The sequence below is a fragment of the Modestobacter muralis genome (assembly GCF_010682105.1).
Lineage (GTDB): Bacteria > Actinomycetota > Actinomycetes > Mycobacteriales > Geodermatophilaceae > Modestobacter > Modestobacter muralis.
Window position 1 is genome coordinate 1 of record NZ_JAAGWH010000040.1, and the last position, 56582, is coordinate 56582.

General features: G+C 75.0%; 50 protein-coding genes and 1 pseudogene (1 of these 51 running past the window's edge). 21 read left to right on the plus strand and 30 right to left on the minus strand.

Translation table 11 applies throughout. The features are described 5' to 3' along the window. The 3 genes and pseudogenes from GCU67_RS14090 to GCU67_RS14100 form a co-directional block, all read right to left on the minus strand. Positions 1-681: pseudogene (locus GCU67_RS14090) on the minus strand (SpoIIE family protein phosphatase); the annotation flags it as partial. 191 nt (positions 682-872) lie between these two features. Continuing rightward, on the minus strand, positions 873-1310 hold the full coding sequence (locus GCU67_RS14095; protein ID WP_163611854.1) for an ATP-binding protein: 438 nt from the start codon (positions 1308-1310) through the stop codon (positions 873-875). A gap of 615 nt (positions 1311-1925) precedes the next feature. Further along, on the minus strand, positions 1926-2936 hold the full coding sequence (locus tag GCU67_RS14100; protein WP_163611855.1) for a zinc-dependent alcohol dehydrogenase: 1011 nt from the start codon (positions 2934-2936) through the stop codon (positions 1926-1928). Between the two features lie 347 nt (positions 2937-3283). Between GCU67_RS14100 and GCU67_RS14105 the strand changes: the two genes are divergently transcribed. Both GCU67_RS14105 and GCU67_RS14110 read left to right on the plus strand, forming a co-directional pair. Then, complete coding sequence (locus GCU67_RS14105; protein WP_163611856.1) at positions 3284-3517, plus strand: hypothetical protein; 234 nt, start codon at positions 3284-3286, stop codon at positions 3515-3517. 248 nt (positions 3518-3765) lie between these two features. After that, positions 3766-4761 carry an Acg family FMN-binding oxidoreductase gene (locus tag GCU67_RS14110; RefSeq protein ID WP_163611857.1) on the plus strand — a complete coding sequence of 332 codons (996 nt, stop codon included), beginning with the start codon at positions 3766-3768 and terminating at the stop codon, positions 4759-4761. A gap of 71 nt (positions 4762-4832) precedes the next feature. On the opposite strand, the gene GCU67_RS14115 is transcribed toward GCU67_RS14110, so the two are convergent. Both GCU67_RS14115 and GCU67_RS14120 read right to left on the minus strand, forming a co-directional pair. After that, entirely contained in the window at positions 4833-5762 is a 930-nt protein-coding gene (locus GCU67_RS14115) for a universal stress protein (protein ID WP_163611858.1), read from the minus strand. 289 nt (positions 5763-6051) lie between these two features. Further along, positions 6052-6468, minus strand: a complete 417-nt coding sequence (locus tag GCU67_RS14120; protein WP_211661398.1) for a pyridoxamine 5'-phosphate oxidase family protein — start codon at positions 6466-6468, stop codon at positions 6052-6054. Between the two features lie 229 nt (positions 6469-6697). On the opposite strand from GCU67_RS14120, the gene GCU67_RS21420 reads away from it, so the two are divergent. Beyond that, entirely contained in the window at positions 6698-7204 is a 507-nt protein-coding gene (locus GCU67_RS21420) for a DUF1003 domain-containing protein (protein WP_211661399.1), read from the plus strand. A gap of 20 nt (positions 7205-7224) precedes the next feature. Here GCU67_RS21420 and GCU67_RS14130 read toward each other — a convergent pair whose 3' ends face one another. Further along, positions 7225-8379, minus strand: coding sequence for an acetate/propionate family kinase (locus GCU67_RS14130; RefSeq protein WP_163611859.1), 1155 nt, complete (start codon positions 8377-8379; stop codon positions 7225-7227). Beyond that, positions 8376-10781 carry a phosphoketolase family protein gene (locus tag GCU67_RS14135; protein WP_163611860.1) on the minus strand — a complete coding sequence of 802 codons (2406 nt, stop codon included), beginning with the start codon at positions 10779-10781 and terminating at the stop codon, positions 8376-8378. Before GCU67_RS14135 ends, GCU67_RS14130 begins: the two co-directional genes overlap by 4 nt. Positions 10782-11036: 255 nt before the next feature. Between GCU67_RS14135 and GCU67_RS14140 the strand changes: the two genes are divergently transcribed. The 4 genes from GCU67_RS14140 (at position 11037) to GCU67_RS14155 (ending at position 15721) form a co-directional block, all read left to right on the plus strand. After that, positions 11037-11228 (plus strand): hypothetical protein, encoded by a 192-nt coding sequence (locus tag GCU67_RS14140; RefSeq protein WP_163611861.1) that lies wholly within the window; start codon positions 11037-11039, stop codon positions 11226-11228. Between the two features lie 36 nt (positions 11229-11264). Further along, positions 11265-13778, plus strand: coding sequence for an HAD-IC family P-type ATPase (locus GCU67_RS14145; RefSeq protein ID WP_163611862.1), 2514 nt, complete (start codon positions 11265-11267; stop codon positions 13776-13778). 120 nt (positions 13779-13898) lie between these two features. Next, on the plus strand, positions 13899-14885 hold the full coding sequence (locus GCU67_RS14150; protein ID WP_163611863.1) for a universal stress protein: 987 nt from the start codon (positions 13899-13901) through the stop codon (positions 14883-14885). Positions 14886-15043: 158 nt separating this feature from the next. Beyond that, positions 15044-15721, plus strand: coding sequence for a response regulator (locus tag GCU67_RS14155; protein WP_163611864.1), 678 nt, complete (start codon positions 15044-15046; stop codon positions 15719-15721). 5 nt (positions 15722-15726) lie between these two features. On the opposite strand, the gene GCU67_RS14160 is transcribed toward GCU67_RS14155, so the two are convergent. Beyond that, on the minus strand, positions 15727-17283 hold the full coding sequence (locus tag GCU67_RS14160) for a GAF domain-containing protein (protein ID WP_163611865.1): 1557 nt from the start codon (positions 17281-17283) through the stop codon (positions 15727-15729). 187 nt (positions 17284-17470) lie between these two features. Here GCU67_RS14160 and GCU67_RS14165 point away from each other — a divergent pair, with 187 nt between their 5' ends. Then, entirely contained in the window at positions 17471-17941 is a 471-nt protein-coding gene (locus tag GCU67_RS14165) for a universal stress protein (protein WP_163611866.1), read from the plus strand. 102 nt (positions 17942-18043) lie between these two features. Here the strand turns inward: GCU67_RS14165 and GCU67_RS14170 are convergent, their stop codons facing one another. Both GCU67_RS14170 and GCU67_RS14175 read right to left on the minus strand, forming a co-directional pair. Then, positions 18044-18718 (minus strand): CBS domain-containing protein, encoded by a 675-nt coding sequence (locus GCU67_RS14170; protein ID WP_163621136.1) that lies wholly within the window; start codon positions 18716-18718, stop codon positions 18044-18046. 179 nt (positions 18719-18897) lie between these two features. Then, positions 18898-19461: a flavodoxin domain-containing protein gene (locus GCU67_RS14175; protein WP_163611868.1), complete on the minus strand. Its 564-nt coding sequence runs from the start codon at positions 19459-19461 to the stop codon at positions 18898-18900. Positions 19462-19698: 237 nt separating this feature from the next. On the opposite strand from GCU67_RS14175, the gene GCU67_RS14180 reads away from it, so the two are divergent. After that, positions 19699-19884, plus strand: a complete 186-nt coding sequence (locus GCU67_RS14180) for a glycosyltransferase (RefSeq protein WP_163611869.1) — start codon at positions 19699-19701, stop codon at positions 19882-19884. Between the two features lie 249 nt (positions 19885-20133). Here GCU67_RS14180 and GCU67_RS14190 read toward each other — a convergent pair whose 3' ends face one another. The 7 genes from GCU67_RS14190 to GCU67_RS14220 form a co-directional block, all read right to left on the minus strand. After that, on the minus strand, positions 20134-20529 hold the full coding sequence (locus GCU67_RS14190; RefSeq protein WP_211661405.1) for a VOC family protein: 396 nt from the start codon (positions 20527-20529) through the stop codon (positions 20134-20136). Positions 20530-20575: 46 nt separating this feature from the next. Next, complete coding sequence (locus GCU67_RS14195; protein WP_163611871.1) at positions 20576-21757, minus strand: alpha/beta fold hydrolase; 1182 nt, start codon at positions 21755-21757, stop codon at positions 20576-20578. Between the two features lie 19 nt (positions 21758-21776). Beyond that, positions 21777-22526 (minus strand): SDR family NAD(P)-dependent oxidoreductase, encoded by a 750-nt coding sequence (locus GCU67_RS14200; RefSeq protein WP_211661400.1) that lies wholly within the window; start codon positions 22524-22526, stop codon positions 21777-21779. After that, entirely contained in the window at positions 22523-23491 is a 969-nt protein-coding gene (locus GCU67_RS14205) for a fumarylacetoacetate hydrolase family protein (RefSeq protein ID WP_163611872.1), read from the minus strand. Before GCU67_RS14205 ends, GCU67_RS14200 begins: the two co-directional genes overlap by 4 nt. Continuing rightward, positions 23491-24444: a VOC family protein gene (locus GCU67_RS14210; RefSeq protein WP_163611873.1), complete on the minus strand. Its 954-nt coding sequence runs from the start codon at positions 24442-24444 to the stop codon at positions 23491-23493. The genes GCU67_RS14205 and GCU67_RS14210 overlap by 1 nt, the downstream gene beginning before the upstream one ends. Positions 24445-24539: 95 nt before the next feature. After that, complete coding sequence (locus GCU67_RS14215; RefSeq protein WP_163611874.1) at positions 24540-25670, minus strand: FAD-dependent oxidoreductase; 1131 nt, start codon at positions 25668-25670, stop codon at positions 24540-24542. Positions 25671-25680: 10 nt separating this feature from the next. After that, complete coding sequence (locus GCU67_RS14220; RefSeq protein WP_338105018.1) at positions 25681-26718, minus strand: cyclase family protein; 1038 nt, start codon at positions 26716-26718, stop codon at positions 25681-25683. Positions 26719-26823: 105 nt separating this feature from the next. Here GCU67_RS14220 and GCU67_RS14225 point away from each other — a divergent pair, with 105 nt between their 5' ends. The 3 genes from GCU67_RS14225 (at position 26824) to GCU67_RS14235 (ending at position 29382) form a co-directional block, all read left to right on the plus strand. Then, the gene (locus GCU67_RS14225; RefSeq protein WP_163611875.1) at positions 26824-27753 is read left to right on the plus strand and encodes a LysR family transcriptional regulator; all 930 of its coding nucleotides are present in this window, start codon (positions 26824-26826) and stop codon (positions 27751-27753) included. Between the two features lie 105 nt (positions 27754-27858). Further along, positions 27859-28077 (plus strand): hypothetical protein, encoded by a 219-nt coding sequence (locus GCU67_RS14230; RefSeq protein ID WP_163611876.1) that lies wholly within the window; start codon positions 27859-27861, stop codon positions 28075-28077. 84 nt (positions 28078-28161) lie between these two features. After that, on the plus strand, positions 28162-29382 hold the full coding sequence (locus GCU67_RS14235; protein WP_338105020.1) for an MFS transporter: 1221 nt from the start codon (positions 28162-28164) through the stop codon (positions 29380-29382). A 136-nt stretch (positions 29383-29518) separates the two neighbouring features. Here the strand turns inward: GCU67_RS14235 and GCU67_RS14240 are convergent, their stop codons facing one another. The 6 genes from GCU67_RS14240 to pcaH are packed head-to-tail and all read right to left on the minus strand — an operon-like array spanning position 29519 to position 34989. After that, positions 29519-30979 (minus strand): benzaldehyde dehydrogenase, encoded by a 1461-nt coding sequence (locus tag GCU67_RS14240; RefSeq protein WP_163611878.1) that lies wholly within the window; start codon positions 30977-30979, stop codon positions 29519-29521. Between the two features lie 43 nt (positions 30980-31022). Next, positions 31023-31424: a 4-carboxymuconolactone decarboxylase gene (pcaC, locus tag GCU67_RS14245; protein ID WP_163611879.1), complete on the minus strand. Its 402-nt coding sequence runs from the start codon at positions 31422-31424 to the stop codon at positions 31023-31025. Continuing rightward, positions 31421-32197, minus strand: coding sequence for a 3-oxoadipate enol-lactonase (gene pcaD, locus GCU67_RS14250; protein ID WP_163611880.1), 777 nt, complete (start codon positions 32195-32197; stop codon positions 31421-31423). Before pcaD ends, pcaC begins: the two co-directional genes overlap by 4 nt. Beyond that, complete coding sequence (locus GCU67_RS14255) at positions 32194-33519, minus strand: lyase family protein (protein WP_163611881.1); 1326 nt, start codon at positions 33517-33519, stop codon at positions 32194-32196. Before GCU67_RS14255 ends, pcaD begins: the two co-directional genes overlap by 4 nt. A gap of 25 nt (positions 33520-33544) precedes the next feature. Next, on the minus strand, positions 33545-34225 hold the full coding sequence (gene pcaG, locus GCU67_RS14260; protein WP_163611882.1) for a protocatechuate 3,4-dioxygenase subunit alpha: 681 nt from the start codon (positions 34223-34225) through the stop codon (positions 33545-33547). Beyond that, positions 34222-34989 (minus strand): protocatechuate 3,4-dioxygenase subunit beta, encoded by a 768-nt coding sequence (gene pcaH / locus GCU67_RS14265; protein WP_163611883.1) that lies wholly within the window; start codon positions 34987-34989, stop codon positions 34222-34224. Before pcaH ends, pcaG begins: the two co-directional genes overlap by 4 nt. Positions 34990-35089: 100 nt before the next feature. Here pcaH and GCU67_RS14270 point away from each other — a divergent pair, with 100 nt between their 5' ends. Beyond that, positions 35090-35833, plus strand: a complete 744-nt coding sequence (locus tag GCU67_RS14270) for an IclR family transcriptional regulator (protein ID WP_338105021.1) — start codon at positions 35090-35092, stop codon at positions 35831-35833. Positions 35834-35895: 62 nt separating this feature from the next. Further along, a complete protein-coding gene (locus GCU67_RS14275; RefSeq protein WP_163611885.1) occupies positions 35896-37065 on the plus strand; it encodes a 4-hydroxybenzoate 3-monooxygenase in 1170 nt (389 codons plus the stop codon). A 42-nt stretch (positions 37066-37107) separates the two neighbouring features. On the opposite strand, the gene GCU67_RS14280 is transcribed toward GCU67_RS14275, so the two are convergent. The 7 genes from GCU67_RS14280 to GCU67_RS14310 all read right to left on the minus strand — a co-directional run bounded on the left by GCU67_RS14280 (position 37108) and on the right by GCU67_RS14310 (position 44699). Next, positions 37108-38745, minus strand: coding sequence for an FAD-dependent monooxygenase (locus tag GCU67_RS14280; RefSeq protein ID WP_163611886.1), 1638 nt, complete (start codon positions 38743-38745; stop codon positions 37108-37110). 155 nt (positions 38746-38900) lie between these two features. Continuing rightward, positions 38901-40148, minus strand: a complete 1248-nt coding sequence (locus GCU67_RS14285) for a DUF3500 domain-containing protein (RefSeq protein WP_163611887.1) — start codon at positions 40146-40148, stop codon at positions 38901-38903. After that, the gene (locus tag GCU67_RS14290) at positions 40138-40989 is read right to left on the minus strand and encodes a fumarylacetoacetate hydrolase family protein (protein WP_163611888.1); all 852 of its coding nucleotides are present in this window, start codon (positions 40987-40989) and stop codon (positions 40138-40140) included. The genes GCU67_RS14285 and GCU67_RS14290 overlap by 11 nt, the downstream gene beginning before the upstream one ends. Beyond that, a complete protein-coding gene (locus tag GCU67_RS14295) occupies positions 40986-41897 on the minus strand; it encodes an alpha/beta hydrolase fold domain-containing protein (protein ID WP_163611889.1) in 912 nt (303 codons plus the stop codon). The genes GCU67_RS14290 and GCU67_RS14295 overlap by 4 nt, the downstream gene beginning before the upstream one ends. A gap of 67 nt (positions 41898-41964) precedes the next feature. Next, the gene (locus GCU67_RS14300; protein ID WP_163611890.1) at positions 41965-42525 is read right to left on the minus strand and encodes a quercetin 2,3-dioxygenase; all 561 of its coding nucleotides are present in this window, start codon (positions 42523-42525) and stop codon (positions 41965-41967) included. A gap of 93 nt (positions 42526-42618) precedes the next feature. Continuing rightward, on the minus strand, positions 42619-43824 hold the full coding sequence (locus tag GCU67_RS14305) for a glycoside hydrolase family 1 protein (RefSeq protein ID WP_163611891.1): 1206 nt from the start codon (positions 43822-43824) through the stop codon (positions 42619-42621). Between the two features lie 68 nt (positions 43825-43892). Continuing rightward, entirely contained in the window at positions 43893-44699 is an 807-nt protein-coding gene (locus GCU67_RS14310; RefSeq protein ID WP_170311059.1) for an IclR family transcriptional regulator, read from the minus strand. Between the two features lie 182 nt (positions 44700-44881). Here GCU67_RS14310 and GCU67_RS14315 point away from each other — a divergent pair, with 182 nt between their 5' ends. From GCU67_RS14315 to GCU67_RS14345, 7 genes are all read left to right on the plus strand, one after another. Further along, complete coding sequence (locus GCU67_RS14315) at positions 44882-46474, plus strand: ABC transporter substrate-binding protein (RefSeq protein WP_163611892.1); 1593 nt, start codon at positions 44882-44884, stop codon at positions 46472-46474. An 81-nt stretch (positions 46475-46555) separates the two neighbouring features. Then, entirely contained in the window at positions 46556-47497 is a 942-nt protein-coding gene (locus GCU67_RS14320; protein WP_163611893.1) for an ABC transporter permease, read from the plus strand. Beyond that, the gene (locus tag GCU67_RS14325; protein WP_163611894.1) at positions 47494-49512 is read left to right on the plus strand and encodes a dipeptide/oligopeptide/nickel ABC transporter permease/ATP-binding protein; all 2019 of its coding nucleotides are present in this window, start codon (positions 47494-47496) and stop codon (positions 49510-49512) included. Before GCU67_RS14320 ends, GCU67_RS14325 begins: the two co-directional genes overlap by 4 nt. Further along, a complete protein-coding gene (locus tag GCU67_RS14330) occupies positions 49509-50528 on the plus strand; it encodes an oligopeptide/dipeptide ABC transporter ATP-binding protein (protein WP_163611895.1) in 1020 nt (339 codons plus the stop codon). Before GCU67_RS14325 ends, GCU67_RS14330 begins: the two co-directional genes overlap by 4 nt. 101 nt (positions 50529-50629) lie before the next feature. Then, positions 50630-53284 carry a family 78 glycoside hydrolase catalytic domain gene (locus GCU67_RS14335; protein WP_163611896.1) on the plus strand — a complete coding sequence of 885 codons (2655 nt, stop codon included), beginning with the start codon at positions 50630-50632 and terminating at the stop codon, positions 53282-53284. After that, the gene (locus GCU67_RS14340; protein WP_163611897.1) at positions 53281-54219 is read left to right on the plus strand and encodes an alpha/beta hydrolase; all 939 of its coding nucleotides are present in this window, start codon (positions 53281-53283) and stop codon (positions 54217-54219) included. The genes GCU67_RS14335 and GCU67_RS14340 overlap by 4 nt, the downstream gene beginning before the upstream one ends. After that, positions 54216-56582 carry the 5' portion of a glycoside hydrolase family 78 protein gene (locus GCU67_RS14345; RefSeq protein WP_163611898.1) on the plus strand. 273 nt of this gene lie beyond the right edge of the window, so only the first 2367 of its 2640 coding nucleotides appear in the window; it begins with the start codon at positions 54216-54218; the stop codon falls past the right edge of the window. Before GCU67_RS14340 ends, GCU67_RS14345 begins: the two co-directional genes overlap by 4 nt.

Below are 56582 nucleotides of genomic sequence, written 5' to 3' on the forward strand. Positions count from 1 at the left end.
GAGCTCCGGCAGCTTGGCCTCAGCGACGACCTCGCCGTTGTAGTCGGCGTCGTAGCGATAGACCATCACCCGGTCGAAGCCGGTCAGCGTGCGCACCGCGGTGGCGGTGATGTCGTAGAGCTCCTGCAGGTCCGAGGCCCGGTTGAGGTCGCCGATCGCGCCGCGGACCGCCTGGTAGGTGTTCGGGAAGCTGAACGGCCGTGGGCCGGACGCCGGTTCGAGCTCGACGACCAGGGTGCCCGTCGACGGGGAGCCCGGGCCCGGGTCACGAGCGGAGGGCGACCCGCGACGTCTGCGTCCGGTCACGGGGGAGGCCAGCACGTCGCGGTGCAGGATCGCGTCCACGGGGACCGGCGTCCCGTCGCGGTCGAGCACCACCTCCACGGGGTTGCGTTCCCGCAGCTCCCCGAAGGCGCTGGCCGAACGGAGGACGGCCTCGGCCGGGCCGGCGCCCAGCACCTCCGCCAGCGGGCGGCCGAGCGCGTCGTCCCAGGCCACGCCCACCACGTCGGCGAGGTTGCGGGACACCTGGCGGACCACCATGTCCGGTTCGCTGACGGCCAGCAGCACGCCGCGCGGCTGGATGCTGCCCGGGACGTGGATGGGCTCCCGCTCGCAGTTGGTGAGGTCGACCGGAGTGCCGGGTGCCAGCCACCCACCGGGCGTGAGCTGGTCGGTCACCCGCAGGTCCGGAGCAGGTACCCGGGCACGTGGTCCTCGTCGGTCATCCGGTCCTCGTCCTCGTCGCGGCTGGCTCCGACGGTCCCGGTCCCCCCACCGTTCCGAACGGCGCGAGCCTAGGGCACCGGCGTGCCGTTCGGGCCGCTCTCCGACGTCGCCCCCCGAGCCGTCGGCTATCGACGGCGCCCGGGCTACGAGGCCAGCCTCGGCCGCTCGGGCGCGGGCGGGGCGCTGGGCTTGCGCATGGTGACGGTGGTGCCCTCGGCGTCGGTGTCCACGGTGGTGTCGGTCAGCAGGCGCATCATCGCCAGGCCGCGTCCGCGGAACGGGGCCGCCGTCGGCGGGAGCCACCGACCGCGGTCCTGCACGGTGACCGTGACCGTCCTCCCCTCGACCTCGGCGGTGACGTCGAAGAAGGGGGCGCGGGGGTCCTGGGCGTGCTCGACGGCGTTGCTGGCGGCCTCGGACACCGACAGGACCAGGTCGTACGTCTCGTCCGCGGACAGCGTGCTGGTGCTGAGGTGGGCTCCCAGCTCCCGGCGCAGGGCCGGGAGCGAGCTCTCGATGGCGGGCAGACGCCACGCGCGTCGTCGGTCGGCGAGGTGGGACACGTGCTGGTGGTCGGGCAAGGACGCTCCTGGGTCAGGGGGTGGGGTGGACCCGGCGTCGTGGACAGCCGGAGGTCGCACCCGGGTCGTGGGGGAGCCGCGCTCGGCCCGGCGGACGGCGAGCACGAGCTCCAGGCGCTGGTGCCGACGGCGGGTCGACGCGGCCAGGTGCGCGTCGTGCGTCGCCCGGAGGGGAGCCACCGTCGGGGGGAGGAACGGGAACGGAGGCGGCTGGGGCTGCGCCCGTTCGACCCGGGCGATGGACGCGGACGGAGGGGGTGGAGGGGAGGCGGGAGGGGGACGCCGCGTGCGTGGGCCGAGGAGACTGCCCCCCGGCTGCGCCGGCGACGAGGTCAGGGGGACCGTCCGGTCAGCGCCCTGCGTGACGGCGGCTGGGGTGGTGGGTGAGGTGGCGGACACGACCGGCTCCCCGAGAGGGTGGGGTCGCCGATCCCGCGGCCACCAGGTGAGCGGCGTGGCGGCTCAGGACTCGAACGTAGCCCCATGGACTGGACGAGGGCACGGCGCGGGGCGGTCGCGGTGCGCACGGCGGGTGCGGTCGCCCGACCGCGAGGACGACCGCTCCGTCGCCCGGTCCCGTGCCTGCCCGCGGTCCCGGCCCGGACGCCCGGGTGGTCAGAACTGGAAGACGACGCGGGCGGGGACGTGGCCGGACAGGACGTCGGCCATCGCCTCGTTGACGTCGTCGAGCTTGCGGTCGACCGTGATGACCGTGGTGCGGCCGGCCGCGTGCAGGGCGAAGACGTCGGCCAGGTCGTTCCGGGTGCCGACGATCGAGCCGATGACGGTCTTGCCCGTCAGCACCATGTCGAAGATCGGCACCGACATCACGCCGTCGGCCGGCAGGGCGACGCAGACGAGCCGTCCACCGCGACGCAGCGACCGGTACGCCTGGTCGAAGGACTCCGGCGAGGCGGCCAGCGCGACCGCGACGTCGGCGCCACCGAGTGCCTGGATCGCGGCCACCGGGTCGGCGGTGGCAGCGTTCACCACCTCGTCGGCGCCCAGCTCGCGGGCCATGGCCAGCTTGTCGTCCTGCACGTCGACGGCGACGACGAACCCGCCGGCGATGCGGGCGTACTGCAGCGCCAGGTGACCGAGGCCGCCGATGCCGAACACGGCGACCGTCTCGGCCGGGGCGACGCGCGCGACCTTGATCGCCTTGTAGGTGGTGACGCCCGCGCAGCTCAGCGGTGCGGCGTCCATGCTGGACACGGCGTCCGGGACGGGGGTGGCAAAGGCAGCCGCGACGGTGGCGTACTCGGCGAACGCCCCGTCGACCGAGTAGCCGGAGTTGACCTGCTCCTCGCACAGGGTCTCCCAGCCGCTGATGCAGTACCGGCACGCGCCGCACGCAGAGCCGAGCCAGGCGATCGAGACCCGCTCGCCGATCGAGCGGGTGGTCACGCCCTCGCCGAGCCGCTCCACCGTCCCGACGCCCTCGTGGCCGGGCACGAACGGCGGCGTGGGCCGTACCGGCCAGTCGCCGTGGGCGGCGTGGATGTCGGTGTGGCAGAGCCCGCTGGTCTCCATGCGGACCAGCACCTGGCCGGGGCCGGGCTCGGGGACCGGCAGGTCGGTGATCTGGAGCGGGGCACCGAACTCGGTGACGACGGCGGCCTTCATGGCGCACTCCTGGTCGACTCGGGCGCACCGGGCGGTGCGCGGCGGCGTGTCGGCACCGAGGCTCCTCGGCGGGTGCGGCCAGGAGCAGGGGCCAACGTCCCCCCTGGCGGGGGCACCTGGCCCCGGGCGGCCGAGGAGCCGGACCGTGCCCGGCCCTCCGGCCGGCGGGTCGGGGCCCTTGGTCCCCGGTGGCCGTGCCGTAGCGCCCTCGCGCGTGCGCCGCGACCGGGGGGACCGTCAGGGGGCAGGCACTCGCGCGCCAGGGGAGGACCGTCGTGACCGCAGCAGAGCACCGAGGACCGCACTCTGAGGGGACCGGAAGGGGCGGCCGCCCGGACCCGCTGCCGATGTCCCGCGCGGAGAAGCTCAGCGCGGAGTGGGAGGCGCGGCACGACGTCGCCGCCCGGGGGCACCACGGCAGCGCCGACGGGGTCCAGCACCACCTCGCCGAGTCCCGGCTCCAGGATGCCCTGCGCACCGGGGCCACCAGGGCGACCGTCGTGCCCACGGCCCAGCCCCTCCCGCCCGTCCCGTCGCCACCGGCGCGCCGTCGGTGGCGGCTGTTCGGCCGCCGCGGCTGACCGGCGGCCACCCGCACGAGCCGGGACCGCCCGGCGGTGCCCCCGCCCGGGTCTCGGGCGTCGACCTGTCACCTGCCCGGCGCAAGGTGCGGGGCCGGCCGGGCGGCAGGGCACTGCGGGCTGTGCACGCGGGACCTCGGGCCCTGGGGGCCAGGAGGGGGCTGCCGCAGTCTGGGGAGGTGCCCACTCGCACCGCCCGGACGAGGGCGGACAGCAGCGACCGGGCGCCGGACCGACGAGGAGGAGCCGTGGTCGACGTGCAGGACTGGCAGGAGGTGGTGACCGCCGCGACGCGGGCACCGTCGATCCACAACACCCAGCCGTGGCGCTTCACCGCGTCCGCCGACCGGCTGGAGGTGCACTACGACCCGGACCGCTCCCTGCCGGTGCTGGACCCGAGCCACCGGCAGCAGGTCATCAGCTGCGGCGCCGCCGTGGAGTTCGCCGCCGTGGCGCTGCGCGCCGCGGGCCGGCAGGTCGCGGTCGACGTCGGCCCCGACCCCGGCGACCCCGACCACCTCGCGACCCTCCGCGTGCTGGGGGACCGGCCGGCCGACGCGGACGACGCCTCCCTGGCCGCGGCCATCGGGGACCGCCACACCACCCGTGACCCCTTCCTGCCGCAGGAGGTCCCCGCCGGGCTGTTCGACCGGGTCCAGCGCGAGGCAGGTGAGCACGGCGTCTGGGTCTCCGAGCTGAGCGGTGCCGACGCCGAGCTCGTCACCGTCGTCCTGCTCCAGCGGGCCGAGGAGGCCGAACGGGGCGACCCGGCCTACCGGGCCGAGCTGGAGGCCTGGCTCCGCACGGACCCGCAGGCCGTCGACGGCATCCCGGTGGGCGCGGTGCCGGCCGACCACCCCGCCACCCGCTCGACGAACTGGCCGGGGCGGGACTTCCTCGTCGGCCGGCGGACCCCGCGGCCCCGGGCGCCGGTCGCCGACGACGACCCGCCGCCGTCCGTGGAGCGGCCGACCGTGCTGCTCCTGGGGACGATGGGCGACGACCGGACGGCGTGGGTGCAGGCCGGCCGGGCCCTGGGGCGCGTGCTGCTCCGGCTCACCGCAGCTGGGCTCTCCGCGGCCCCGATGACCCAGGCACTCGACTGGCCGGCGACGCGCACCCGGTTGCAGGTGGAGCTGTCCCTGGTGGGTCACCCGCAGATGCTGTTGCGGCTCGGCTGGCCGTCGGTGGCCGGATCGGCGACCGGGCGACGTCCGGTCGCCGAGGTGCTCACCACCCGCTGACGCCGGCGCAGCACAGGAGGGGCGGACCGCGATCGTGCGGTCCGCCCCTCCTGTGCTGGTGCCCGGTGCTCTCAGACCACGATCGGGGCGGCGACGGCAGCCACGGCCCGGCGGCTGGACGCCCCGACCGTCGTGGGGACGGGCACGGCGAGCACCGGCACCTCGACCCGGTGGAGGGCCGAGTGGACGGTGGCCCCGGGGCCCCCGGCGTCGACGTCGCGCCGGCCCACGACCACCAGCGTGGCCGTCGCGGCTGCTTGGACGAGCACCTTGCCGGCCCGGCCCCGCTCGACCGTGAGGTCGATGGCCAGGTCGGGGTGGCGACTGCGCAGCGCAGCGACGAGCGGTGCGACCGCTGCGGTCTCCGCGCCGGCGCTGGTCTCCGCGTCCAGCCGCCAGCGCAGCGCGAGGACGGCGTCCTCGGTCAGCTGACGCCAGGCGTGGACGACGTGCAGGGGCTCGCCGCGTTGGCCGGCCTCGGTCGCGGCGGCGTCGAGGACGGCCACGCTGCCCGCGCCGCCGTCGATACCGACCACCACACCGCGGCGCCGCCAGTCCAGCGCGTTCGGGGTGCGGTGGACCAGCACCGGGCACGGTGCCCGGGCAGCGACGACCTCGGCGACCGAGCCCATCGCGCTGCCCGGCCCCCAGGTGAGCCCGCTGGCCCCCACGACCAGGAGGTCGTCCTCGCCGACCGCCTGGCACAGCGCCGTCTCGGGCCGCCCGTCGAGCAGCTCGGCGCCGATCTGCCACTCCGGCAGCACGTCGGCCAGGGAGGTCCGCAGCCGCGCCAGGTCGGCGTTGGCGCTCCGGCGCGAGGCGGCGCTGGCGTCGAGGTCCAGCGGCAGTCCGGACAGCTCGCCGGCGGGCCAGTGGAAGGCCCGGACCAGCCGCAGCGGCAGTCTGCGGCGCGCCGCCTCGTGCGCGGCGGCGCGGGCGGCGTCGGCAGCCGGTTCCGAGCCGTCGACCCCGACGACGACGGAGGGGGTGTGCGTGCTCATCGGTGCTCCTCAGGTGGGGCATGGTCGGTACGGGTCCGGTCGACCGGCGTGACCGTGCGGAGGTGGCCTCGCGGGACGGCGACCGGTCGGGTCCACCCGGCACCGGCACGGTGCAGGGACGGGCGCCCGGGTCATGTGCCGACACTGCCGTCGGCGGGCGGGCCGGGGGAGGGCAGAACGTCCCGCTCGGGAGGGCCGAGGGTCGTGCGTGCCCGGCCGGCCCAGCTGCTCGACCACGGGGCAGCAGTGACCGCAGGCAGATCGGCCCCCGCGGGTGCCTGCCCGCGGGTCAGGGGGAGGTGATCCGCCGGCCGCTGACCACGGTCATGTGCAGGGCGATGTAGCCGTGCGTCGTCGTGGGCAGCCACGGGTGCACGCCCAGCGCGTCCAGCGCCGCGACCTGCCCGGGGTCGATCACCAGGCGGGAGGGGCCGATCACGGTGACGCTCCAGCCGGTGCGTTCGACGAGGTCGTACTCGTCGACCTCGAAGGCCAGCACGGCCCCGCGGCTGCCGGCGGCCATCTTGCTGCCGAGCCCGGTCGGGATGACCACGTCGTCCCCGCGCAGCGCGTACGACGCCGGCTGGATCGTGGGCATGGCGCCCTCGGTGAAGGCGATCCGCCCCACGCTGGCCGTGCCCAGCAGCCGCCGGCACTCGGCGCCGTCCAGCACGTCCAGCAGGCGTCTGCTCCCGGTCCAGGTCATCAGGCCGCACGGCCGGCGTCGGGGCACTCCATGCCAGCTGGTCGTCTCCTGTGGTCGGGCGGATCGTGGGACGGTCCCCGACGTCCGTCGGGACAGGGTCCCCCGTCAGCGTAGGAACCACCCGGGACGGACCCCAGGGTCACCGGGCGCTGCCCGGCGGGACCTCCTGCCCTGCCCGGCTCCCGGCCGTCGGCGGGGACCCGCCGCACCGGGTCCTACCGTGCTGGGCATGACCCTCCCGCCGGCGCACCACCGCAGACGCCCGACCCGCACGAGGCGCCACCCCGGGGTGCGCAGCGGCGGGGAGCTCACCCTCGGCGAACGGGCCGCCGACCGGCTGCGCAACGGGATGGGCTCGTGGACTTTCGTGTTCACGGCGCTGGTGTTCCTGGCCGGGTGGATGGTCGGCAACCGGGGCACCGGCTTCGACCCCTACCCCTTCATCCTGCTCAACCTGATCCTCAGCTGCCTGGCCGCCATGCAGGGGGCCATCCTGCTGATCGCGGCCCGGCGCGCGGACCAGATCTCCTCCGAGATGGCCGCGCACGACTACGCCGCGGACACCGACAGCGAGGAGCTGATCGGTGAGGTGCGGGCGCTGGTCCGCTGCATCCACCGGCAGGTCGGGGCAGCGGAGCCCTCCGCGGCCGACTTCGGTCCCGTGACCCAGCGGGTCCAGCAGGCACGCAGCGACTCCGCCGCCCAGGCGGCCGCCGGGCAGGCGCCCACCGGCTGACCTGTCCCGGGCCGGACGGGTCAGCCCACCGGTCGACCGCGGACGCCGGGTGCGCCCGCCCCTCCCGGTGCCGCAGCCGACAGGGCAGGTGCCCGCAGGGCCGGGGCGAGCAGCTCCCGGGCCGCCCGGTCCATCACCCGTTCCTCGTCGGCGGTCACCACCAGGGTGCGCACCGGGGCGCCGTGCCGGCTGACGTCGCCGGGCACCGGCGCGGTCGGGTGGACCAGGACGCCCAGGTGCCGGAGCCGGTCGGTGACCGCGGCGCGGACCGGGGCGGAGTGCTCGCCGATGCCGCCGCTGAAGACCAGGGTGTCCAGTCCGCCCAGCACCGCGGTGTAGCCCGCGACGGTCGTGGCGACCGCGGTGGTGAACACCTCCAGCGCCAGCCGGCAGTCCGGGTCGCCCGCGGCGGCCCGGGCGGTCAGCTCGGCCACGTCGGTCACCCCACCGCTCATGCCGGCCAGCCCCGAGGACCGGTCGACCAGGCCGCGCAGGTCCGCAGCTGTCCAGCCCCGGTCCAGGAGGAACAGCAGCACCTCGGGGTCGAGGTCACCGCTCCGGCTGACCGAGGGCAGCCCGCCGGTGGGGGAGAAGCTCATCGACGTCTGCACCGACCGGCCACCGGACACCGCCGTCACGCTGCAACCGCCGCCGAGGTGCGCCACCACCGCCCGGCCCAGCCCCGGCACGGTGTCGACGACGTGCTGCACCGACAGGCCGTGGAAGCCGTAGCGGCGCACCCCCAGCGCGGTCACGCCGTCGGGCACCGGCAGCCGGTGGGCCGCGGGTGCCAGGGTGGCGTGGAACGCGGTGTCGAAGCACGCCACGTGCGGGACGTCGGGCCACCGGGCCCGGGCCGCCTCGATCGAGTCCAGGTCACCGGGCAGGTGGAGCGGTGCGAAGTCGACCAGCCGCCGCAGGTCCGCGACCAGCTCGTCGTCGATCCGCTCGGGCGCGACGTGCACCGGTCCGCCGTGCACCACGCGGTGCGCCACCGCCGAGACGGTCAGCCCCGCCGAGGCCAGCCGCCGCACGATCTCGGCCACCGCACTGCCGGGGTCCGCGGTCGGCCGGGGCACCCGGTGGGCCCACAGCCGCGCACCCGAGCCGTCGTGCGCGGCCGCCTTCAGCGAGCGGGAGCCGGGGTTGACCGACAGGACCACCGCGCCCCTCATCCCGACCAGCTCCAGTCGCGGACCTCGGGCATGTCCTCGAAGTGCTCGCGGATGTGGTCCTCGTGCCGCAGCAGCATCTCCCGGCAGTGGGCGGCCAGGGCCGCACCGTGCTCGGGGGTGCGCCGGGCGTGCTCGAGCGCGGCGAGCACCAGGTGGTACCGGCTCATCCGGTTCAGCACGACCATGTCGAAGGGCGTCGTCGTCGTCCCCTGCTCCTCGAAGCCGCGGACGTGGAAGCGGCCGGCGCCCGGGCGGCCGTGCAGCAGGGAGTGCACCGCGCGCGGGTAGCCGTGGAAGGCGAACACCACCTCGGCGTCGTCGGTGAACAGCTCGCGGAAGTGCTCGGGGGTGAACCCGTGCGGGTGCACGTCGGGGGGCAGCAGGCCCATCAGGTCCACCACGTTGACCATCCGCACCCGCAGCCACGGCACCTCCCGGCGCAGCAGCTCGGCGGCGGCCAGCACCTCCAATGTTGGGACGTCGCCGGCGGCGGCGAGCACCACGTCAGGCGCCGAGCCGTCGTCGGACTCGGTGCCGGCCCACTCCCACACCGAGGCGCCGGCCGCGCAGTGGACGGCGGCCTCGGCCAGGGTCAGGTACTGCAGGTGCTGCTGCTTGTCCGCGACCAGCAGGTTGACGTGGTCGGTGCTGCGCAGGCAGTGGTCGGCCACCGACAGCAGGCAGTTGGCGTCCGGCGGCAGCCACACCCGCACGATCGCCGGTGACAGCGGGATCACCGCGTCGATCAGGCCCGGGCCCTGGTGGCTGAACCCGTTGTGGTCGTTGCGCCAGCAGGTGGAGGTCAGCAGGATCGTCAGGGAGGAGACCGGCGCTCGCCACGGCACGTCGGCGGCGTGCTGCAGCCACTTCACGTGCTGGACCACCATCGAGGCGCTGACCATCGCGAAGGCCTCGTAGGTGGCGAACATGCCGTGCCGACCGGTGAGCAGGTAGCCCTCCAGCCAGCCCTCGCACAGGTGCTCGCTCAGCACCTCCATCACCCGCCCGTGCGGGGAGAGGTGGTCGTCGGTGGGCAGCACCTCGGCCTGCAGGCAGCGGTCGGTCACCTCGAACACCGACTGCAGCCGGTTGCTCGCGGTCTCGTCGGGACAGAACAGCCGGAAGTCGCCGCCGCCGTCGGGGGTCGTCGTCCGCCGGTAGACCTCGGCGAGCAGCTCGCCGAGGGGGTGGGTCGTCTCCACCGACGTCGTCCCGGGGCTGGGCACGTCGACGGCGTAGCCGGCGAGCACCGGCAGGTCCAGCGGACGGCGGAGGCGGCCGCCGTTGGCGTACGGGGTGGAGCCCATCCGCAGGTCGCCGTCCGGGGCGAGGGCGGCCAGCTCCGGCGCCAGCCGGCCCTCGGCGGTGAACTGCAGCTCGGGGGAGTAGGAGCGCAGCCACCGTTCCAGCAGGGCGAGGTGGGCGTCGTCGGTCTGCACGCCTGACAGCGGCACCTGGTGTGCCCGGGACGTGCCCTCGACCTGCACGCCGTCGACGACGGCCGGGCCGGTCCAGCCCTTGGGGGTGCGCAGCACGATCGCCGGCCACCCCGGGCGCAGGTCCTCCCCACCGGAGCGGGCACGGGCCTGGATCTCCGCGATCCGCTCGTGTGCACCGCGCAGCGCGGCCTCCAGGTCGGTGAACACCAGCCGCGGGTCGTCGCCGGAGACGACCACCGGCGCCCAGCCCTGGCTGGCCAGGTAGCTGCAGACCTCCTCGTCCGACGAGCGGCCCCACACCGTCGGGCTGCTGATCTTGTAGCCGTTGAGGTGCAGCACCGGCAGGACGGCGCCGTCGCGGCGGGCGTCGAGGAACGCCGGGACCTTCCACGAACCGGACAGCGGACCGGTCTCGGCCTCGCCGTCGCCGACCACGCAGGCCACCAGCAGGTCGGGGTGGTCGAAGGCCGCACCCGCGGCGTGCACCAGCGCGTAGCCGAGCTCCCCGCCCTCGTGGACGCTGCCCGGCGTCGCCACGCCGACGTGGCTGGAGATGCCGCCGGGGGTGGAGAACTGCCGGAAGAGCGCCCGGACCCCGGCGGCGTCCGGGCCGATCGCCGGGTACAGCTCGCTGTAAGTGCCCTCCAGCCAGGTGTTGGCCACCAGCGCGGGCCCGCCGTGGCCGGGGCCGGCGACGTAGAGGCACGGGGTGCCGGTCCGCCGGATGAGCCGGTTGAGCTGGACGTAGAGCGCGGAGAGCCCTGGGCTGGTGCCCCAGTGGCCGAGGAGCCGGGGCTTGACGTCGGCGTGGGTCAGCGGCCGGTCGAGCAGGGCGTCGTCGGCGAGGTAGATCTGGCCGACCGTCAGGTAGTTGGCCGCGGCCCACCAGCGCAGGTCCAGCTCGAGTTCCTCGACCGGGTAGGGGTCGACGGTGGGCGGCGCTGCGAGGTCGACCAGGGTCATGGCCCGACTCTGTCCTCCGCCGGGGCCGGAGGACGGGGGCGAAGGTCCTCACCTGACCGGACGGTCGACTCCTCCCCGGCCGGTGCGGCACGTGCCGGCCCGGGACCTCCGGCGCCGGGACAGGGACCGACGTCCCTGCCTCGGCGTCCCGCCCGCCGGGAGGCTGGGTCAGGAGGGAGCCCGGTGCCCCTCCGGCCCGCTCTCGGACGTCCGCGCCGACCCGGTCCGCTCCCGTCCCCCAGATCCGAGGACCCGATGACCAGCTCCGCACCGCACCAGGCCCCCGCGCCCGACCGGCAGGACCTGCACAACCCCAGCATCGAGGAGTCGGCGGCCGCGCTCGGCCACTGCGGCATGACCGACCTGCACACCGGCCGGGTCTGTCAGGAACCGCAGGACCACGCCGGCAGCTGCGCCTTCGTCGCCTCCGCGCCCGGCGCCCGCTGAGATGCCGGGCCGGCCGGCTCCCCTGGACGGACCGTCGTGACGCTCGTCGACGCGGCGCCGACCGGTCCGGCGTCCCGCGACGGGCGCCCGGCCTGGGCGCTGTCGCCGGCCGAGGTCGCCGGTCAGCAGGGCGTCGACCCGGTGCGCGGCCTGGACGCCGGCACGGTGGCCACCCGGCTGGACCACGACGGGCCCAACGAGGTGCCGATGCACCCGCCGGCCCCGCTCTGGCGCTCGGTCGTGGGCCAGCTGCGCGACACGCTCGTCCTGGTGCTGCTCGCGGCCGCAGTCCTGACGGCGGTCACCGGTGACCTCGTCGACACCGCCGTCATCGTGCTGGTGGTCACCGTCAACACCGTCCTGGGTGTGGTCCAGGAGCGCCGGGCGCTGCGCGAGGTCCGGGCCCTGGACGCCCTGGTCGCACCCACCGCCCGGGTGACCCGGGACGGCGCCGACTCCTGGGTGCCCACCCGCGAGCTCGTGCGCGGTGACCTGCTGCAGGTGTCCGCCGGGGACGTGGTCGGCGCCGATGCCCGGCTGCTCACCTCGGTGCGGCTGCAGGTGGACGAGGCACTGCTGACCGGTGAGTCCCAGCCCAGTGCCCGGGACGCGACGGTGACGTCACCCGGACCGGCCCCGATGGCCGACCGCACGGGCATGGTGCACGCCGGCAGCACGGTGCTCGCCGGCTCCGGCACCGCCGTCGTCGTCGCGACCGGGACGCACACCGCGATCGGTCAGGTCGCCCTGCTGGTCACCGGCCACCGGTCCCCGCTGACCCCGCTGCAGCGCCGGCTGGCCGTCCTGGGCCGGCAGATCTCCCTCGCGGTGGCGGTGGCGTGCCTGTTCTTCATCGCCTCGGGGCTGCTCCGCGGCCAGCCGTGGGAGACGACCCTGGTGGCCGCCGTGGCCCTGGCCGTGGCCGCCGTCCCGGAGTCCCTGCCCGCCGTCGTGACGCTGGCGCTCTCGGCCGGGGCGGGCCGGATGGGGCGCCGCGGTGCCGTCGTCCGGTCCCTGCCGGCGGTCGAGACGCTGGGCTCGGTGACCCTGCTGGCCACCGACAAGACCGGGACGCTGACCGCCGGCGCCATGCGCGCCGACCGGGTCTGGACGCCGGCCGACGGTGACCTCCCGCTGGCGTCGGGCCCGTACCCCGCGGCCACCCGCGCCGTGCTCTCCGCTGCGGCGCTGTGCAACGACGCCGACCCCTCCGGCGCCGGCCCGGACGGGGCCGAGGGCACCGCGGACACCGAGACCGCGCTGGTCCGGGCCGCCCGGGACGGCGGCGTGGACGTCGCGGGGCTGCGCCGGGACTTCCCGCGGGTGTCCGCCGAGCCCTTCGACGCCGTCACCCGGCGGATGTCCACGGTGCACCGGCGGCGGGACGGGAGCTCCACCGTGCTCGCCAAGGGCGCGCCCGAGGTCCTGCTCCCGGGCCTGCCCGGGCAGGCCGCGGCGCAGCGGGTCTCCGACGGCTGGGCGGCGGTCGGCGGGCGGGTGCTCGCGGTGACCGCGGACGGGGTGCTCCTGGGCCTGGTCACCTTCGCCGACCCGGTGCGCCCCGAGGCCACCGCCGCGGTCACCGCGCTGCACCGGGCGGGGATCGACGTCGTGCTGGTCAGCGGCGACCACGCCGGCACCGCCGCGGCGGTGGCCCGGCAGGTGGGCATCGTCGACGCCGACCACCCGGCGGGCGACCGGGTCTTCGCCCGCGTCGAGCCCGCCGGCAAGCTGGACCTGGTCGGTCGCTGGCAGGCGTCCGGCCACGTGGTCGCCATGACCGGGGACGGGGTGAACGACGCCCCCGCGCTGCGCGCCGCCGACATCGGCGTGGCGATGGGCCAGCGGGGCACCGAGGTGGCCAAGGAGGCCGCCGACCTCGTGCTGGTCGGGGACAGCCTGGCCACGGTCACCGCCGCCGTCGCCGAGGGTCGGCGGGTCTTCGACAACGTCCGGCGCTTCGTCGGCTACGGCCTGGCCGGGGGCTTGAGCGAGGTGCTGGTCATGCTGGCCGGGCCGTTCCTGGGGCTGGCGCTCCCGTTGCTGCCGGCCCAGGTCCTGTGGATCAACCTGCTCACCCACGGCCCGGTCGGGGTGGCCATGGGCGGTGAGCCCGCGTCGCCGGACGTGCTGCGCCGCCCGCCGCGCGACCCCGCCGCCGGCGTGCTCGACCGGGCGCTCGTCGTCCAGCTGGTCGGCAACGGCCTCGCCCTCGCCGCGGTCTGCCTCGCCGTGGCGGCCTCCTCGTCGGCGGCCGACGGGCCCTGGCAGACCCAGCTGTTCATCACCCTGGCCGTCGGGCAGCTGGCGCTGGCCCTGGCGCTGCGTCCCGCCGGCGCCTGGACCACCCGGGGTGCCGGCGTGCCGTGGCTGCCGGTCGCCGTGGCCGCGAACCTGGTGCTGCTGGCGGCCGCCGTGCTGCTGCCCGTGCTGGCGGACCTGCTGGGCACCGAGCGGATCAGCCTCGCCGAGACCGCGTTCGGGGTGGCTCCCGCGCTCCTCCCCGCCGCCGGCGTCCTGCTGGTCCGGGCGCTGCACGCACGCCGCTGATCCCGCCCGGGACCAATGGCGCGTCCTGCCGGGTCGTCGGACCCGCTCGGGCGGCGAGGCCCGGCGGGAGGCTCGACGTGACGACCGGTCGCGTGGCCGGCGCCTGCTGAGGAGGTCCCCGTGGACGCACAGCTCCAGGACACCGTCGGTCCGACCGACACCGACCCGGCACTGCGGGTCCTGGTGGGGGTCGACGGCTCACCCGCCTCCCTGACCGCCCTGCGGTGGGCGATGCGCTGGGCGCTCGTCCGGGGGGCGGAGGTCAGCGTGCTGGCCGCGTACCCGACGGTCGCCGCCTGGAGCAGCCCCGACTCCGTCGGCCCGGGCGCTCTCGACGTCGTGCGCGACGACACCCGGGCCCGGGCCAGGGCGGCGTTGGACGCCGTCCGGGACGGCGACGCGGCGGTCCGGGACGTCCCGGTGAGTCTGCACGTCGAGCCCGGCCCGGCCGCCGCTCAGCTGGTCCGGCGGTCCGCGGACGCCGACCTGCTCGTCGTCGGGTCCCGGGGCCACGGCGAGGTGCGCAGCGCCCTGCTCGGCTCGGTCGCCCTGCACAGCGTCAGCGCCGCGGAGTGCCCCGTCGTCGTCGTCCCACTGCCCGGCCGCTGGACCGAGCCGGGGGCGGCCGCCCGGGTGGTCGTGGGCGTCGACGGGTCGGCACGGTCGGCCGCCGCGCTCACCGCGGCGATGACCGAGGCCGGCCCGGCCGGGTCGGTGACGGCGGTGCGCGCCCACGACGTCACCGACCCGTGGGGTGACGCCTCCGGCCCGCAGGCCGCAGCGGCCCTGCAGCAGGTGCACGAGGGTGCGCTGCGGGTCATGGGGGACCAGCTCGGTGAGCTGCTCGTCACCTCCGCCGGTGACCACCCGGACGTCCGGCGGCTCTCCCTGACCGGCCCGGCCGGTGCGGTGCTGGTCGAGCAGGCGGCCGACGCGGACCTCCTCGTGGTCGCCAGCCGGGGGCGCGGTGAGTTCCGCGGGCTGGTGTTCGGCTCGGTGGCGCTGCACTGCGTGGTGCACGCGCCGTGCCCGGTGCTGGTCGTGCGTCCCGCGGTCCGGCAGCTGCCGGACCGGTCCCCGCTGGTCCACGCGGCGTCGGCACGGTGACCCGCGCTGACCAACCGGGGCGCTGCCCGTACCGGCACGTGGCCGGCGGCCCGTCCCGGGACCCCCAGCGACCGCGGTCCGGCGACTAGCGTGCGGGGCAGCTGCCGCGTCCGGCGCCCCCGCAGTCAGCGGTGGGCTCGGCGCAGCCGAGGAGCGTCATGAGCAGCAGCGCACCGTCCCCGATCCGGGTCTTCCTCCTCGACGACCACGAGGTGGTCCGGCGGGGGGTCGCCGACGTCCTCACCGGCGACCCGGACATCACCGTCATCGGTGAGGCCAAGAACGCCGCGGAGGCGATGAGCCGCGTCCCGGCTCTGCGCCCGGACGTCGCCGTCCTGGACGTCCGGCTGCCCGACGGGGACGGGGTGACGGTGTGCCGTGACCTGCGTGCGCAGCTGCCGGACCTGGGCGTGGTGATGCTGACCAGCTACAGCGACGACGAGGCGCTCTTCCAGGCGATCATGGCCGGGGCCGCCGGCTACCTGCTCAAGCAGATCCTCGGCCAGGACCTGATCACCGCGGTGCGCACGGTCGCCGCCGGCGGGTCGCTGCTGGACCCGGCCGCCACCGCGGCGGTGCTGGCCCGGATGCGGCGGGCCACCGAGCCGGCCGGGCCGCTGGCCGGCCTCAGCGACCAGGAGCGCACCGTCCTGGACCTGATCGGGGAGGGCCTGACCAACCGGCAGATCGGGGAGCGGATGTTCCTGGCCGAGAAGACGGTCAAGAACTACGTGTCCCACCTGCTGGCCAAGCTGGGCATGGAGCGCCGCACGCAGGCGGCGATCCTCTCCACCGAGCTGAAGGCGCCGGCGTCGGGCCGGTCACCGGGGCACTGAGCCGCTCAGCCCGGGAGCGGGGCCAGCCAGCGCAGGCGCGTCCCGCCGTCCTCCAGGCACACGACCGAGACCGTCCCGCTGCACCGGCGGGCGCGTTCCTCGAGGTTGCGCAGTCCGCTGCGCGGCGCTCCCGGGTCGATGCCCCGGCCGTTGTCCACGACCTCCACCAGGACGTCGGTGGTGACGTCGAGGGTCACGGTCACCGCGCTCGCGTGCGCGTGCCGCACCGCGTTGCTGACCCCCTCCCGGACGACGGCCTCCACGTCGGCGGCGAGCTCCCCGGTGACCAGGGCGTCCACCGCACCCGACATCCGCACGGTGGGTCGCAGCTCGACACCGGCGGTCTCGGTGACGATGTCGAGGAGCCGGCGGCGGAGGCTGTCGCCGTCGCGGGCGCTGTCGGAGGTGTGCAGGTCGAAGATCGTGGTGCGGATGTCGCGCACGGTCTCGTCGAGCTGCTCGACCGCCGAGCGGACCCGCCTGACGGCCTCGGCGTCGTCGATGCGGGGGAGCGCGCTCTGCAGGCTCAGGCCCGCGGCGAAGACCCGTTGGATGACGTGGTCGTGCAGGTCCCGGGCGATCCGGTCACGGTCCTCGGTCACGTCGGTGCGGCGGACCACCTGCTGCCGGGCGGCCAGGTCCAGGGCGAGGCCGGTCTGGTCGGCGAAGGCGCTGACCAGGGCGGCGAGCCCGGCGTCGAAGGGCGGTGCCCCGGCCCGGCGCAGGGCGAGGACGACCGACCCGCCGGTGACCGCGCTGCGCAGCGGCACCGCGATGCACGGACCCCACCGCGCCTCGTCGACGGCGCCGGCGCACGCCGGCCCGGTCATGTCCAGCAGGACGACGTGACCGGCCTCGGCCACCGCCTGCAGCACCAGGCCGGCGCGCTCGTCCAGCTGCACCCCGGGGAGGTCCTGCGGCGCGGCACCGGTGAAGGCCCGCAGTGCGTAGGTGCCGTCGGCGCCGGTCGGGCCGTGCAGCAGGAAGGCAGCGGTGGCGCCGGTGAGCACGGACACGCGGTCGACGACGACGTCGAGCACGTCCTGCGGTGACCGGCCCTGCAGCAGCGCCGTCCGCACGTCGGTGACGGCGGCGAGCCAGACCCGGCTGACCTCCGCGGCCTCGTACAGCCGGGCGTTGGCGACGGCCACCCCGGCCGCGGCGGCCAGTGCGGTCAGCGCGACGTCGTCCTCGGCGCTGAACCGGGCGTCGCGCTTGGCCGTCAGGTACAGGTGCCCGAGGGTCTCCCCGCGGCTGGTCACCGGCACGCTGAGGAAGCTGACGGTCTCCCCGTCCTCCGCCGGCGGCGACCGGTCCCCGGTCGACGGCTCGGGGTCGGGACCGACGTGGACGAAGGCCACCAGCACGCCGGCGCGGTCGAGCACGCCCAGCGTCCCGTACTGCGCGTCGATCAGCGCGACGGCGGCCTCGACGATGTGCCGCAGCGTCTCCTCGAGGTCCAGGCCGGCGGAGACCTCGAGGAAGGCGTCGAAGAGCCGCTGCACCGTCTGCGGGGACGTGGTGGGGACCGGGGGCGCCGGGTCGGGCAGGTCCTGCGGCACAGCGCCTCCGGCCGTCGGGTCGCCCGACTGTCCCATCCCGGGCCGACGGGGGGAAGACGCCCGGGCGGGAGCTGTGTGCCCAGCGGCCCCGGGCACCGGGACCTTCCTCCCTGGCGACCGCGGACCCACCCGGCCCAGGCTCCGGGCGTGGTCCCGACGTGGGGCCGGAGGAGAGCAGGAGCACCTGATGACGGCAGCAGAGACCCACGAGCACCAGCCGCGCATCGTCGTGGGGGTCGACGGGTCACCGGCGTCCCAGGTCGCCCTGCAGTGGGCGGTCAGGCAGGCCGCGCTCACCGGCGCGGTCGTGGAGGCGGTGACCGCCTGGCAGTTCCCGGTCACCTACGGGGGATTCCTGGCCGACGCCGGCACCGACTGGCAGACCAACGCCCACGCCGTCCAGGACATCGCCGTCAAGGAGGCACTGGGGGACGAGGCGACCGCGCTGGTCCGCCGCGTCGTCGAGGGCCACTCCGCCGGGGTCCTGCTCGAGGCTGCGGTCGGGGCCGAGCTGCTGGTCGTGGGCAGCCGGGGGCACGGCGGCTTCACCGGGATGCTGCTGGGGTCGGTCAGCGAGAACGTCGTCGCCCACGCGCCCTGCGCCGTCGTGGTGCTCCGGACACCGGCGCGGGACGAGCCCGTCGACAGCCGGGCCTGAGCAGCGCCCTCGCCGCCGCCCCGCCGCCGCCGACACGCACGACCGGCGAGCCGGGACGGCACCGCCCGCTCCCGTGCTCCCGGCCGGCCTGGTGCGCCCGGGTCAGGGCGCCGTCGGCGCGGCCGCGGTCGGGGTGCCGGGCGCGGTCCTGACGGCGACGACGCCGGCGACGGTCCGGGCGAGTGTCCGGACCGCGGTGGCCTCGACGGCGTCGTCCTCCTCGGCGGTGCCGGGCCTGGGACCACCACCGTCCCGATCGGCCACGTGCCGGGGGGCGACCCGGCCCGAGAGGCTCACGACGCCCTCGCTGACCTCGACGGTCCACCCGTCCGCCCGTCCGGTGTAGGACTCGACGAGGCGGCGGACCTCCCGCGCGATCTCCTCGTCCGGTCGGCCCAGCGCCCGCAGGACGTCGCGGCGGCTGACGATCCCCACCAGGCGGTCGCCGTCGAGGACCGGCACGCTGCGCAGGCCCTCGTCGAGGAAGAGGTGGGCGAGGTCGGCGACGTCGGCCGTGGCCGGCACGGTCCGCACCGGCGTCGTCATGACCCCGCGGACGAGGAGCGGGGGGACCGGCGTGACGGCGTCCGCGCGGCGCAGGTGCAGCCGCGGGTCCTGCGGGAGCCGGCTGCGGAGGACGTCGGCCTCGGCCACGATCCCGACGAGGGCGCGGTCGGCGTCGAGCACGGGCAGGGCGGCGAAGCCACCCGTGGCCATCACCTCCGCGGCCGTCTTCGCCGACGAGTCCGGCGCGACGGTGGTCACCGACCTGGTCATGACGTCCTGGACCCGCACGACTGCCTCCCTGCCGGACACCCCACCCGGTGACGGGGCCTGGTCTCGACCGTAGGCAGCGGCGCCCCTTCGCCCCAGGGTCCAGGGGTGGGACCGGACAGGGACCTCGGACCCGGCCGGGAGCCCGACGACCTGGCCGCGAGGAGCCGCACGCCGCCCGGTCAGCCCGGTGAGGTGACCGGGACCGGGGGTGCACCGAGAGCGAGGACGGCCAGCTCCCCGGCGATCTCCCCGGCCCAGGCGCCCAGGGCGTCCCAGTCGCGGAAGTCGCCGACCGGCGCGCGCAGGGCGGCGACCATCGCCCGTTCCCCGAAGCCCAGCAGCTGCCGGTCCAGGCGCCCGGCGAAGACCCGGTGTGCCCGTGCGCCCACGAGCACCTGGAGGGGCCCGGCGTCGTGCGGGTCGTCGCCGGGGAACGGGGGATCGCCGATCGGGCCGCTGCTGAGCAGCCAGACCGGCCGGGTGCGCAGCGCTGCGGCGTGCTCCGCGGCGTAGTGCCGTGCCGGCTCGAGCCACCGGCCCACGTACACCCCGCTGGCCAGCACCACCGCGTCGTACCGGGTCGGATCGGGCTGTCTCTCGACCGGCACGGACACCGCGACGAGCCCGCAACTGCGGCCTGCCGCCGACTCCTGCAGGCAGCGGGCCAGGTGCTCGGCGATCTCCGCGGTGGCGCCGTGCCTGCTGGCGGCGGTCACCAGGACGTGCGGGCTGGCTGTGCTCATGGCTGGGTCTCCCGGTCGGTGGGCTGCCGCCCGCTGCGTCGTCCGGGCGGTGAGGGACGACCTCAGGCTCGCGGTGTCCGGGGCCCCCGGGCAGAGGACGAGGGCTCGGACCGGCGGGACCTGTGGCGCCCGGCCGCCTGCAGGACGCCCGGAGGGGCGAGGCGGTCCCGGTGGGACACCGCCGGGTGGCGAGCCGGAGAGGTGCCCGGGCTCTTGGAGCCCCGCCTCGGACCGGACGTGACCGCCTTCGGCACTGCGGCCGAGCGCGACCTCCTCGCGCGGGCGGTCGCGCTGGTCCTCCCCATCCAGTGGGAGGAGCCGTTCGGCATGGTCATGACCGAGGCGATGGCGTGCGACACCCCGGTCGTCGCCCTGCGCCGGGGTGCGGTGCCGGGCACGGCGCCGCGCCAGGGCACGTCATGACGCACCTGGCCGTCTGGGACGGACTGGCGCAGGGGCAGGACGGCCCGGAGACCGCGTGGGGCGAACAGGTCACCGACGAGCAGTACGGCCGGACCGCGATCTGACCCGTCCCCCGCTCGCGCAGCGGCCCGCACCACCCACCCGGCACGACCGAGGAACTCCACGTCCGACACCACGATGACCGCGCTGGTCGGCGGCGGTCCACCGGACCGCCGCCCCTCCTCGTGCTGTGCCTGTCGACCGCGCTGCTCAGTTGACGACGTGCAGCTGGTCCATCCACAGGGCCTGCCAGGCGTGGCCGTCGGGGTCGGTGAAGCTGCCGGTGTGGGTCGACGCGTCCTCGGGGGCCGGCACCCCGGGCCGGCTGCCGGCGGCGACCGCCTTCGCCACCAGCTCGTCGACGTCGGCCCGGTCCGGCACGGTCAGGCTGTGCACCACCGTCGGGTGATGCGCCGGGTCGGCCACGTCGCCGGCGACCAGGTCGGCGAACGCGTCGCGGACGAGGAGCCGGACCACGATGTTGTCGTCGAGGACGACCGCGGCCGTGTGCTCGTCGGAGGAGTGCTGGTTGACGCTGAAGCCCAGGGCCTCGTAGAACGCCCGGGAGGCGGGCAGGTCCTGCACGGGCAGGGTCACGAAGAGCATGGGCACGGGGTGCTCCTGTCTGGAGGGGTCGGGCCGGACCGGGTGGTCAGTCCCGGGCGGCGAGCTCGGCGAAGGTGTCGGCGACCCAGTCGGCGACGAACGTGCTCACGTGGGGCAGGTGGTCCAGGCCGATGTGCTCGGTCGCGCCCTCCTCGGGGGTGAAGACCCGCAGCTCGACCTTCGGGGAGTTCACCGCCTGCTCGTGGGAGCGGTGCGCCATCGCGAGCGGGATCTGCCGGTCGTTGGCGCCGTGCGCGATGAGGAACGGCACGGTGATGCGCTCGACGACGCCGTCGAGGTTGACCCCGTCGGCGAAGTCGAGGAACGGGTCGAGGTGGTCCTCGTCGCCGTCGAAGCCCCACACCCACAGCACGTGGCTCCAGTAGTGCGGCACCGGGCGCTCGCCCTCGCGCTCGCGGCGGCGACGCTGCACCGCGCCCCAGTCGTGGTTGGCGCCCCAGGCGACGCAGAGGGCGAACCGCTTCTCGAAGGCCGCGGCGCGCGGGGCGTAGTAGCCGCCCAGCGACCAGCCGGTGATGCCGATCCGGCGTGCGTCGACGTCGGGACGGGTCTCCAGCCAGTCGACGGCCGCCCCGGCCCACACCTCGGTGTCGATGCGGGCGGTGAGCCCCTGCAGCCGCAGCGCCTCGCCGGTGCCGGGCTGGTCGAGCATCAGGCAGGAGATGCCGCGGGCGGCCAGCTCCTCCCAGTGCCCCGACGAGTACATGTGCTCCTTCGTCGAGTCCAGCCCGTTGACCAGCACGATGACCGGTGCCGGCCCGTCGTCGGTGGCCGGCGCCTGGCTGAAGTAGGCCGGCAGGGTGGTGCCCTCGTAGGGGACGGCGACCCGGCTGACCCGGGGGCTGTGCAGGTCGAAGGCCTTCTGCGCCAGCTCCAGCAGCCGCCGGTAGCTGGGCACCCGGGCCGGGTCGGCGTGGGAGAGCATCCGCTCGGCCTGGGCGAGGTAGTTGGTGGCGCGGGCGTACAGCTGCCCGGCCGTGCGGGTGTGCCCGGCCTTCTCCGCCTCCTCGGCCTGGCCGACCAGCTGCTCGGTCAGTGCGGTCCAGGCGCGGAGGAAGTCCGGGGTCCCGGCGTCCTCGCCGGCGTTGGCGGCGTCCTTGATCGGCCGGCAGGCGCGGTCGACCTCGTCGATGAGCCCGCCGGAGTTCAGCGTCGCGACGACGCCGAGGTTCCAGGTGTAGGGGCCGGTGGGGAAGTACTCGAACACGGTCGTTCCTCTCGTGAGCTCAGGACGCGCGGACGGCGTCGCTGATGGACTTGACGCCCCCGTGGGCGGTCATGCCGCCGTCGACGGGGATCTCGGCGCCGGAGATGAACGAGGCGTCGTCGCTGAGCAGGAAGACGACCAGCGGGGCGACCTCGTCGACGGTGCCGGTGCGCCCGAGCGGGGTCTCGGCGATGTTCGCGTCGCGGAAGGCGGGTGCGGCCGTGGCGGTCATCGGGGTCTCGATGTGGCCGGGGTGCACGGTGTTGACCCGGATGCCGCGGGCGCCCAGTTCCAGGCAGGCCACCTTGGCCAGTCCGCGCAACGCCCACTTCGAGGCCGTGTAGGCGGCCGGGAAGTGGCCGGTCAGGGCGGCCACGGACCCGACCACGACGATCGACCCGCCGGTGGACATCAACGGCGTGAGTGCCTGGATCCCCAGCAGCGTGCCGGTGACGTTGACGTCGGTCACCCGGGCCAGGTCCGCGGCGTCGAGGTCGAGCAGCCGGGCCCGCCAGGTGATGCCGGCGTTGGCGACCAGCCCGTCGACCCGGCCGTGCCGCGCGGCCAGGTCGGCGGCGAGCCCCGTCCAGCCCGCGGCGTCGGTGACGTCGAGCCGGCGGTACTCGACCCCGGGGAGCGCCTCCGCCGGCGCGGCGGTGAGGTCGAGGCCGATCACCGTCGCACCCTCGGCCGCGAGCAGCCGCGCCTCCGCGGCACCCTGCCCCTGGCCTGCGCCGGTGACGACGACGACCTTCCCCGACATCCTCATGCGGGACGCGTGCGGGTCCGGGGCCGGGCTCGGGCCGGGGCCACGGGCGGCAGGTCGACCCCGGCGACCACCTGGTTGCGGAGGGTGCCGATGCCCTCGACGGTCATCTCGACGACGTCGCCGGGCTGCAGGGGCGGGGGAGCGGCCTCGCCGCGGGTGCCCCACAGCTCGGCGAGACAGCCGCCGTTGCCGCAGGTGCCCGAGCCCAGGACGTCGCCGGCGCGCACCTCGGTGCCGCGGGAGGCGTAGGCGATGAGCTCCTCGAACGGCCAGCCCATGTTCGAGAGCAGGTCCTGCCCGACCTGGGTGCCGTTGACCGAGACCCGCAGGTCCAGGGCGAGGAACCCGTCGGCGTCGCGGTGGGGCTCGAGTTCGTTGGCGGTGACCAGCCAGGGGCCCAGGGTGGTGGCGGAGTCCTTGCCCTTGGCCGGGCCGAGGTTGACCTTCATCTCCCGGGCCTGCAGGTCACGGGCCGACCAGTCGTTGAGGACGGTGTAGCCGAAGACGTGGTCGCGGGCCTGCTCGGGGGTCAGCGAGGCGCCGTCGCGGCCGACGACGACGGCGACCTCGAGTTCGAAGTCGAAGCGCTGGGAGCCGGGTGGGACGGCGACGTCGTCGTGCGCGCCGATGAGCGCGTAGGGGTTGGTGAAGTAGAACGTCGGCGCCTGGTACCACTCCGGCGGGACGTCGGCGACGCCGTCGATCGCCTTGCGGACGCCCTCGACGTGCTCTTCGAAGGCGACGAAGTCCCGCACGGTCGGCGCCTCCAGCGGCGGCAGCAGCCGGACGTCGGCCAGCGGGACCGACGGTCCGGCCAGCGCCGCGGCACCGGCCTCCAGGGCCGCCGGCAGCCCGGCGCGGACCAGCTCGAGCACGGTCGTGCCCGCGGGGAGCGGGTGGACGGCGTCGCCGTCGACCACCCCCGCCGAGGCGCTGCCGTGCAGCTCGTAGGTGGCGAAGCGCATCAGACGGGCGGGGCCACGAACAGGCCCTTGTCCGGGTCGTTGAACGAGCGCTGCGCGACGAACTCGTTCATCGCGTTGGCGGTGCCCCACTGATCGCTGACCTCGGGGTTGCTGAAGTCGTAGAGGTGCGGGTGCCAGGTGTCCTCGTCCAGCACCTCGAGCTCGGTCGTGTACTCGACGGTGTTGCCGTGCGGGTCGAGGAAGTAGCTGAAGGTGTTGTTGCCGGCCATGTGCCGGCCCGGGCCCCAGATCTTCTCCACGCCGGCCCGCAGCAGCCGCCCGGTGCCGCGCATGTACTCGTCGATGCCGCGCAGCTCGAAGGAGGCGTGGTGCAGCGAGGCGTGCGGTCCGCGGGCGACGGCCAGGCTGTGGTGCCAGGCGTTGGTCCGCATGAACCACATCATGTTGCCCATGCGCGGGTGCATCAGGGTGTCCGACAGCGCGAACGCCAGGTGCTGCTCGTAGAAGGCGACCGTCCCCTCGGGGTCGCGGGAGTTGAGGACGACGTGGGAGAGCCGCACCGGGATCGACTCGCCCTCCTCGATCGTGCGGTGCCGCCGCGCCTCGACGTCGGAGCTGATCTCGACGGTGCGACCCTCGTTGTCGAAGAACCGGAAGCCGTAGCCCCCGCCGGGGGTCTGCAGGACGTCGGGCTCGCCGATCAGCGGGACGCCGGCGCCGGCGATCCGCGCGGCGAGGGTGTCGACGTCCGCCCGGTTCGCGGCACCGAAGGAGATGAGGTCGATCCGCTTGTCGGGAGCCTGCCGCAGCCGCACGATGTACTGCTCCGGCGACCCCTCGGCAGCCAGGTAGGCCAGGCCCGAGTCGGTGTGCTCGGTCTTCAGGCCCCAGGTGCCGGAGTAGAAGCCGAGCTGCGTGTCGAAGTCGGGCACGGCCAGGTCGATGTGCCGCAGGTGGGTGATCAGGCGCTGGCGTGGCTGGGTCTCGGTCATCAGGGTCTCTCTCTCGTTCCGATCAGGACGGCCCTCCTGCAGGGGCCCGGCGCGAGCGTGCGAGCGCTGGGGGGCAGGAGGGTCCTTCGGCCGGTTCAGGCGGGCTGGCTGGTGAGCGCGGCGATGGAGCGCATGAGCGCGGGGACGTCGCCCCGGACGTGGTCGAGCTGCCACTGGGCGAGGGTGTTGGAGGCCTCGACGACGGTGCGGGCGCGGTCGACGCGCCGGTGGTGGAACTCGTCCCACAGCTCCTGGTCGAAGGTGGTGCGCTCCGTGAGCAGCTCACCCAGCACAGCCGCGTCCTCCAGCGCCATGGCCCCGCCCTGCGCGATGGTCGGCGGGCAGGTGTGTGCGGCGTCGCCGATGAGCACCACCCGGCCGCGGTTCCACGGCTCCTCCAGCAGGTGGGTCTCGAACCAGGTGTAGTTGACCTGGGAGGCGTCGGTCAGCGACTCGCGGACCTCGTCCCAGGGGCCGTGGTATGCCAGCGACAGCTCCTTCATCGTGGCCAGCTGCTCGTCGGGGGACATGCCGCTGCGGTCGACGGCCGGCTCGACGATGTAGGCGTAGAGCGAGTCCTCACCGGTGGGGCAGTAGCCGGCGATGAAGGAGGGGCCGCCGTAGAACAGATCGGTGCGGGTCACGCTGGCCGGCCGCGGGCCGAAGGCCCGCCAGATCCCCATGCCCATCGACCGGGTCTCCAGCTGGACGCCGATCGCCCGCCGCGTGTACGAGCGGAGGCCGTCGGCGGCCACGACCAGGTCGTAGCGCCCGGTCGACCCGTCGGACAGGGTCACCGCGACGCCGGTGTCGTCCTGGGTGAGCTCGGTGAAGGTGGTGCCGAAGCGCACCCGTACCCCGACGTCGACGGCCCGGTCGACGAGGATCCGGGCCAGTTCCGGGCGGGGCATGCCGAGTGCCGCGGGGAGGTCCGGGCCGCCGGTCTTGGCGTCCGGGACCTCGGCCACGATGCTGCCGAACGGGTCGGGTGCCCGGATCCCGGTGACGTCGAAGGGGTAGCCGGCCGCCCGCACCTGGTCCCAGACGCCCAGGGTGCGCAGCTCGCGGAGCGCGTTGCCCTGCAGGGTGATGCCGGAGCCGAGGGCCCCGATGGCCGGCTTGATCTCGATCAGGTCGACCGCCACCCCGCGGAGGGCGAGGTGGACGGCGGTGGCCGTGCCGGCCAGGCCGCTGCCGACGACCAGCACGTTGTCCACTGCGGGCATCGGTGCGCTCCTACTTCACGGCGATGGGGTTGACCGGGGAGCCGACGGCGCCGGTGATGGGCAGGGGTGCGGCGGTGAGGAAGAAGTCCCACTGGCCGTCGGTGGCGCAGTCGGTGGCGAGGGCGTCGAGGTCCCACATCTCGCCGAGGTAGAGCCCGATGTTGGGGATGGCGACCTGGTGGAGGGGTTGGAAGGCGACGTCGAACTCGTTGGGCCGTACTTCGAAGCCCCAGGTGTCGGTGGCGATGCCGGCGATCTCGGTGTCGTGGAGCCAGTCGGCGGTGGTGAAGGACAGGCCGGGGGCGGGTCCGCCGGCGTAGTCGCCCCACCCGCGTCCTTCGGCGATGTCGCGGCGGGCGCGGGTGAGCCGGCCGGTGCGCACGCACAACAGATCGCCTCGGCCGACGCGGGCGGAGGGGCCCTGGGCGTCGATGGTGGCCTGCAGGTGCTCGGCGGTGATGGCGAAGCCGTCGGGCAGCTCGCCGTCGGCCCCGATGGCGCGGCCGACGTCGAGGAGGACGCCGCGGCCGGTGAGGTGGGCGGCGGCGGTCTGGATGCCGGTGACCAGGTCGCCTTCGCTGGTGACGACGTCGCCGGCGCGGCGGCCGTTCCAGGCGTTGCCGTGGTCGAAGATGTGGCCCAGGCCGTCCCACTGGGTCGAACACTGCAGCGGCATGGCGATGACGTCGTCGGCGCCACCGATGCCGTGGGGGAAGCCCTGGTTGCCGCGCTCGGCGTCGGTGCCGGTGTCGGTCATCGTGTGCACGGGGTTGGTGCGCCGCCGCCAGCCCTTCTGCGGGCCGTCGGTGTCGAAGGCCTGGGACAGGGAGAAGCTCACCCCGCGGCGGACCAGCCCGGCACCCTCCACCCGCTTGTCCGGGGTGAGGAAGTTCAGCGTGCCGAGCACGTCGTCGGCACCCCACCGACCCCAGTTCGAGCAGCGCGCCACGGCGGCCGCGACCGCGCCCTCGGGGTCGGTGCGGTCGAGCACGGCGGTCGGGGGCACGGCTGTCGGCGGCACGGCGGTGTGCGGCACGGTCTGGGACACGTCGGGTTCCTCCTCGAAGCGACGTGGACCACACTCGGTGCCTCGATCTGATCAGGGAAGACGAGAGTCCTGATGCAGGGCATCAGCTGTGTGGATACTCCGGACATGAACCTGGCCCGGCTCGACCTGAACCTGCTGGTGTCGCTGGACGCACTGCTCCAGCAGCGCAGCGTCACCCGGGCCGCGGCCCAGATGGGGCTGAGCCAACCGGCGCTGTCGGCGTCGCTGAGCCGGCTGCGGCGGCACTTCGGGGACGAGCTGCTCACCCGCGTGGGCAACGAGTACCGGCTGACGCCGCTGGCGCTGCAGCTGCGCGAGCTGGTGCGGATCGCGTTGTCCGGCGCGGAACGGGTCTTCGACGCCCAGCCCGACTTCGACCCGGCGTCCTCCACCCGGGAGTTCACCGCGCTGGTCAGCGACTACGTGGTGGTGGTCCTCGGCGACACCCTCGCCGGGCTGCTGGCCGAGGAGGCGCCGCACACTCGGCTGCGGCTGACCCCGCACTCCCCGGCGATGGTCGAGCGCGCCGAGCAGGTCCTGCTGGGCGGGGACGTGATGATGCTGCCGCACGGCTTCGTCACCGACCTCTCCCACATCGACCTGTACCGGGACGAGTGGGTCTGCGTGGTGTCGGCGGACAACCCGGTCGCCGACGTGGGGCTGACGACCGAGCACCTCCGGACGATGCCGTGGGTGCTCACCTACCACGGGCCGGCCGCCTCGACCCCGGCTGCGCTGCAGATGCGCATGCTCGGCATCGAGCCGCGGGTCCAGGTGATCACCGAGCACTTCATCACCGTGCCCGGCCTCGTGGCCGGCAGCGACCGGATCGCGCTGCTCCAGCGGCGGCTGGTCGACCTGCTGCCGCTGAGCAGCGGGATCCGGCCACTGCCCTGCCCGTTCGAGGTGGGGCCGCTGGTCGAGGCGATGTGGTGGCACCCGGCCCTGGACGACGACCCCGAGCACCGCTGGTTCCGGGACGTGGTCGGCCGGGCGGCGGCGCAGGCGGTGGGGTCACCCCATCCAGCGGGCTGATGGCCGGCATCACCGACCCGGGCTTCCGTCGGCCGTGCCCCGTCTTGCACACTGCGCGTGTGTCGCAGGTCACCGTCGACCTGCACCGTTGTACCGGAGGTGCCCGTGTCCGAGGCCACTGCGACGTTCGAGGACATCGTCGGACCGATGCGCGCGGAGTTCGCCGTCTGCCCGCTGACCGGGCAGCTGGCGGGCCGCCGGAGCGGCCGGCTGGCCCGGCTGCTGCGAGGGCTGGCCGTGCTCGGCTGCGTGCAGGGGAACGCCCTGGTCACCCCTGCGGCGACGGGCATCCACGTCGTCGATGGGGCGCCCCAGGAGAAGTGATTTCCGCTCCGCACCTGGCGTCCTGACACTCCTCGACCAGTGATGCCGGTCACGGAGGCCGGCGTCCCGTCAACGGAGACGCCCGTGTCAGAAGTCGTGAGCCCCTCGCCGGTCGCCCCACCGCTCGCCGGTGAGGTCGCCCTGGACCCCGCCACCGGCCGCCCGGCCGGCCGCACCCAGGCGCTCGTGCTGGTGCTCGCCAGCTGCCTCGGTGTGCTCGGTGCCGTCCTGCTCGCCCCGGTGCTGCCGGCGATCGAGGACGCCTTCGCCGGCACGGCCGGCGTGCAGGTGCTCACCCCCGTCGTGCTCACGGCACCCGCCCTGGTCATCGGGCTCACCGCCCCGTTCGTCGGCCGGGTCGTCGACCGGATTGGCCGCAAGCGGCTGCTGGTGACGGCGCTGGTGGTGTACGCCCTCGTCGGGACCGCGCCGCTGTGGCTGCCCTCCCTCCCGCTGATCGTCGCCAGCCGGGTCCTCGTCGGGCTCACCGAGGCCGTGATCATGACCTGCTGCACCACGCTGCTCGCCGACTACTTCTCCGGTGCCGAGCGTGCACGCTGGTTCGGCCGCCAGGTGGTGGCCACCACCGTGGCCGCCACCCTGTTCTTCGGCATCGGCGGGGCGCTGGGCGCGCACAGCTGGCGGACCCCGTTCTGGCTCTACCTGGTCAGCCTGCCGCTGGCGGTCGTCGCGGCCCGCACCATCTGGCAGCCGGCCCAGCGGCGGTCGACCGGCACCGCCCTGCCGCGGCTGCCCTGGCACCGGCTGGCCGCGCCGGTCGGGGTCTCACTCCTCGGCGGGCTGGTCTTCTACGTGCTGATCGTGGAGCTGTCGTTCAGGCTCGACGAGCTGGGCGTGACGTCCACCGGTGCGATCGGTGCGATCAGCGCGGTCGGGTCGCTCGGCACGGCGGTCGGCGCCCTGGCCTCCAGCCGGCTCGCCGCCCGCGGCCCGGCGGTGAACATCCCCCTCGCCTTCGCGGTCTCCGGCCTGGGGCTGGTCGGGCTCGGGCTGGCGCCCACCGTCCCGGTCGTCGTCGTGGCCGCCTTGGTCACGGGCCTCGGCAACGGGCTGCTGCTGCCCGCGCTGCTCAGCTGGGCGGTCGGGTCGCTCACCTTCGAGCAGCGCGGTCGTGGCACCGGCTGGTGGACCGCGGCGGTGTTCCTCGGGCAGTTCATCTGCCCGCTGGTGGTGCTGGCGCTGACGGACGTGATCGGCGGTCTGGGCTCGGCGCTGGTCGCGGTCGGCGTCGTGGCGCTCGCCGTCGCCGTCGCCGTCCGTGCCCGCCGGCCGGTGGCCGGCTAGCTCCGGACGTCGGCCCGCCCGGCGGCAGCCGTCGACCCGGGCCGTCCCGGCACCACGGAGGCCCCGGCCCCCTCGAGGTCCTGACACCACGACGGCCCCGGCCCCCGCGAGGGGGTCGGGGCCGTCGTGCCGTCGGTCAGAACGGGTAGGTCGGCAGGTCCCCGCGCAGCGTCACCCACTGGGTCTCGGTGAACGCCTCGATGTTGGCCTGCGGGCCGCCGTGCCGGGAGCCGGTGCCCGAGGCGCCGACCCCGCCGAACGGCGCGACCGCCTCGTCGTTGACCGTCTGGTCGTTGATGTGCACCAGCCCGGCCGGGATCCGCTCGGCCAGTTGCAGCCCGGCGTAGACGTCGCGGGTGAGGATGCCCAGCGACAGCCCGTACTCGGTGCCGGCGGCGAGCCCGACCACCTCGTCGACGGAGGAGAACGGCGTCACCGGGGCGACCGGCCCGAAGATCTCCTGCTGGTAGGCCGGTGCCTCCACCGGGACGTCGCCGAGCACGGTCGGCCGGTAGAACAGCCCCTCGTACGTGCCGCCGGTGCGCACGGTGGCGCCGGCGGCGATGCTGGCGGTGACCAGCCCGTGCACCCGGTCCCGCTGCCCGGCGTCGATGACCGGGCCCAGGGCCACGTGGTCACGGAACGGGTCGCCCACCGGGAGGTCCTTGACCTTGTCGGTCAGCACCTGGGTGTACTCCTCGGCGATCGAGGCGTGCACCAGGTGCCGGGACGTCGCCATGCAGATCTGCCCGGAGTGGGCGAAGGTGCCCCACGCGCCGACCGAGGCGGCCGCCGTCACGTCGACGTCGGGCATCACGATCAGCGCGGAGTTGCCGCCGAGCTCCAGGTGCGCACGCTTGAGGTGCTGCCCGGCCAGGGCGCCGACCGCCCGGCCGGCCCGGGTCGAGCCGGTGAAGGCGATGACCCGCACCGCCGGGTCGACGACGAGGGCCTCGCCGACGTCGGCGCCGCCGGGCAGCACCTGGAAGACCCCCTCGGGCACGCCGGCCTCGGCGAACACCTGCGCGAACACCGCACCGCCGCAGACCGCCGTCCGCGGGTCGGGCTTGAGCACGACGGCGTTGCCCAGCGCCAGGGCCGGGGCGATCGCCCGGATGGCGAGGATGGTCGGCACGTTGAACGGGGCGATGACGCCGACGACGCCGGCCGGCACCCGGCGGGCGAAGGACAGCCGGGGGGACCCGGTGCGCAGCAGCTCGCCGTAGGGGTGGCTGGGCAGCGCCGAGGCCTCGTAGCACTCCTGCGCGGACGTGTGCACCTGGAAGTCGCCGAAGGGCAGGATCGCGCCGGACTCGCGCGCCAGCCAGCCCTTGATCTCCTCGGCGTGCGCGGTGAGCAGGTCACCGGCCTTGCGCAGCACCGCCGCCCGCTGCTCGAACGGCAGCGCCGCCCACCCGCGCTGGGCCGCTGCCGCCCGGGCCCCGGCTGCCGCGACGTCGGCGGGCGTGGCCAGGCCGACCTCGCCCAGCGACTCACCGGTGGACGGCTCGACCGCGGTGTAGGTGCCACCGCCGCCGTCGGTCCACGCGCCGGTCCAGACCTTGCCGCGCCATGCGCCGTCCTCGAGCAGTGCCATGTCAGCTCCTCCTGTGGTTCCTCGTCCGGGGTCGTGCGGTGGGTCAGCCCGCGGCGCGCAGCTCGGCCAGGATCGGCCGGGCCACCGCCAGGGCGTGGTTGGCCGCGGGCACGCCGGCGTAGACGGCAGTGTGCAGGCACACCTCGGCGATCTCCTCGTCGGTCAACCCGTTGTTGACCGCGGCCTTCACGTGTAGGGCGAACTCGTCCCAGTGCCGCAGCGAGGCGGTGATGGCCAGGGTGAGCAGGCTGCGCTCGCGCCGGTCGAGCCCGGGCCGCTGCCACAGGTCGCCCCAGGCCACCCGGGTGATGAAGTCCTGGAAGTCGGCGGTGAGCGGGGTGACCGCGGCGACGGCCCGGTCGACGTGGGCGTCGCCGAGCACCTCCCGCCGCACCCGCATGCCGGCCTCGCGGCGCTGCTCGTCGGTCTCCAGTGGCTCGGTCACGGGGTGCCTCCGGTGGCGTGGGCGATCAGGGCCTCGGCGACCGCGGCGGGCTGCTCGAGGTTGGCCAGGTGGGCGGCCGGGCTGAGGGTGAGCAACCGCGCGTCCGGGACGCCGTCGGCGATCAGCCGCTGGTGTTCCGGGGGCACGGCCTGGTCCTCGGCGCCGGACACGACGAGCGTCGGGGCGCCGATGCGGTGCAGGTCCGGGCGCTGGTCCATCTGCGCGATCGCCGCGCAGCAGCCGGCGTAGCCCTCGTCGTCCGCAGCGGTGACCATCGCCTGCAGCCGGGCCACCAGGTCGGGGTGGTCGGCGGCGTACGGCGGGGTGAGCCAGCGGGAGACCACCGGCTCGGCGATCGCGGCCGTGCCCTCGGCGCGGACGGTGCGCGCCCGGTCCTCCCAGGAGGCCGCGTTGCCGGTGTGCGCCGAGCTGCACAGCACCGCCAGGGTCAGCACCCGCTGCGGCTCGCGCACCGCCAGCCGCAGGCCGGTCATCCCGCCGATCGACACCCCCGCGACGTGCGCCTGCGCCACGCCGAGCCGGTCCAGCAGCGCAACGACGTCGTCGGCGAGGTCGTCCATCGTGACGTCGCCCCGGGACGACGGCGAGCGGCCGTGCCCGCGGGTGTCGTACCGGACCACCCGGAACCGCTCGGTGAGCGCCGGCACCTGCGGGTCCCACATCGACAGGTCCGAGCCGAGCGAGTTCGACAGCAGCAGCACCGGGGCGTCGGCCGGGCCCTCGACGACGGCGTGCACCTCGACGGCGGTCACAGCGCTCCTCCCTGGTCGGCGAGCACGTGGGCGGCGAGGGCCGCGTCGGTCTGGGCGCCGGCCTCGCCGACGTCGGGGGTGCCGTCGGCGACCAGGGCCGCGCCGTCGACGTCGGTGCGCGCCAGCACGAGGTCGGTGAGCGGACGAGCGGTCGTGGCCGCCTCCCGCACCGCGGCGGCCGCGGCGTCGTGCGCGGCGCCGGCGCCCAGCGCCGGCGTGAGCGCCTCGGCCAGCGCCCCGGCCAGCTGCGGGTCGCCGGCCGAGGTGACCGTCGCGGCCATCCGGTCGGTGTCCAGCCGCAGCGAGGACAGGCACTCGGTCAGCCAGGACGCCGCCGACCCCACCGTGCCCAGCAGGTCGGTCAGCGTGGGCCACTCCGCGTGCCAGGTGCCCGCGCCCCGCTCGTGCTCCTGCTCCATCGCCGCGTACAGCGTGGCGACCAGCCCGGGCGCGCGGCGGGCACAGGCACGCGCGGAGATGGCGGCCACCGGGTTGCTCTTGTGCGGCATCGCCGACGACCCGCCGCGGGATTCCGACACCTCGCTCGCCTCGGCGACCTCGGTCTGGGCCAGCAGGACGACGTCGACGGCGATGGTCGCGACCACCCCGGCGACGGCACCGAGCACCCCGGCGACGTCGGCGATCGGCAGCCGCACCGTCGACCACGGCACCGGGGTCGTGGTCAGGCCCAGCTCGACGGCCAGCTCCCGGCGCAGGTCGACGCCGGAGCCGGAGCTGGCGGCCAGCGTGCCCACCGCGCCGCCGTACTGGACCGGCAGCCCGGCGACCACCGGGGCGATCCGCGTCCGGGCGCCGTCCAGGCCGGCGAGCCAGGTCGCGGCCTTGAACCCGGCGGTGATCGGCAGCGCCTGCTGCAGCAGCGTGCGCCCCATCAGCACGTCGTCCCGGTGGTCGGCGGCCAGCCGGGCGCACGCGTCGGCGGCGGTGCCGAGGTCGGTGCTGATCAGCTGGAGACCGCGTCGGGCCAGCAGCACGGCAGCGGTGTCGACGACGTCCTGGCTGGTGGCGCCGACGTGCACCGCGCCGGCCGCGTAGGGGCCGACGGCGTCCCGCAGCGCCCGCACCAGCGGGGGCACCGGGTTGCCGGCGTCCCCGGCGTGGGCGTGCACGGTGGCGAGGTCGAGCCGGGTGGGGTCGGCGCAAACCCGGCTGACCTCCTCGGCCGCGGTCGCGGCGACGAGGCCCACGCGGGCGGCGGCGCGGGCGAGCGCGCCCTCCACCTCCAGCAGCGCGACCAGCCAGGGGTCACCCGGGCCGGCGGACACCGGACCGCGGGCGAAGGTCGCATCCAGGAGGTTCACGCGGGCATCCTGCCCCGTGCGCTGCTCACACCGCGAAGAAGACGGTCTCGACCATGCCCTTGGCCGTGCAGTCCTGCAGGTGCACGTCCAGGACGTAGCCGTCCTCGCTCGGCCGGGCGATCAGCGTCCGCCGGGCGTCGTCGTCGGGCAGGGCGGCCAGCACCGGGTCCGTGGCGTTGGCCTCGGCCTCGTCGGCGAAGTAGATGCGGGTGACCACCCGGTCCAGCAGCCCACGGGCGAACACCGAGACGTCGACGTGCGGCGCCTGCCACCCGCCCGCGCCGTCGGGCACCGGGCCGGGCTTGAGGGTGCGGACGGCGTAGGCGCCGCCGTCGACGGTGTCCGAGCGGGCGAAGCCGCGGAAGCCGGGCACCGTCACCGCGCCGCGCGGGTCGTCGGGGTGGGCGAAGCGCCCGTCGGGGTCGGCCTGCCAGGTCTCGACCATCGCGTCGGGCACCAGGTCGCCGTTGCCGTCGAACACCCGGCCGCGCAGCCAGATCGCCCCGGGAGTGCCCTCGGCGACCGCGTTCGGCCCGTCGGGCCAGGTCAGCCCGATCGCCAGGTAGGGCCCCACGGTCGCACTGGGGGTGGTGCCCAGCCGGAGCGGCTCGTCGAGGAACCCGCTGCCCCGCCGGAGGATGCCCGGGACCCGGTCGTTGTCCTCTCGCGCCCCGCGGACGAGGGGGGACAGGTGCGGGCTGCTCATGCGACATCTCCGTCGTCGTCGGTCTCGAACGGGGTCTGGTCGGTGCCCCGCAGGACGATGTCCCACTGGTAGGCCAGCGCCCAGTTGTCCTGGGTGCGCTCCAGGTCGAACCGGCTGATCGCCCGGTGCCGGGCGGTCGGCGGGATCGCGTTGAAGATCGGGTCCTGGCCGAACAGCGAGTCGTCGGGGAAGTACATCTGGGTGACCAGCCGCTGGGTGAACGCCGTCCCGAACAGGCTGAAGTGGATGTGCGCCGGCCGCCAGGCGTTGTGGTGGTTGCCCCAGGGGTAGGCGCCGGGCTTGATCGTCGTGAACTCGTAGCGGCCCAGGGCGTCGGTGACCACCCGGCCCAGCCCGTCGAAGTGCGGGTCCAGCGGCGCGGGCCAGTTGTCCACCACGTGCCGGTAGCGGCCGGCGGCGTTGGCCTGCCACACCTCGACCAGCGCGTGCGGCACCGGGCGGCCGTCGCTGTCCAGCACCCGCCCGTAGACGATGATCCGCTGGCCCTGCGCCTCCCCGCCCATCCGCAGGGTGAGGTCGGCGTCGGCCGCGGTGACCCGGTCCTCGCCCAGCACCGGGCCGGTGACCTCGGTGAGCCGGTGGGGCAGGTCGACGGGGGTGCGCAGCGGGGCGCGCAGCCCGGTGCTGCGGTAGCCCGGGAAGGCCACCGGGGTGCGGCTGCCCTCCGGTTCGCGGCCGTACCGCGGGAGGACCAGCGCGCTCTCCTGCGGCGGTCGGGGGTCGCGCGATGTGGTGCCGGTCATACTCGGCACCGTAGGGCCTGGCAGTACGGTGCCCAAGCACCGACTTTCACTGGGAGGAAGTGACCACGTGTCCGGTGGGGCCGCCGCGGCGGGACGATCGGTGACCTCGCGCGCCCTCGGCGTGCTGGACGCCTTCGACGCCGGCCACCACCGGCTGACCCTGTCGGAGGTCGCGGCGCGGTCGGGCACCCCGCTGACCACCGCCCACCGGCTGCTGGCCGAGCTGGTCGCCTGGGGCGCGCTCGCCCGCCGGGACGACGGCCGCTACGAGATCGGCCGCAAGCTCTGGGACCTCGGCCTGCTGGCGCCGGTCCAGCTCGAGCTGCGCCAGGTGGCCGCGCCGTTCCTGCTGGACGTGCACACCGCCACCCGCGACACCGTGCACCTGGCGGTCCGAGAGGGCACCAAGGCGCTGTACGTGGAGCGCATCTCCGGGCGGGAGTCGGTGCCGATCGTCAGCCAGGTGGGCAGCCGACTGCCGCTGCACGCCACCGCCGTCGGCAAGGTGCTGCTGGCCTCGGCACCCGACGACGTCGTGGACCAGGTGCTGCGGGCACCCACCCGGGAGACCCGGCACACCGTCGTGGACCCCCGGCGGATCGCCCGGGACCTCGCCGAGGTCCGCCGCGAGGGGTGGGCGCGGACGAGTGAGGAGATGTCGCTGGGGGCGGCCTCGGTCGCCGTCCCGGTCACCGTCGAGCGCGCGTCCGGGCCCGTGGTGGTGGCCGCGCTCGGCATCGTCGTGGCCGCGCACCGCCGGGACCTCGGCCGGCTCGCGCCGGTGCTGCAGGTGGCCGCCCGGGGCATCGGCCGGGCGGTGGGCGGCTCCGAGCAGTTCCGCTGAACGCTTCCGTCCAGCGGGAGGACGGGCTGGGTGGCGCCGGGACCGCGACGCACACTCCGAGGATGCGCACCCAGGTGGGGATCATCGGCGCCGGCCCGGCAGGCCTCCTGCTGTCCCGGCTCCTGCAGCTGCAGGGCATCGACACGGTGGTCCTGGAGAACCGGTCCCGGGACTACGTCGAGGCCCGCATCCGCGCCGGCATCCTCGAGGAGCACACCGTGCAGACCCTCGTCGACGCCGGCGTCGGGGAGCGCCTGCAGCGGGAGGGTCTGCCGCACGATGGTGTGTACCTGCAGTACCCCGGCGTGCGGCACCACCTGGACTTCCCGTCGCTGTGTGGCCGCCGGGTGTGGGCCTACGGGCAGACCGAGGTCACCAAGGACCTCATCAGTGCCCAGCTCCACGACGGCCCGCCGCTGCTGTTCGGCGTCAGCGACGTGGTCCCCGAGGACGTCGACGGCGACTCCCCGCGGATCCGGTTCACCGACGCCGACGGCGTCCCGCAGGTGCTGGAGTGCGACGCGATCGCCGGTACCGACGGCTTCCACGGCGTCTCCCGCCCGGTCGTCACCGCGGGCACCGGCGGGCGGCTGTGGGAGCGCACCTACCCCTACGCCTGGCTCGGCGTGCTGGCCGACGTCGCCCCCTCCACCGACGAGCTGGTCTACGCCTGGCACCCCGACGGGTTCGCCCTGCTGTCGATGCGCTCGCCGTCGGTGTCCCGGCTGTACCTGCAGGTCGACCCCGGCGAGCGGATCGAGGACTGGTCCGACGACCGGATCTGGACCGCACTCGCCACCCGGTCGGCGCTGGACGGCTGGGAGCTGGAGACCGGCCCGGTCACGGAGAAGTCGGTCCTGCCGATGCGCTCGTTCGTCTCCGCGCCGATGCGCCGGGGCCGCCTCTTCCTGGCCGGCGACGCCGCGCACATCGTGCCGCCGACCGGGGCCAAGGGCCTCAACCTCGCCGTCGCCGACGTCACCCTGCTGGCCACCGCCCTGACCCGGCTGCTGGCCGGGGGGCGCACCGACCTGGTCGACACCTACTCCGACCGGGCGCTGGCCCGGGTCTGGCGCTGCACCCACTTCTCCTGGTGGATGACCTCGATGCTGCACCGCGCCGGCGACGACTTCGACGCCGAGCTGCAGCTGTCCCAGCTGCGCCGGGTCTGCGGCTCCGAGGCCGCCGCCCGCGAGCTGGCCGAGAACTACACCGGCCTGCCGGTCGGCTGACCGCCCGGGCCGGGGCGACGACCGCCCCGGCCCGGCCCCGGGTCAGCCGGCCGGGGTCCCCGCGGTCACGCCCGCCGCGGCACCGGTCACCCGGTCCAGCAGGTCCGCGGCGTCCGGGAGCCGGTCACCCCGCCAGGCGACGTGCTGGTCGGGACGCACGAGCACCAGGTCGGCGTCCATCAGCGCGCGCAGCCCGGCCTGGTCGGCGAGGTCGAGCACCCGCAGCGGGAGGCCGCGGGCGGCGGCTGCCGCCTGGGCCGTCCCGGTCGCCGCGGTGGGGCCCAGGCGCAGGAGCGTGAAGCCCTCGCCCAGCAGGTCGTACAGCGACCGGCCGTCGGGCAGCCAGGCGTGCGGCAGCCGCGCACCGGGGTGCGCCGACGGGGTGTAGGTCGTCAGCCCGGGTACGGGGACCGGCCGGTCGTCCGGGACGACGGCGGGGGAGTGGGGGTAGTCGTAGCCCAGCACCAGGCCGGTGCTGTGGAACTCGGGGTCCTTGACCTGCAGCGCCCGGGCGACCTCGGCCCGCAGCCGCTCGCCGACCGGCCCGTCGTCGTCGAGGTCGGCGGTGGCGAAGGACGGTGCGAGGAACGCCTCCTGGCTGCCGGCCGCGTCGATCGTCCGCAGCGCGACCGGCCGGCGCTCGGCCTCGTAGCTGTCCAGCAGGCCCGCCGGCGCCCAGCCCTGCAGGACCGCGGCGAGCTTCCAGGCGAGGTTGACCGCGTCGCCGACGCAGGTGTTGAACCCGTGGCCACCCCACGGCGGGTTCAGGTGCGCGGCGTCGCCCACCAGGAACACCCGGCGGCCGCGGTACCGGTCGGTCAGCAGCATCCGCGCCGCCCACGGGTCGGTGGCCAGCACCTCGACGTCGATCGCGTCGCCGACCAACGACTGCACCAGCTCCACCGGGTCGACGTCGTCGGCGTCGGCGTCGACGCCCTGCACGATCGCCCACCAGGTGCCGTCGAGGTCCAGCCGTCCCATCAGCCCGCCGCGGCGCGCCCCGATGACCCAGTAGTGGACGCCGAGGCTGCACAGCGGGCGCTCCTCCAGCGACCGGCTGCGGAAGGTGATCGAGGAGTTCTTCAGCGCACCGGAGGAGCCCTCGTACCGGGCGCCGATCGCGGCGCGGCTGATCCCGCTGCTGCCGTCGCAGCCCAGCAGCCAGTCCGCGGTCACCTCGTGCCGGCCGCCGTCGGGGTCCACCAGGACGGCGGAGGCGGCGTCGTCCCCGTCGGTCACCGAGGTGGCACGCCAGCCGCGGAGCAGGGTGACGGTGGGCAGGCCGGCCGCGGTCTCCCGCAGCACCTCCTCGACCACCGACTGCGGCGCCTGCTGACCGGACTCCGCCAGCTCGTCGCGGCGGTCGACGTACATCGCGAAGGCGTTGCGGAACCGGGTGATCTCGTGGCCGAACAGCCCGGTCACGAACACGACGTCCTGGGCGTGCGCGACGGGCAGGGGGGCCGCGGCTCGCAGCCGGTCGGCGATGCCCCAGCGGCGCAGGTGCTCCATGGTGCGGGCGCTGGTGGTCTTGGCCCGGGGGCGCAGCGGGTCCAGCTCGGCCCGCGGCTCGACGACGAGCACCTCGATGCCCCGCCGGCCGAGCTCGATGGCGGCGGACAGGCCGCTGGGGCCGCCGCCGACGACGAGCACGGGCACGTGGGCGGGCACGTGGGACATCGGATCTCCTGTCATGGGTGCTGCGGTGCCCGGAGGGCCGAGGGAGGGGGCGCGCGGCCGGCTCTGCGGCCACCGATCGCGGTTCCAGCTTCCGTGGCGGGCGTCACGTCCCCGTAGCCCGATGTCATTGAGTGGCAGCCGGACACGGCCCGCGGTCAGGGCCGGTGCTGGGCCTGCCACCGGCGGACCCAGGCGCGGCCGTAGTCGTTGCCGTGCGGGGTGCGCAGCACGGTGTGCACGTGGAAGGGCTGCGGCGTCCGGTGGTCGAGGAAGACGCCGCAGTGGTGGTCGAGCTCGGCGATGATCACCGGTGACTGGACGCGGTAGTAGAAGACGTCGCCGACCTCGTGGCCGCCGATCCAGCTGAACGACGTCTCGTCCAGGTGGGCCTCGATCTCCCGGAGCCGGGCAGCGCGCGGACCCGCGGGGAGCAGCCGGACGAACGTCTCGGCGATGGCCCGCACCAGGCGCTGCGCCGGCGCGGGCATGCCGGCGACCGGAATGCCCTCGACCGGGATGACCCGGTTGTCCTGGAACGCGCCGGCCAGGTGCCGCTCGTCGCCGGGGTGGACCCGGCCCGGCGGCATCGCGGGGTCGACCATCTGCGCGTAGACGGTGGCCGCCGCCCGTTGCTCGGGAGGGAGGGCGGCCATCAGCTGCAGGCCCAGGTCGATGCGCTCGGTGAAGGACGGGGTGCCGGCGTGCGGGCCCTCGTCGATCTCGTTGGGCTCGGCGCCGAGGAAGACCGGGGACAGCACCATGCGGCCCTCGACGACCAGGCAGTTGACCGCGGCGTGGTGGCCGAACAGCTGCCAGCCCCAGGGCGCCCGCAGGTCCGGGGTGCCGTAGACGGCGATGTTGTAGCTGTACTCGTTGAGCACGGTGGTCAGGTCGACGACCTCGCCGAGGAAGCCGTTGATCCGCATCATCGCGCGGGTGAGCTCGTACCCCTCCGGGGACAGCGATGCCCGGACCAGCGCCATGGCCGCCTCGCGGACGTCGTCGGGCTGGAACTCCAGGCGCAGGCCGGTGTCGAACTGCATGAACTCCGGGTTGGCCCAGGTCTGCCACTCGACGGCGTCCACGGCGTGGGTGAGGCGTTCCCGGTCGGTGGGGGACACGGCGTCGAGCAGGGCGGTGGCGGCGTCGACCATCCCCGCGACCGGCGCCTCCTCCCCGGGCTCGGCCGGGGTGAGCGGGTACAGCTCCTCGCGCAGCACGCCGTCCTCGGTGACGCCGCGGAACTCGGCCAGGTACATCGGCGTCCAGCCCTCGACCAGCCCGCCGGTGAACGTCCCCGGGGTGCGGGCGTGCTCCCGGTAGGCGTACGCGTCCAGCCCGCGGACCCCGGCCAGCCGGGGGTGGTCGTGCGGGAAGAGGAACTGCCTGAACTCACCGCTCATGGCGCACCTCGTTGGTGACGACGGTGTTGGTCAGGACCCCGAGCCGGTCGACCTCGACCTCGACGACGTCCCCGGGCTGCAGCAGCCACGGCGGGGTGCGCGAGTAGCCGACCCCGGACGGCGTACCGGTGGCCAGCAGGTCACCGGGCCGCAGCGTGAGGGTCCGGGAGACCAGGGACAGGGTGTCGCCGACGGTGTAGACCATCTGGTCGGTCGTGCCGTCCTGCACGGTCTCGCCGTTGACCCGGGTCCGCACCCGCAGCCCCTCGCGCAGGTCGCCGACCTCGGCGGCCGGGACCAGCGGCCCCAGCGGGCCGGAGCGGTCGCCGTTCTTGCCCAGGATCCACTGGCTGGTCAGCTTCTGCGCCCGCCGGGAGGTGAGGTCGTTGAAGGTCGAGTAGCCCACGACGGCCGCCAGCGCCTCCTGCGGGGTGGCGTCGACCAGCGTCCGGCCGACCCACGCCACGACCTCGCCCTCCCAGTCCAGGCCGTCCTCGTCCGCCGGCACCGGCACCTGCGCGCCGTCGACGGTGAGCGAGGCGGTCCACCGGGCGAACAGCGTCGGGTGCGGCGGCACCCCCTCGGCGGCGTAGGACCCCTCGGCCACGTGCTTCAGGTAGTTCAGCCCGATGCACAGCACCCGGGCGCCGGGCAGCACCGGCGGCACGAACTCGACCCCGGCCGCGGCGACGGTCGCGCCACCCGGCGTCCCCGACAGGTGCCCGGCCGGGTCCGCCCAGAAGTCCTCGAGCGCGGCGAGCACGGTCACCTCGGTGCCGTCGTCGGACAGCGCGCCGACCTCGACGTCGCCGGCGTCCCGCGTGATGCCGACGATCCTCATGCCCGGTCCTCCTCGATCAGCTGCCGGCGCAGGAAGGCGACCGTGCGCGTCAGCGCGTCCGCGGCGGCGTCGGGGGCGCCGAGCCACATGTGGTCGGCGCCGTCGTAGGTGTGCAGCTCGACGTCGGGCAGCCGCGCGGCGAGCCGCTCGCTCTGCACGCACGGGACGAACCGGTCGGCCCGGCCGTGCAGCAGCAGGAACGGTGGTGCGGGGGCCGACGCGTGGGTGACCGGGCTGGCCTGCGCGGCACGGCCGGGCACCTCGACCGCGGGGGCGCCGAGCAGCTGCGCCTCCCGCGTGCCCGGGTCGGTGGGGTCGGTGCCGAGGTCGGTGGCGACCGCGGCGACGTCGCTGGGGGCGTACCAGGCGGCGACGGCGGCCACGGTGCTCGACGGCCCGGTCACCCCGACCTCGCCTTCCAGCGCCGGGTCGTCGGGGGTCAGGCCGAGCAGCTCGGCGAGGTGCCCACCGGCCGACTCGCCCCAGGAGGCGACCCGGTCGGCGTCCAGACCCAGCTCCGACGCGCGGGAGCGCAGCCAGCGGACGGCGGCCTTGGCGTCGTGCAGCTGGGCGGGCCAGACCGCCTCACCGGAGAGCCGGTAGTCGACGCTGGCCACCGCGATGCCGGCCTGGGCGACCTGCTCGAACGGGGTCGGGTCGGCGCCCCGGTAGGCCGGGCCGGCGGTGTGCCGGCTGCCCAGCCGCCAGCCACCACCGTGCAGGAACACCACGACCGGCGCGGGCCCCGGGCCGGCCGGGAGGTACAGGTCCAGCTCGAGCGGGCGGGCGCCGGGCAGCGCCGCGTACGGGACGCCGGTGAGCACCCGGACGCCGCCGGCACCGGTGCGGACGGGCGGCAGCGGGGCGGCATGGGCCGGTGGGGGCAGCGGGAGTGCGGGAGTGGGCACGGGTCTCCTCAACGGACCGGGCGCGGTCCGGGGAGGACCGCGCCCGGGCGGGTGCGACGAGCGGGCGTCAGGCGGTGGGCTCAGGCCACTCGAAGTCGCGCATGAACTGCATGCTGTGCTGCTGCGCGGCCGCCTGCATGCGCGGGAAGTCCGGGATGAACGGCGGCTGGTCGGGCGCGGTGGAGTCCGTGGGGGTGCCCATGTGCTGGAAGAACCGCTCGAACCCGCCGGACAGGGTGCCCATCATCCGGGCGTCCTCCACGATCTGGTACGCGTGGGCGAAGCCGGCCGGCACGTACCCGAAGTCGCCGGGGGTGAGCAGCTGGGACTGCTTGGCGCCCTCGCCGTCGACGAAGAACAGCCGGACCTTGCCCTCGAGCACGTAGAAGGTCTCGTGGGTCGCGTCGTGGGAGTGGGTCGGGATGACGTCGCCGGCGGGGGAGGCGCTGGTGATGATCCCGAACTGGTTGCCGGTCTCGTCGCCGGACAGCAGCACGGTGAACACGTCACCGAAGAGCTTGGCGTGCTCGCCCTCGCCGCGCCGGAGCACGTAGGGCTGCGGCGTGCCCGGGAGCACGCCCTTCCACTGCGGACCGTTGGCGGGGTCGATCAGGTACTCGAAGCTCATGGGTGCTCCCGGATCAGGTCGGCGTTGACTGGTCTGAGCTTCGGTGACGGGGGTCACCGTTCCCCAGGGGTGTGCCATTGGACGGCACGGTGATCAGGCGAGGCCGTTGCGCCGGGCCACCTCGCCGAGCCAGGCCAGGCTGGGCTTCGGCGTCCGGGTGAACGTCTCGCGGTCGACGGCGACGAGTCCGAACGTCGGGGCGAAGCCGAGCATCCACTCGAAGTTGTCCAGCAGGCTCCAGTGCACGTAGCCGCGCACGTCCGCGCCGTCGGCGATCGCCGCGGACAGGCTGCGCAGCGCGTCGGTGGTGAAGGCGATCCGGTCGGTGTCGTCGGCGGTGGCGATGCCGTTCTCGGTGACCAGCAGCGGGGTGGCCGGCAGCACCGAGGCGGCGTGGCTGACCGCTGCGCCCAGCGCCTCGGGCCGGCGCTCCATGCCGTGCGCGAGCGTCTGCCGGTCCGCCGGCGGGGCGATGAGCCCGTCGCTGCCGAACCGCTGCGCCGTGTAGACCTGCAGGCCGACGAAGTCGTCGCCCCTGGCCGCGTGCAGGAACTGGTCCATCATCGCGGCGCGGGCGGCCTGCAGCGGCTCCGCGCCACCGCCCTCGTCGACGTACTCCAGCCCGACCAGCGTCATCCCCGCCGGCGGCGACCCGGCGCCGCGGAGCACCTCCATGCTGCGGCCGTGCAGGCCGATCAGTGCCTCGGCCACGCCCTGGTCGGGCACGGGGAGCCCCTTGATCTCCTCGCCACGGCGGGCCATCCCACCGATCACCGGCTGGACCGCCATCAGGTTCGGCTCGTTGATCGTGGCGACGTACTCGGCGTCCACGACGGCCGGCAGCGCCAGCTCGGTGAAGCGTGCCATCCGGTCGCCGGCCTTCGCGCCCGTCCAGCCGCCGTCGTGCATCATCCAGCGCGGCATCGTGAAGTGGACGAGCGTGGCGATCGGGGCGAGCCCGCGGTCCCGGCAGCCGTCGACGATGCGCCGGTAGTGGTCCAGCGCGGCGCGCGAGACCTCGCCCTCCGCGGGCTCGATCCGGCTCCACTCCAGGCTGAACCGGTAGGTGTTCAGCCCGGCGCCCGCGACCAGGTCGAGGTCGTCGGACCAGCGGTGCCAGGAGTCGCACGCGTCGCCGCTGGGCTCGGCGAAGGGGGAGTGCGGGGCGTGCTCCATCTCCCAGTGGTCGTTGTTGACGTTGCCGCCCTCGACCTGGTGCGCGGCGGTCGCCGTGCCCCAGAGGAAGCCGTCGGGGAAGGTGGCGGAGGACTCCGGCCGGGACTGGGCAGACGCGGTCATGCCGGCAGCATGCGTGACGCGGCTCACCGTGATCAGCACTCCTGCCGGTCAATGGCAGAGCGGTCCGCTCAGCTCGCGTCGAGGGCACGCCGTGCGCCCAGGCCGCGCGAGATGCCGCGGGCGGCGGTGCGCACGGCGGGTCCCAGCAGTCGTGGCTCGGCGTTCTCCGCCGGGACGACCACCGACAGCGCCGCCACGACGGTGCCCTGCGCGTCGTGCACCGGGGCGGCCACCGACACGATGGGCCCCGGCGCACCGCGCCGGAACGTGGCCAGCCCGTCGCGCCGAATCTCGGCCAGTGTGCGGCGCAGGGCGGCGGCGGAGACCGGCACCTTCTCGGGCTGGTGCACCAGCGGCTGAGCCAGCACCTGCTCCTGGAAGGCCGGGTCGGCGAAGGCGAGCAGCACCAGGCCCACGCCGGTCGAGTGCAGCGGCATCCGGCCGCCGGGCCGGTAGAGGGCGGCCACCGCGCCGTGGGAGGACAGCCGCTCGACCATCAGCGCCTCCTCGCCCTCCCGGACGGCGAGCAGCACGTGCTGGCGGGTGACCTCCTCCAGGTCGCCCATGAACGGCAGTGCCACCTGGCGCAGGCCGTGACCACGAGGAGCAAGCGAGCCGACCTCCCACAGTCGCAGCCCGATGGAGAACCGGCCGTCGGCGCCGCGCTCCAGCGCGCCCCACTCCAGCAACCGGCCGGCCAGTCGCAGTGCCGAGCTGGCCGGGATCCCACTGCGCCGGCTGAGCTCGCTGAGCGTGAGGTACGGGTGCCCGGCGTCGAAGGCCTGGAGGAGCGCCAGCGCCCGGTCGACGACCGGGTCACCCTGCGGCGGGCGGCGGCCCCGCACCCGGGCCGCAGGGATCGGGTCCTCGGTCATCGGCCACCCTCCACGTCCTCGGCAGTGAGGCGTGCGCCACAGTTTCCTTCCATTGGTCGGCATTGTGCCTGACGTCACGACGAGCCCGCCCGCATCGTCTCTGTCAACGCCGGGCTCCCGGTGCGGCCGAGTCCCCCGGCCGACATGACCCCTCCGTAACGAAGCGAAGGAGCCAGACCGGAATGAATCGTTTCAGGACTCGTGACACCCGGGTGCTGCGTCGCCCGTCCCTGCTGCGGACCGGCGTCGCCGTGCTCGCCGCCGGCGCCCTCACCACCCTGTCCGCCTGCGGTGGTGGCAGCGGTGGGAGCGGCGGTGGCAGCGCGAGCGACACCCAGACGCTCACCATCGCCTATGACGCGGACGCCGCGCCCAACGGCTACGACCCGCTGCTCTACGGCCAGCGGCAGTTCGAGTTCTTCAGCACGATGTACGACGCCCTCTTCGTCACCGACGGCACGGGCGCCATCGTGCCCAGCCTGGCGACCGGGTTCACGAACAGCGCGGACAACCTGACGACGACGCTCACGCTGAAGCAGGGCGTGACCTTCACCGACGGGTCGGCCCTCGACTCCTCGGTGGTCAAGGCGAACCTCGACCGGCGCAGCGACACCGAGCTGGCCGCGTACAACACCTTCGCCCCCGGCGGCAGCACCGAGATCGCCGACGTCGCGGCGCCCGACCCGCAGACCGTCGTCCTCACCTGGGCCGCTCCGCAGGCCAGCCCGGACGTCAACCTGGCCGACACCTACGGGACCATCGTCGGCCCCACGGCGGTCGCCGACCCGAGCACCCTCGCCACCACTCCGGACGGCTCCGGCCCCTACACGCTGGCCACGAGCGGGACCACGAAGGGCAGCTCCTACAGTCTGGAGAAGAACGCCGAGGCGTGGAACGCCGACGCCTTCGCCTTCGACGAGGTCGTCGTCAAGGTCATCACCGACGACCAGGCGCTGGCCAACGCGGTGGTCTCCGGTCAGGCCGACGTCGCCACCCAGCTGGACAGCAGCACCGTGGACCTGGTGGAGAGCCGGCAGGCCATCGTCAAGTCCGGCGGCACGATCGTCGGCTTCCCGGTCGCCGACAAGACCGGCGTCACGAACCCGGCCTTCGGCAAGGTCGAGGTGCGGCAGGCGCTGTCCTACGGCATCGACCGCGCGTCCCTGGTCACCGACCTGCACCCCGGTGCCCGGGCGACCGCCCAGCTGTTCCCCGAGTCCGCCGCGGGCTTCGACCCGGCGATCGACGAGCGGTACGCCTACGACCCCGCCAAGGCCAAGGAGCTGCTGGCCACGGCCGGGTACCCGGACGGGTTCTCCTTCGACATCACCGTCCTGGGCCAGCCAGCCGACGACCAGATCGCCATCCAGAAGCAGTGGCAGGAGATCGGCGTGACGATGAACTTCGTCACCGCCACCTCGACCGACGCGGTGTTCGCCGCCGCCCAGACGGAGCCGATGCTCTTCGGCCCGTTCGGCATCGGCAGCAAGCCGGCCGGCTTCGTCGCCGGGGTGCTCGTCGGTGGGTTCGTGAACCTGCAGAAGGCGACCGACCCGGCGATCGAGGGCTCGCTCGGCGCCGCACTCGGTGCCACGGGCGACGCTCAGGAGACGGCGCTGACCCAGCTCAACGCCGCGATCACCGACAGGGGCTGGTTCATCCCGGTGTACGAGGACTTCATCTACACCGGCTACAACGCCGAGAAGGTCGGCGCTCCCGCGTTCGCCGGGGACAACGGCTTCCTCGTCCTGTCCAGCCTCACGCCGGCCAGCTGACCTCGGCTCGCTGATCGGCCGGTGGCCGCGGACCCCCGCGGCCACCGGCTCCCGGCCCGCTCTCCTGGAGGAGGAACGGACATGCTCGGCTACCTCACCCGCCGGCTCGCACTGGCGGTGGTCACGGTGCTGGTCGCCGTGCTGATCAGCTTCCTGCTCGTGCACGCCACCGACGGCAGCCCCGGCGCGATCGTCCTGGGCCCGGGGGCCACGCCCGCGGAGATCGCGGCCAAGAACGCCGAACTGGGCTGGGACCGCCCGCTGGTCACCCAGTTCCTCGACTACCTGGGCCACCTGCTCCGCGGTGACCTGGGCACCTCGATCATCGACAGCCGGGACATCGGCGCGGACCTGGCCGCCCGCCTCCCGGTCACCGGCTTCATCGCGCTGTTCGCGACCGTCCTGTCCGGCCTGGTGGGGGTGTTCCTCGGCGTCACCGCCGCGGTCCGCGGTGGCCGGTTCGGCACCTTCATCACCTCCAGCAGTGGCGTCGCGCTGTCCCTGCCGGTCTTCTGGGTCGGCATCCTCATCGTCTACGTGCTGTCGATCCAGCTCGGCTGGCTGCCGGCCACCGGCTACGTGGACTTCGCCGACTCACCGATCGACTGGGCCAAGGGGCTGCTCCTGCCGGTGCTGGCGCTCACGGTCGGCGGCGCGGCGATCGTCGCCCGCACCGCCAACGCCGGGATGCGCGACGCGTTGCAGGCCGAGCACATCCGCACGCTGCGGGCAGTCGGGACGCCGGCCTGGCGGATTCGCTACGTGCACGCCCTCCGCTCGACCAGCGTGCCGGTGATCTCGGTGCTCGGCATCCAGTTCATCGCGCTGTTCGGCGGCTCGGTGATCATCGAGAACCTCTTCGCGCTGCCGGGCCTCGGGCAGGCCAGCCAGGCCGCGGTCTCCTCGCACGACTTCCCGGCGCTGATCGGGGTGGTCATCGTCGCGACCGTGGTCGTCGTCCTCACCAACCTGCTGCTCGACCTCGTGGTCGCAGCGCTGGACCCGAAGGTGCGTACCGCATGAGCGTCCTCCCGCTCGACGCCGCCGACGACGCCTCGACCCAGGTCGCGCCGCCGTCCTCCCGCCGACGCCTCCTCCCGGCTGCGCTGCGCCGGCCCGGGCCGCTGCTCGCAGTCGGCTGGCTGCTGCTGGTCGTCCTGCTGTCGTTCACCGCTCCGCTGTGGCGGCCTTACGAGGTCAACGACCAGGACCTGGCCAACCGCCTGTCGCTCCCCTCGGGTGCGCACTGGCTGGGCACCGACCCGCTGGGCCGGGACCTGCTGAGCCGGATCTTCACCGCCGGCGCGGAGCCGCTGCTGGCCGCTGCGGTCACCGTCGCGGTGGCCTTCGGCATCGGCATCCCGCTGGCGCTGATCGCCGCCGAGCGCGGCCGCCGGGTGGAGCAGGTGATCAGCCGCTGCACCGAGATGCTGATGGCGCTGCCGAGCACGATCATCCTGCTGGCCGTCATCGGTGTCATCGGGGTGCGGACCTACGTCGTGATGGCCGTCCTCGGTGTGCTCATCTCCGCCGCGGTCTACCGGATCATGCTGGGCGTCGCCCAGTCGGTGCGCCAGCGGCTGTACGTCGACGCCGCGAGGGTCAACGGCCTGGGCTCGCTGCGGGTGAACACCGTGCACGTCCTGCCGGCCATGGCCACGGTCATCGCCGTCCAGGCCGCGCAGCTGTTCGGCATCGCGATCCTGATCAACGCCGGCCTGGCGTTCCTGGGCTTCGGCCCGGCCGAGCCGGTCCCCAGCTGGGGGATCATGATCCAGGACGCCTCGGGTCACGTGTACGACGCGCCCTGGCTGATGGTGCCCACCGGCGTCGTCCTCGCCCTCACCGTCGTGGCGGCCAACGTCCTCGCCGACGCCCTCGCCGGCAAGGTGGCCCACGTCACCGCGCCCGCCCGCAGCAGGAGGCCGGCTCCGGTCCGGGTGGCCGACGCCGCGCCGGCCGATCCGGCCGCGGTGCTGGAGGTCCGCCACCTCACCGTGTCCGTCGACGACGGCCCGCAGCTGGTCAGCGACGTCTCCTTCACCGTGGCGCCGGGCCGGGTGCTCGGACTGGTCGGTGAGTCCGGCTGCGGCAAGACCATGACCGCCCGCTCCTTGCTCGGCCTGCTGCCCGACGGGGTGTCGGTGAGCGGCGGGCAGGTCCTCTGGCAGGGCCGCGACCTCGCCGGGCTGACGGAGAAGCAGGCCAACGGCGTCCGCGGCCGGGAGATCGCGATGATCTCCCAGGAGCCGATGGTCGCCCTGGACCCGATGTTCTCCATCGCCTACCAGCTGATCGGTCCCATCCGGCGCTTCCGCGGGGTCGGCCGGTTTGAGGCCCGGCAGATAGCGGCGCAGCTGCTCCGTCAGGTCGGCATCGTCGACGCCGACCGGGTGCTCAAGAGCCACCCCCACCAGCTGTCCGGCGGCATGGCGCAGCGGGTCTGCATCGCGCTGGCGCTCACCGGCGAGCCGCAGCTGCTGATCGCCGACGAGCCGACGACCGCCCTCGACGTCACGGTGCAGGCGGAGATTCTCAGCCTGCTGCGCGCGCTGGTCCGCGACACCGGGCTGTCGGTGGTCGTCGTCAGCCACGACCTGGGCGTGGTGGCCGACATCTGCGACGACGTCGTGGTCATGTACGCCGGTCAGGTCGTGGAGTCCGGGCGCACCGCGCCGGTGCTCGACGACGCCGCGCACCCGTACACGATGGCCCTCCTCGGAGCCAACCCGCACGTGCCCGACGGTGCGCCGATGCCCACCCGGCTGGCCTCGATCGCGGGCACCGTCCCCGCGCCGGGGTCCTGGCCCACCGGCTGCCGTTTCGCCGGCCGGTGCCAGTTCACCCAGGCCGAGTGCACCGTGCCCTTCCCGGCACTGCCCGCGCACGGCGACGGCACCGTGCTCTGCACCCGCGTCCACGAGGTCCACGACGCGGGCGTCAGCTGGCACGCCGAACGGGCCGGCGCCGAGCTCCCGCCCGCCGCCGGTGCGCGCCACGCCGCTGAGCCCACCCCGACCGCAGGAGCGTCCCGATGACCGTCGCCGCACCGCACCCCGCCGCGTCCGGCGTGGTCACCGTGCCCGCCCTGGAGGTCCGCGACCTCGTCGTCCGCTACGGGTCCGGGCGCAAGGCCCGCAACGCACCGCCCGCCGTGGACGGCGTCAGCTTCGACATCGCCCCGGGCGAGACGCTGGGCCTGGTGGGGGAGTCCGGTTCGGGCAAGTCGACGATCGGCAAGGCCCTGCTCGGTCTGCAGAAGCCGTCGGCGGGCACGGTGCGGGTGCACGGGCAGGACATCACCGGCATGTCGCTCAAGCAGCGCAGCCGGCAGGTGGCGGACCTGCGGGTGGTGTTCCAGGACCCGTACTCCTCGCTCAACCCCTCGCGCACGATCGGCCAGACGCTGGTCGAGCCGCTGCGGCTGATGGGCATCGGCGCCGCGGAGGCGCTGCGGAGGGCCCGGGCCGGCGTGGAGTCGGTGGGTCTGCCCGGGGACGCCGTGGACCGGTACCCCGGCCAGTTCTCCGGCGGTCAGCGGCAGCGGATCGCGATCGCCCGGGCGCTGGTCTGCGAGCCGAAGGTGGTCGTGCTGGACGAGCCGGTCTCGGCGCTGGACCTCTCCACCCAGGCGCAGGTGCTCAACCTGCTGGCCGACCTGCGCGACCAGCGCGGCCTGTCGTTCCTGTTCATCGCCCACGACCTCGGGGTCGTGCGGTTCCTGTCCCAGCGGGCCGTGGTGCTCTACCGCGGCCAGGTCATGGAGACCGGGCCGGTCGAGGCGGTGACCCAGGCGCCGCGGCACCCGTACACGGTGGCGCTGACCTCGGCCGCGCCGGTGCCGCGTCCGGCCGAGCAGGCCGCCCGCCGCGCCGCGCGGGAGGCGCTGGGCATGGGCACGGCCGGGTCCGCGCAGGCCTCGGCGACCGGCTGCCCGTTCGTGCCCCGCTGCCCGCTGTCCACGGACGTCTGCGCCGAGCAGCGGCCGCCGCTGCGGCTGGTCGGCGACACCCCCACCGCCTGCCACCACGCGGAGCGTGTCCCCGCGCTCTGACGAAGTCGAAGGACCCCGGTGCCCCCCGCCACTCGCAGGCTCGTGGCGGGCCCCTGCACCGGGGCTGCGGAACCGCCCTCTCGCCCGGCCACAGGAGACCCATGCCCGCGAACGCCCCGTCCCATCTGCGGGTCGAGCACCTCGACGAGCCGCTCGGCATCCGGGTCACCGCGCCGCGGCTGTCCTGGCGGCTGCCCACCGGTGCGGCGGACCAGCAGGCGTACCGGATCACCGCCGACACCGGCTGGGACACCGGCTGGGTGGAGTCGGGGCAGACCCTGCTGGTGCCCTACGCCGGCCCGCCGCTGACCTCCGCCCAGCGGGTCCAGTGGCGCGTGCAGGTGCGCACCGACCTGGGGGAGAGCGAGCCGTCGGAGCTCGGGCTGTTCGAGACCGGCCTGCTGTGGGCCGAGGACTGGCAGGCGGTCTGGATCGAGCCGGGGGAGATGCCCGCGGGCGTGCCCGGTGCGCGACCGGCGGCCCTGCTGCGGTACGAGTTCGACGTCGACCGGCCGGTCGTCTCCGCCCGCCTGCACGCCACCGCCCAGGGCCTCTACGAGGCGTTCGTGAACGGGCAGCGGGCCGGCGACGCGGAGCTGACCCCGGGCTGGACCCAGTACGACGTGCGGCTCCAGGTGCAGACGATCGACGTCACCGGCGCGGTACAGGTGGGCCGCAACGCGCTGGCCGTCGTGCTGTCCGACGGCTGGTTCCGCGGTCAGATCGGCATCGTCCGCGCGGCCGACCAGTGGGGCGACCGGCTGGCGTTCCTCGGCCAGCTGCACCTGACCCATGACGACGGCAGCGTCACCGTCGTCGGCACCGGTCCCGGCTGGGCGAGCTCGACCGGCCACGTGCTGGCCGCGGACCTGATCGCCGGCGAGCAGGTCGACCTGCGGCGGCTGCCGCGCGGCTGGGACACCGCCGGCTTCGCCGACGGGTGGGCTCCGGTCACGGTGGTGCACCACGGGTACGCGGGCCTGGTCGACTCGCCCGCCCCGCCGGTGCGCCGGGTGGAGGAGCTCCGCCCCGTCTCGGTCACCCGGCTGTCCACCGGAGCGCAGCTCGTCGACCTCGGGCAGGGCGTCAACGGCTGGGTGCGGGTCACCGACCTCGGGCCGGCCGGCACCACGCTGACCCTCACCCACGGCGAGTGGCTGGGCCCCGACGGCGACCTCACCACCGACCACCTCCGCCCTGCGGTGCCGTTCCTCCCCGAGCCGCTGCCGGCCGGCCAGGTCGACCGGGTGGTGTCCGCCGGCGTGCCTGGCGACGTCTTCGAGCCCCGGCACACCACCCACGGCTTCCGGTACGTGCGGATCGAGGGCCACCCCGGCGAGCTCACCGCCGACGACGTCCGCGGCGTGGTCGTGCACACCGACCTGCGGCGCACCGGCTGGTTCTCCAGCAGCGACGAGCGCATCGACCGGCTGCACGAGGCCGCGGTGTGGAGCTTCCGGGACAACGCCTGCGACGTGCCCACCGACTGCCCGCACCGGGAGCGGGCCGGCTGGACCGGTGACTGGCAGCTGTTCGTGCCCACCGCGGCGTTCCTCTACGACGTCGCCGGGTTCTCCACCAAGTGGCTGTGGGACGTGGCCGCCGACCAGTGGCCCGACGGGACGATCGCCAACATCAGCCCGAGTGCCCGCTCGGAGGGCAGGGAGGGGCCGGTCGCCTTCCTCAACGGCTCGGCCGGCTGGGGTGACGCCGTGGTGATCGTGCCGTGGGAGCTGTACCGGTCCTACGGCGACACCGCCGTGCTGGCCGAGCTGTGGCCGGCGATGACCCGATGGCTGGACCGGGTCGAGCGGATGGCCCGGGACCAGCGGCACCCGGCCCGGGCCGCTGCCCGCCCGGAGCCGGCGCCGCACGAGCGGTTCCTCTGGGACACCGGCTTCCACTGGGGCGAGTGGCTGGTGCCGGGGGAGGACGTCGGGGACTTCGGTGCCTTCGTCGCCGCTGACGAGGGGGAGGTGGCCACGGCGTACTACGCGCACAGCGCCGGGCTGATGGCCCGCATCGCCGAGGTGCTCGGCCGGCCGGCGGACGCCGACCGCTACGCCGGGCTCGCCGCCGAGGTGCGGGCCGCCTGGCAGGCGGAGTACCTGGACGACGACGGCCGGCTGGTGCCCGACACCCAGGCCGACCACGTGCGGGCACTCGCCTTCGACCTGGTGCCCGCGGACCTCCGACCGGCGGTCGCGGAGCGGCTGGTCGAGCTGGTGCGCAAGGCCGACACCCACCTGGGCACCGGCTTCCTGGCGACGCCGTACCTGCTGCCGGTGCTCGCCGACGCCGGTCACCTCGACGTCGCCTACGAGCTGCTGCTGTCGGACACCGAGCCCTCCTGGCTGACGATGATCGACCGCGGCGCGACCACCGTCTGGGAACGCTGGGACGGCGTGGACGCCGACGGGGTGCCGCACGAGTCGCTCAACCACTACAGCAAGGGCGCGGTCGTCTCCTTCCTGCACCGGTACACCGCCGGCATCGAGCTGGTCGAACCGGCCTACCGCCGCTTCCGGGTGCACCCACGCCCCGGCGGTGGCCTGACCAGCGCCGAGGCCGCCCACGAGTCGCCGTACGGCCGGATCGAGTCCACCTGGCGGGTCGTCGACGGCCGGCTGCGGCTGCGCGTCGTCGTGCCGGCCGGCACCGAGGCGGCCGTCGTCCTGCCCGACGGCACCACCCACTCCGCCGGACCCGGCGAGCACTCCTACACCAGCACCCTCCCCGAGGAGAACGCCCGATGAGCGCCGAAGCCCCCGAGTGGGCCGGCCCGGCCCGCTTCCTGCCGCCGCACGAGCCGATCGTCCGGGCCGACGGGTCCCGGCACTTCGCCGGCCTGACCTACGCCGTGGCCTTCGGCTACCGGCCGCTGCAGCTGGACGTGTGGGTGCCGGCCGGTGCGGGCCCGGCGCCGCTGGTGGTCTGGGTGCACGGCGGGGCCTTCATGATGGGCGACCGGCGCATCCTGCCGGAGACCCTGCGGCCCGGCCAGGTGTTCGAGGCGCTGCTGGCCGCCGGGCTCGCGGTCGCGACGATCGACTACCGGCACGCGCTGGAGGCCCCCTTCCCGGCCCAGCTGCACGACGCGAAGGCTGCCGTCCGCTACCTGCGGGCGCACGCCGGTGAGCTGGGCCTGGCCACCGAGCGGATCGGGATCTGGGGTGAGTCCGCCGGCGGGCACATCGCTGCCCTGGTCGGGCTGACCGCCCACCGGCCGGACCTGGAGGGCACCCACGGGGTGGTGGGCCCGTCGAGCGCAGTGGACGTCGTCGTCGACTGGTACGGCCTGGCAGACCTGGAGACCATGCCGCGCCAGGCGCCGCCTCCGCACATCGCCGCGCTGCTGCCCGAGGAGCTGCACACCCCGCCGGAGGAGCACCTGCTGCGCGGCCTCACGGGCCAGGCGCGCGCCGACGCCAGCCCGGTCACCCACGTCACCGCCGACGCCCCGCCGTTCCTGCTGCAGCACGGCACCGCCGACTGGCTGGTCCCACCCACCCAGAGCGAGCAGCTCGCTGCTGCGATGGCCGCGGCCGGTGCGGCGGCCGAGCTCGTCCCGGTCGAGGGCGCCGGGCACATCTGGCTGGGACACGACGACGTCGACGGGATCGTCGACCGCTCGGTCAGGTACCTCGCCGACCACCTGCTCGCCGACAAGACCGGAGCACACCGCGCATGAGCGACCTGACCGTCCTGCCCGTCACCGTGGAGCACCACCGCGAGCCGCTGGGCATCGACGACACCCGGCCCCGACTGTCCTGGGTCTCGCGGACCGAGCTGCCTGACTGGCGACAGGTGGCCTACGAGCTGGAGATCGCGCCGGCGGACGGCGCAGCGTGGTCCTCGGGTCGCGTCGACTCGGCCGAGTCCGTCCTGGTCGCCTGGGAGGCCCCGGCGCTCGTCAGCCGGGACCGGCGGGCGGTGCGGGTCCGGGTCTGGGGCGAGGGTGACACCGGACCGTCGGCCTGGAGCGAGGCGGTCGTCGTCGAGGCCGGGCTGCTGGAGCCGGCCGACTGGACCGCGACCCTCGTCCGGCCGGTCCTGCCGGCCGGCTCCGGGGACGAGGCGGTGGCACTGCTGCGCCGGGAGTTCACCCTCGACCGGCCCGTCGTCCGGGCCCGCCTGTACGCCACCGCGCAGGGCGTCTACGAGGCGGAGTTGAACGGGTCGGTCGTCGGCGACCAGGTGCTGGCACCGGGCTGGACCAGCTACACCCACCGGCTGCGCTACCAGACGTACGACGTCACCGGCCTGCTCACCGAGGGCGTCAACGCGATCGGCGTGCACCTGGCCGACGGGTGGTTCACCGGCTTCCTCGGCTTCACCGGCAAGCGCGGCTGGTACGGCGACCGCACCGGCGCCTTCGTGCAACTGGAGGTGGACCACCCCGACGGCAGCCGCACCGTGGTCACCACCGACGGCTCCTGGCGGTCGGCCCCGAGCCCGCTGACCCGGGCCGGGCTCTACAACGGCGAGACGTTCGACGCCCGGCGGGAGCTGCCGGGGTGGTCGCAGCCGTCGTTCGACGACGCCGACTGGGCGCCGGTCGAGACCGGGTCCCTGGACGTCGCGACCCTCGTCGCCCCGACCGGGCCGCCGGTCCGGCGCACCGAGACCGTGGCCGTGCAGACCATCAGCACCTCGCCGTCGGGCGCCACGCTGGTCGACTTCGGCCAGAACCTGGTCGGCCGGATCCGCTTCTCCCTGCCCGACGCACCGGCCGGGACCGAGATCACCGTCCGGCACGCCGAGGTGCTCGAGCACGGGGAGCTCGGCACCCGTCCGTTGAAGGCGGCCCGGGCGACCGACGTCGTCGTCCTCGACGGCGCCGGCCCCCGGACGTGGGAGCCGCGGTTCACCTTCCACGGTTTCCGCTACGCCGAGGTCAGCGGCTGGCCCGGCGAGCTGCGGCCGGAGGACCTCCAGGCGGTCGTCGTGCACACCGACCTGCACCGCACCGGCACCTTCACGTGCTCAGACCCCGACGTCGAGCGGCTGCACGAGAACGTCGTCTGGGGGATGCGGGGCAACTTCCTCGACCTGCCCACCGACTGCCCGCAGCGCGACGAGCGGCTGGGCTGGACCGGCGACCTGCAGGTCTTCGCCCCGACCGCGTCCTTCCTCTACGACACCACCGGCATGCTCCGGTCCTGGCTGGCCGACCTCGCGGCCGAGCAGCTGACCGACCACGCCGGCATCGTGCCGATGTACGTGCCCTACCTGCCGCTGATGCCGTTCCCGCTGCAGGCCGACGTCGGCTGGGGCGACGCCGCCGTCGTCGTCCCGTGGGTGCTGTACCAGCGGAGCGGCGACGCCGGTCTGCTGGCCGACCAGTGGGCGTCGATGACGGCCTGGATCGACGTCTTCGCCGCGCGGGCGGGGGCGGACCTGGACTTCCCCGAGGGCGGGTTCTCCTTCGGCGACTGGCTGGACACCGCAGCACCCCCGGACAACCCGGCGGCGGCGAGGACCCCGTGGCAGTGCGTCGCCACCGCCTACCTGGCGCGCTCGGCCCGCACCATGGCGCAGGCCGCCCAGGTCCTCGGCCGGGACGGCGCCGGCTTCGCCGACCTGGCCGAACGGGCCGCCGAGCGGTTCCGGGCCGAGTACGTGACGCCGACCGGCCGCGTCACGTTCCCCTCGCAGACGGCGTACGCGCTGGCTCTGGAGTTCGACCTGCTGACACCGGAGCAACGGGGGCACGCCGGCGCGCTGCTGGCCGAGCAGGTGCTCAAGGACGGCTTCCACATCGCGACGGGCTTCCTCGGCACGCCGCTGGTCACCGATGCGCTCACCCACGCCGGTGAGCTGGCCACCGCCTACGAGCTCCTGCTCCAGCGGGAGAACCCGTCGTGGCTCTACCCGGTGACCATGGGCGCGACCACCATCTGGGAGCGCTGGGACTCCATGCTCCCCGACGGCACGATCAACCCCGGCGAGATGACCTCGTTCAACCACTACGCGCTGGGTGCGGTCGCCGACTGGCTGCACCGCACGGTGGCCGGTCTCGCCCCCGCGGCGCCGGGCTACCGCCGGCTGCGC

Bases quoted from the DNA above. Each gene is read 5' to 3' on its own strand.
- GCU67_RS14100 (WP_163611855.1), bottom strand. From the start codon at position 2,936: ATGAAGGCCGCCGTCGTCACCGAGTTCGGTGCCCCGCTCCAGATCACC.
- GCU67_RS14105 (WP_163611856.1), top strand. From the start codon at position 3,284: ATGTCCCGCGCGGAGAAGCTCAGCGCGGAGTGGGAGGCGCGGCACGAC.
- GCU67_RS14115 (WP_163611858.1), bottom strand. From the start codon at position 5,762: ATGAGCACGCACACCCCCTCCGTCGTCGTCGGGGTCGACGGCTCGGAA.
- GCU67_RS14120 (WP_211661398.1), bottom strand. From the start codon at position 6,468: ATGACCTGGACCGGGAGCAGACGCCTGCTGGACGTGCTGGACGGCGCC.
- GCU67_RS21420 (WP_211661399.1), top strand. From the start codon at position 6,698: ATGACCCTCCCGCCGGCGCACCACCGCAGACGCCCGACCCGCACGAGG.
- GCU67_RS14130 (WP_163611859.1), bottom strand. From the start codon at position 8,379: ATGAGGGGCGCGGTGGTCCTGTCGGTCAACCCCGGCTCCCGCTCGCTG.
- GCU67_RS14135 (WP_163611860.1), bottom strand. From the start codon at position 10,781: ATGACCCTGGTCGACCTCGCAGCGCCGCCCACCGTCGACCCCTACCCG.
- GCU67_RS14140 (WP_163611861.1), top strand. From the start codon at position 11,037: ATGACCAGCTCCGCACCGCACCAGGCCCCCGCGCCCGACCGGCAGGAC.
- GCU67_RS14155 (WP_163611864.1), top strand. From the start codon at position 15,044: ATGAGCAGCAGCGCACCGTCCCCGATCCGGGTCTTCCTCCTCGACGAC.
- GCU67_RS14165 (WP_163611866.1), top strand. From the start codon at position 17,471: ATGACGGCAGCAGAGACCCACGAGCACCAGCCGCGCATCGTCGTGGGG.
- GCU67_RS14170 (WP_163621136.1), bottom strand. From the start codon at position 18,718: ATGACCAGGTCGGTGACCACCGTCGCGCCGGACTCGTCGGCGAAGACG.
- GCU67_RS14175 (WP_163611868.1), bottom strand. From the start codon at position 19,461: ATGAGCACAGCCAGCCCGCACGTCCTGGTGACCGCCGCCAGCAGGCAC.
- GCU67_RS14190 (WP_211661405.1), bottom strand. From the start codon at position 20,529: ATGCTCTTCGTGACCCTGCCCGTGCAGGACCTGCCCGCCTCCCGGGCG.
- GCU67_RS14200 (WP_211661400.1), bottom strand. From the start codon at position 22,526: ATGAGGATGTCGGGGAAGGTCGTCGTCGTCACCGGCGCAGGCCAGGGG.
- GCU67_RS14205 (WP_163611872.1), bottom strand. From the start codon at position 23,491: ATGCGCTTCGCCACCTACGAGCTGCACGGCAGCGCCTCGGCGGGGGTG.
- GCU67_RS14210 (WP_163611873.1), bottom strand. From the start codon at position 24,444: ATGACCGAGACCCAGCCACGCCAGCGCCTGATCACCCACCTGCGGCAC.
- GCU67_RS14215 (WP_163611874.1), bottom strand. From the start codon at position 25,670: ATGCCCGCAGTGGACAACGTGCTGGTCGTCGGCAGCGGCCTGGCCGGC.
- GCU67_RS14225 (WP_163611875.1), top strand. From the start codon at position 26,824: ATGAACCTGGCCCGGCTCGACCTGAACCTGCTGGTGTCGCTGGACGCA.
- GCU67_RS14240 (WP_163611878.1), bottom strand. From the start codon at position 30,979: ATGGCACTGCTCGAGGACGGCGCATGGCGCGGCAAGGTCTGGACCGGC.
- pcaG (WP_163611882.1), bottom strand. From the start codon at position 34,225: ATGAGCAGCCCGCACCTGTCCCCCCTCGTCCGCGGGGCGCGAGAGGAC.
- pcaH (WP_163611883.1), bottom strand. From the start codon at position 34,989: ATGACCGGCACCACATCGCGCGACCCCCGACCGCCGCAGGAGAGCGCG.
- GCU67_RS14275 (WP_163611885.1), top strand. From the start codon at position 35,896: ATGCGCACCCAGGTGGGGATCATCGGCGCCGGCCCGGCAGGCCTCCTG.
- GCU67_RS14280 (WP_163611886.1), bottom strand. From the start codon at position 38,745: ATGTCCCACGTGCCCGCCCACGTGCCCGTGCTCGTCGTCGGCGGCGGC.
- GCU67_RS14285 (WP_163611887.1), bottom strand. From the start codon at position 40,148: ATGAGCGGTGAGTTCAGGCAGTTCCTCTTCCCGCACGACCACCCCCGG.
- GCU67_RS14290 (WP_163611888.1), bottom strand. From the start codon at position 40,989: ATGAGGATCGTCGGCATCACGCGGGACGCCGGCGACGTCGAGGTCGGC.
- GCU67_RS14300 (WP_163611890.1), bottom strand. From the start codon at position 42,525: ATGAGCTTCGAGTACCTGATCGACCCCGCCAACGGTCCGCAGTGGAAG.
- GCU67_RS14305 (WP_163611891.1), bottom strand. From the start codon at position 43,824: ATGACCGCGTCTGCCCAGTCCCGGCCGGAGTCCTCCGCCACCTTCCCC.
- GCU67_RS14310 (WP_170311059.1), bottom strand. From the start codon at position 44,699: ATGACCGAGGACCCGATCCCTGCGGCCCGGGTGCGGGGCCGCCGCCCG.
- GCU67_RS14315 (WP_163611892.1), top strand. From the start codon at position 44,882: ATGAATCGTTTCAGGACTCGTGACACCCGGGTGCTGCGTCGCCCGTCC.
- GCU67_RS14320 (WP_163611893.1), top strand. From the start codon at position 46,556: ATGCTCGGCTACCTCACCCGCCGGCTCGCACTGGCGGTGGTCACGGTG.
- GCU67_RS14325 (WP_163611894.1), top strand. From the start codon at position 47,494: ATGAGCGTCCTCCCGCTCGACGCCGCCGACGACGCCTCGACCCAGGTC.
- GCU67_RS14330 (WP_163611895.1), top strand. From the start codon at position 49,509: ATGACCGTCGCCGCACCGCACCCCGCCGCGTCCGGCGTGGTCACCGTG.
- GCU67_RS14335 (WP_163611896.1), top strand. From the start codon at position 50,630: ATGCCCGCGAACGCCCCGTCCCATCTGCGGGTCGAGCACCTCGACGAG.
- GCU67_RS14340 (WP_163611897.1), top strand. From the start codon at position 53,281: ATGAGCGCCGAAGCCCCCGAGTGGGCCGGCCCGGCCCGCTTCCTGCCG.